Origin of the sequence: Rathayibacter sp. Leaf296 (assembly GCF_001423045.1) — a bacterium.
Taxonomy (GTDB): Bacteria; Actinomycetota; Actinomycetes; order Actinomycetales; family Microbacteriaceae; genus Rathayibacter; species Rathayibacter caricis.
Genome location: NZ_LMNR01000001.1, coordinates 442,776 through 499,741, shown reverse-complemented (window position 1 = coordinate 499,741; position 56,966 = coordinate 442,776). Strand labels below are relative to the sequence as shown.

Sequence of the window (56,966 nt, the reverse complement as noted above, 5' to 3'; positions counted from 1 at the left end):
GAGCCAGCCGAGCTGCGGGTCGTCGACCGCGACGATCTGCCCCGTGAGCAGGCCGAACTTGTTCGCGCTGCGCCCCGGATAGAGCGCGAGGCAGAGGATCCCGATGCCCAGGCCGAACGGCATGAGCACGGCGATGATCGAGTTGCGATCCCGGGCACGGGAGCCGAGCAGGCCGATCAGCAGCGCCGCCACGAGCGAGCCGACGATCGAGCCCTGCACGACGCCGATCCCGAGCAGCAGGCCCGCGGAGGCGCCCGCGAACGACAGCTCGCTGATGCCGTGCACCGCGAAGGCCATGTCGCGCGACATCACGAAGACGCCGATGAGCCCGCCGACCACGCCGAGGACGGCGCCGGCGATGACCGAGTTCCGGAGCAGCGCCAGCAGAGCTCCGTAGTCCGAGAAGTCGAAGATCTGCGACCAGACGTCGTCCATCAGGCGCGCTCCTCCGGGGTGTCGTGGCGGTGCTCGCGCCGGCGCTCGGGCTCGTGCCGGCGCTCCGATCCGTGCCGGTGCTCCGCCTCGTGCTCGTGCACGTGCGAGTGGTCGGGGGCGCCGACCACGATGATCCGACCGCGGGCGCGGATCACGTCGACGGGCGCGTCGTACAGATCGCTGAGGACCTCCGAGCGCAGCACCTCGTCGGGCGTGCCGATGCGGAACCGGCCGCCGGCGAGGTACAGCACGCGGTCGACCATCCGCAGCACCGGATTCACGTCGTGCGTCACGAAGAGGACGCCGAGGTTCCGCTCGCGCCGGTGGCGGTCGATCAGCTCGCTGACCGCGCGCTGGTGCGCGAGGTCGAGGGCGATCAGCGGCTCGTCGCAGAGCAGGAGCGCCGGGTCGCCCGCGAGGGCCTGGCCGACGCGGACGCGCTGCTGCTCGCCTCCGGACAGGCTGCCGAGCGGGGCGTCGGCGTACTCGGTCGCTCCGACGGCGGCGAGCAGCGCGTCGACCTGCTCGCGGCGGGAGCGCGAGGGCAGCGGCAGGCCGAAGCGGTGGCCGTCGATCCCGAGCCCGATCAGGTCGCGGGCGCGCAGCGGAGTGCCGTCGTCGGCGAGCTTCTGCTGGGGGATGTAGCCGATGCGGCGGTTGCCGCGGTGCACGGGCGCGCCGAGCACCTGCAGCTCGCCGGTGCTCAGCGGCTGCTGACCCAGGACCGCCTTCAGCAGGCTGGTCTTGCCGGATCCGTTCGCGCCGAGCACGGCGACGAACTCGCCCGCCCGGACGTCGAGGTCGACCCCGCCCCACAGCTCGCGCGAGCCGAAGCGGAGACCCGCGCCTCGCATCCGCAGCACGGCCGGAGACGCCGGAAGGCCCGCCTCCGGGGAGGCGGGCCGATCGATCGGGGACGGAGGCGTCACGACGAGAGCGCCCCCTCGACGGCGTCGAGATTCGCGGTCATCCAGCCGACATAGTCCTCGCCGTCCGGCAGCGTCTCGGTGACGGCGACCTCGGGGATCCCGGCCGACTCGGCGGCCTCGAGGACCGCCTCGGTCTGCGCGTCGGAGGTCTGGGCGTTGTAGACGAGGGCGTCGACGGTTCCGTCCGAGAACAGCGCGAGCGTCTCCTGCAGCAGGGTGGCGGGCACGTCGGTGCCCTCCTCGATCGCCTCGCTGAACTCCTCCGGAGTCGCGTCGACGAGGCCGAGCGCCTCGGTCATGTACAGCGGCACCGGCTCGGTGATGGCGATCGAGCGGCCCTCGAGGGTGCCCTTCAGCTCCTGCTCGCGCTCGATCAGCGCGTCGAGGTCGGCGGCGAGCGCCTCGGCGTTGGCGGAGTAGGTCGACGCGTTGTCGGGGTCGATGCTCGACAGCTCGTCGGCGATGCCGGTCGCGACGTCGCGGGCGACGGCGAGGTCGTACCAGACGTGCTCGTTGTAGGCGGCGTGCTCGTGGCCGTCCTCGTCCGAGTGGCCCGCCTCGTCGGAGTGCTCGTGCGCGTGCTCGTCCTCGAGCCCGGCGACGACGGTCGCCGTGACGACGGGCGCGTCGGAGCCGGACGCGTCGATCATCGTGTCGATGAAGGGGTCGTAGCCGCCGCCGTTCTCGATCACGAGCTGCGCGTCCGAGACGGCGAGCTGGTCGCGCGCGGTGGCCTCGTACTCGTGCGGGTCCTTCTCCGGGCTATCGATGATGCTCGTGACCTCGACGAGGTCGCCGCCGACGCTCTGCGCGAGGTCGCCGTAGACGTTCGTCGACGCGACGATCGAGACGAGGCCGGAGTCGTCGCTCGCCGAGCCGGAGCCGGAGCAGGCCGAGAGGGCGAGGGCCGCGGCGCCGACGAGGGCGGCTGCGGAGAGGGTGCGGGTGCGGGTCGTCACGGAGAGCCAATCTGAGTCCGGAGTCGGACGGTCGGGGTGGCTTCACGGTAGCGACTATTGATAACGATTGTCAAAATCGAGAGCGCATCGATTCAGCACGGCCGCCCCGCCGACCGCGACGACACCCGGAGTCACACGCCGTCACCGCCCGACGCACGCGGTGCATCCGCCGCGCCCGGCTGCGAGAGTCGCCGCACCGTTCGAGAGAGGACCACCGTGAGCACCGCATCCGCCCCCACGCCCACCGGCACCACCACCCCGCCCGCCGGCCACGAGCCCGCCGCCCGCGCCACCGCGCTGGGCGACCCGCTCACCGACCGCTGGTCCGGCGCCCCGCGCCCCGCGTCCCCCGCCGAGTGGATCGCCCGTGCCGACGAGGTCGCCGCGGTCCTCGCGGTCGACGCCCTCGAGCGCGACCGGGCCGGCGCCGCGCCCTTCACCGAGGTCGCCCTGCTCAAGAACGCCGGCCTCGTCACCCTGCTCGGCCCCGTCGAGCACGGCGGAGGCGGGCAGGAGTGGACCACCGCCCTGCGCGTGATCCGCACCGTCGCGCGCGCCGACGGCTCGATCGGCCAGCTGCTGGGCTACCACTACCTCTGGGTGTGGGCGGCGCGACTCGTCGGCACCCCCGAGCAGATCGCGGCCGTCGAGCAGCTCGCCACCGAGGGGAACCTGCTCTACGGCGGCGCCGTGAACCCGCGCGACTCCGACCTCTCGATCCGCGAGGAGGGCGACGAGCTCGTCTTCTCCGGCCGCAAGTCGTTCTCGACGGGAGGCGTGGTCAGCGACCTGACCGTGCTCGAGGGGATCCTCGAGGGCACGGACACGCACGTCTTCGCGATCGTGCCGACCGCGCAGGACGGCATCGTGTTCGGCCGCGACTGGGACAGCCTCGGCCAGCGGCTCACGGAGTCGGGCTCGGTCGAGATCCGCGACGTGCGCGTGCCGTGGGCCGCCGCCGCCGGCTTCGTCGACCGCGAGTTCCAGCCGCTCGTCTACAACTCGCTGAACGTGCCGACGATCCAGCAGGTGTTCGCCGAGTTCTACCTCGGTATCGCGCAGGGCGCCCTCGAGCACGCCGCGCGCTACACCCGCGAGCGCACCCGCGCCTGGCCGTTCGGCGGCGACGACAAGGAGCGCGCGACCGACGAGTGGTACCTCCTCGAGGGCTACGGCGATCTGCAGGCCAAGCTCTGGGCGGCCGAGGCGCTGATCGACGCGACCGGAGCCGAGCTCTCGGCCGTGCTGCACGCTCCGCGCGAGGAGCTGACGCCCCGGCGTCGCGGCGAGATCGCCGTGCGCATCGCGGCGGCCAAGGCCCGCATCGTCGAGGACGGACTCGAGACGGCGACCCGCGTCTTCGAGCTGACCGGCGCCCGAGCGAGCGCGAACACGGTCGGGCTCGACCTCTACTGGCGCAACCTCCGCACCCACTCGCTGCACGATCCGATCGCCTACAAGCGCCGCGAGGTGGGCGTCTTCGTCCTGCTGGGCGACGTGCCCGAGCCCTCCTGGTACACCTGATCGCCGTCGGCCCCGGTTCCGGCGAGCCGGGGCCGGCTCAGATCAGGCCGTGACGGAGGAACGCCGTCCGCACGCCGTCCTCGTGCACCGACGTCGTCACGTCGTCGGCGATCGCGAGGACGTCGTCGGTGGCGTTGCCCATCGCGATCCCGAGCCCGGCCGCGGTGATCATCTCGACGTCGTTCGAGCTGTCCCCGATCGCCACGGTGTCCTCCACCGGGTGCCCGAGCCGCGCCGCGAGCGCGAGGAGCGCCGCGCCCTTGTCGACGCCGGGCAGGCTCACCTCGCCGCCGGCGTGCCCGAGGTACGGGATGGTGCCGGTGACCACGTGGAAGCGCTCGCCGAGGCCGTCGCGCACCACCGCGAAGGTGTCGTCGTGGTCGCCGAAGAACGTCGCCTTCGCGATCCCCTCGGTCGGCACCGGGCCGCGCGGCGTCTCGACGACCGGCTCCACCGCCTCGCCCCGCCGCGCGTGCAGCTCGGCGACCCGCGCCGCGAGCCCGCCGCTCGTGAACACGGCGTCGTGCGCCTGCAGCGTGTACTCGATCCGGTGCACCTCGAAGAACGCGACGACCTCGCGCACCGCGTCCGCCGGCATCGTGCTCCGCGAGACGAGCTCGCCGTCGAGCTCGACGAATCCGCCGGCGGCCGAGACCACCCCGTCGAAGCCGAGGTCGAGGACCTTCTGCGGGATCTCGGGACGCGAGCGGCCGGTCGCGAGCAGCACCAGGTGCCCGTTGCGGCGGGCGCCCGCCACGGCCTCGGCGGCCGAGGGCGCGACGACGCCGCCGTCCATCAGCGTGCCGTCGATGTCGAGCAGGATCAGGCGGGAGCGGGTCACCCGCGGAGCCTACCGAGCCGGGGAGAACACCCCGCTCCCGAGCACGCGGATCTCGATACGCCTGCTCCGCGGCCTACTCGATCAGCAGGCAGGTCCGCCCCCCTCTGCTGGTCGAGTACCCCCGCAGGGGCGTATCGAGACCCACCAGCGCCAGCAGACCGGTACTCCGACTCGATCTTCTCGAGCCGCGGATCTCGATACGGCCGCTCCGCGGCCTACTCGATCAGCAAGGGTGGTCGCCCTGCACAGCCGGGCAGCACCGCCCCCGCGTCAGCCCAGCACCCGCGGCGCGCGGTACTCCCACTCCCGGTCCTCGTCGCCGATGGCCCGCAGCACGCGCGCCGGCACTCCTCCGACGACGACCAGCGGAGGCACGCTCGCCGTCACGACCGCACCCGCGGCCACGACGGAGCCCGCGCCGACCACGACGCCCGGCAGCAGGATCGCGCCCGCCCCGATCCAGACGTCGTCCTCGATCACGACCGGCGCCGAGAACTGCGTGCCGTCGCGGCGCAGCTCCGGGTGCACCGGGTGCCCGGTCGTGCTGATGGTGACGTTCGGAGCGATCATCACGCGGTCGCCGATCACGACCTCGACGTCGTCGACGAGCGTCAGACCGAAGTTCACGTAGACGTTCTCGCCCAGCCGCACCCGGTTGCCGTAGGCGACGTGCAGCGGAGGCTCGACCCAGACGCCCTCGCCGACCGCCTCGAACAGCTCGTGCAGCAGCCGGCGCCGCTCGTCCGCCTCTCGGGGCCCGGTCGCGTTGTAGGCGTGCGCGAGCTCCTTGCCGCGGATCCGCTCCTCCTCGAGCGCCGCGAGCCCGTCGCCCGCATCGGTGTACAGCTCGTGGGCGTCCATCCGCCGGCGGACCTCGTGCTCGCGCGCATCCATCGCGCCCCCTCTCGTCGAGTCTCCAGCGTGGGGGACGCGCCCGCCGCCGCCCGGCCGCGACACGGCCGCGCCGCCTCCGCCCCGTCCGGGGCCCGCATCCGCCGCGACACCGTGTCCCGCGAGAACAGGACGCCGCGGGACGCGCGGCGGTACAACGTTGTAGGTTGGGCGCATCCCCGAGCGGAGGAGGACCGATGGCGGTCACGTTGCACGACGTCGCGCGTGCGTCCGGAGTGTCGATCAAGACGGTCTCGAACGTCATCAACGACTATCCGCACATCCGTCCGGCCACGCGCGAGAAGGTCGAGGCCGCGATCGCGGAGCTCGGCTACAGCCCGAACCTCTCGGCGCGGAGCCTGCGCAGGGGCCGCACCGGAGTGATCGGCCTGGCGCTCCCCGAGCTCAGCCTCGCCTACTTCGCCGAGCTCGCCGACAGCGTGATGCGCGCCGCCGACCGCCGCGGACTCACGGTGCTGATCGAGCAGACGGGAGCCGATCCCGCCCGCGAGCGCAGCGTCCTCACCTCTCCCCGCCGCCAGCTGACGGACGGCCTCCTCTTCAGCCCGCTCGGCATCGACATGGCCGACGAGCCCGCCCTCGCCGTCGACTACCCGCTCGTCCTGCTCGGCGAGCGCATCTTCACCGAGCGCGTCGACCACGTCACGATGCAGAACGTCGAGGCGGCGCGCGCCGCGACGGCGCACCTGCTCGAGAGCGGACGCCGGCGCATCGTCGCCCTCGGCGCGCACGCCGGCGAGGAGGTCGGCTCGGCCGTGCTCCGCACCCGCGGCTATCAGGAGGCGCTGGAGGCGGCGGGCGTGCCCTACGACGAACGGCTGATCGGCTACTCCGGCCCCTGGCATCGGGCCAACGGCGCGGTCGCGATGCGCGGCATCATCGAGTCGGGCGTCGACTTCGACGCCGTCTTCGCATTCAACGACACCCTCGCGCTCGGCGCGATCCGCACCCTCCAGGACGCGGGCCGGCACGTGCCCGGCGACGTCGTGGTGATCGGCTTCGACGACATCGACGAGTCGCGCTACTCGGTCCCGAGCCTGTCCTCGATCGACCCGGGGCGGGAGGAGATCGCGCAGACGGCCGTCGACCTGCTGAAGGCCCGCATCGACGGCACCGAGACCGGTCCGCACCGGCTGCGCACGGCGGCGTTCTCGGTGGTGGCGCGGGAGTCGAGCGCTCCCGCCTGAGCGCTCAGGCGCAGTCGCAGATCTCGCGGCGGATCCACTCCCCCGCGTCGCCGACCGGCAGAAGGCCGCGCCGCAGCAGCCGGCTCCACTCCACGGCCCGCCGGGTGAGCCGGTCGTCGGCGCTGCCCGCGGCATCGCCGCCGAGCGTGCGCAGGAGCAGGTGCGCGAGCGGACCGCCGAGGGAGAGCGTCGCTCCGGCCACGCCCGCGAAGTGGCGCGCCTGCCCGCGCGTGTCGTCGTCGTACGGCTCGGCGAACCCGCGGCCGCGGATCCGGTTGCGTCCGCCGCCGACCAGATCGAGCGGCCCGAGGAGCCCGCCCCGGATGCCGGCGATGTCGCGCGCCACCGCGCGGATCAGAGCCCTGGGCGGTGGATCGGAGGCGGCGAGCGCCTCCACCCGGTCGGCGAGGAGGCGGCACGCGTCGATCGTTCCCACCCGCCCAGTCCAGCACGCCCGGCTGGGCGGACACCGCCCGGGCCGCTCGGCGAGCCGCTCTTGACAGCGCCGCGGCGACTCCGCATCATCGTCTCTACAACGTTGTCTCCATCGTTGTAGAAACGTCGGGGACACGCTGCAGAACCTCCCCGCTCCCGCGTGGAACCCTCCTCAGGCCGACGACGGCCGCATCCGAAAGGAAACGCAATGACGCGTCATTCGAAGAGACTGCTGGCTGCGGGGGTGGCCGTCGCGGCCTCCGCCGCTGCTCTCACGGGCTGCTCCGCCGGGAGCGACGCCGCCAACTGCGAGAACACGATCGTGAACGAGGACGCGAAGGTCGTCACGATGTGGGCCTGGTACCCCGAGTTCGAGGGCGTGGTCGACCTGTTCAACAACAGCCACGACGACGTCCAGATCTGCTGGAGCAACGCCGGCGCCGGCAACGACGAGTACACCAAGCTCACCACCGCCGTGCAGGCCGGCTCGGGCGCCCCCGACGTCGTCATGCTCGAGAGCGAGGTCGTGCAGAGCTACATCCCGCAGGACGCCCTCGTCGACCTGAACGAGTACGGCGCGTCCGACGTGCAGCAGAACTACTCCGAGGGCGCCTGGGCCGACGTCTCCAGCGGCGACGCCACCTACGCGATCCCGGTCGACGGCGGCCCCGTCGGCATGCTCTACCGCCAGGACATCCTCGACGAGTACGGCATCCCCGTCCCCACCACGTGGGAGGAGTACGCGGCCGCCGCGCAGGCGCTCAAGGACGCCGGCTCCACCACGCTGATGACCGACTACGCGGGCAACGGCCGCGCCTACCAGCAGGCGCTCTTCGCGCAGGCCGGCTCCGTGCCCTACACCGTCGACGGCACCGACGTCACGGTCGACCTCGACGACGAGGCCAGCGCGAAGGTCATGAACTACTGGAACGACCTCGTCACCAAGGGCCTCGTCGGCACCGAGGACAGCTCGACCACCGACTACAACACGCACCTCGTCGACGGCACCTACGCCTCCGTGATCGCCGCCGCCTGGCTGCCCGGCTACCTGCAGGGCTTCGAGGGCGCCGACCCCGACGCCGTGTGGCGCGCCGCTCCGGTCCCCCAGTGGGAGGGCGAGGAGCCGACCCAGATCAACATCGGCGGATCCGCGTTCGCGGTGACCGAGCAGGCCGAGGACAAGGAGGCGGCGGCCCTCGTCGCCAAGGAGATCTTCGGCACCGAGGAGGCCTGGAAGATCGGCATCGAGAAGGGCGCGCTGTTCCCGCTCTGGAAGCCGATCCTCGAGTCCGACTACTTCGCGAACCTCGAGTACGACTTCTTCGGCGGTCAGCAGATCAACAAGGACGTCTTCCTCACCGCCGCGACCGAGTACCAGGGCTTCCAGGTCTCGCCGTTCCAGAACTTCGCCTACGACAAGCTCACCGAGGCCGTGAACGCGGTCAACAGCGGCGAGTCCAGCGTCGAGGACGCCCTCTCGACCTACCAGACCGCGGTCAGCGACTACGCCGCCGGTCAGGGCTACACGGTCGGTTGACGACCGGCGGCCGCCGTCCGCGAGGGCGGCGGCCGCCCCGTCCCGTCTCGAAGGAGCACCATGTCGAACCTCGTCGTCCCCGCGCCCGCCACCACCGCCGAACGCCGCACGAAGAAGCCCCGCACCGGAGTCGTCGCCTCGCGCCGCGCCCGCTGGGGCTGGGTCTTCGTCGCCCCCTTCGGCGTCTTCCTCGTGGTCTTCCTGATCACTCCCCTGATCTACTCGTTCATCCTGAGCCTGCAGAACAAGACCGTCGCCACCGGCACCGAGTGGGTCTGGTTCGCGAACTACGCCAAGGCGTTCTCGGACCCCCTCTTCCTCGAGGGCGTCTGGCTCGTCGTCCGGTTCGCGTTCATCCTGATCCCGATCCAGATGCTGGTCTCGCTGATCGCCGCACTGATGCTGGACGCGCTCACCTCGCGGTTCTCGCGCTTCGCCCGGCTGATGATCTTCGTGCCGTACGCGGTCCCGGCCGTCATCGGCGCGCTGATGTGGGGCTTCCTCTACAGCCCGTCGTTCGGCCCCGCCTCGGAGGTGTTCGGCTGGTTCGGCCTCGACGCTCCGAATCTGCTCGGCAAGGAGTCGATCTTCGGCAGCCTCGTCAACGTCGTCACCTGGCAGTGGGCGGGCTACTACATGATCATCATCTATGCGGCACTGCAGGGCATCGACCCCGCCGTGTACGAGGCCGCCCGCCTGGACGGAGCGAGCGCGATCCAGACGGCGCTGCGGATCAAGATCCCGATGATCTCCTCCTCGATGGTGCTGATCCTCGTCTTCGCCCTCATCGGCACGCTCCAGTTCTTCACCGAGCCGCAGATCCTGCGCTCGCTGGCGTCCGGCTCGATCGACGCGTCCTACACGCCGAACATCTACGCCTACACGCTCGCCTTCTCCTACAACCAGTTCAACTACGCCTCCGCGATCTCGTTCGCGCTGGGCCTGGTGGTGTTCGTCGGGTCGTACCTGTTCCTGGCGGCCACGAAGAAGCGGAACGGACTCTCATGAGCACCCTCGAACTCGCCCCCAAGCGCGACCGCGTGCAGCGGCGCGACGACGCCGTCCGCGCCCGCAGCCGCCGTGGCGGACGCCAGCTGCTCCCGCACGTGATCCTGCTCGCCTTCGTCGTCTACTTCGCCCTGCCGTTCTGGTGGCTCGTGGTGGCGTCGACGAAGGACCAGGTCGGCCTCTTCTCCGGGACCGTCAGCCCGCTCTGGTTCGGCGACTCCTTCGAGTTCTTCACGAACATCGGCTCGCTGTTCACCTACTCCAACGGGCTCTACTGGAAGTGGCTCGGCAACTCGTTCCTCTACGCCTTCGTCGGCGGTCTCGGAGCGACGGTCCTGTCGGTGCTCGCGGGCTACGGCTTCGCGGCGTACGCGTTCAAGGGCCGCAACGCCTTCTTCTCGCTGGTGCTGGGCTCCGTGATGGTGCCGGCGACGGCCCTGGTCATCCCGCTGTTCGTCATGTTCAGCGCCGCGCAGCTCACCAACACCATGTGGGCGGTCATCCTGCCGTCGATGCTCAACCCGTTCGCCGTCTACCTCATGCGCGTCTACACGCAGGACGCGGTGCCGGAGGAGATGCTCGACGCCGCGCGGATGGACGGGGCGGGCGAGATCACGGTCTTCTTCCGCGTCGCCCTGCCGCTGCTGCGCCCTGCGCTCGTGACGGTGCTGCTGCTGTCGGTCGTGGGAACCTGGAACAACTACTTCCTCCCTCTCGTGATGCTCTCGAACTCGCAGCTCTTCCCCGTCACCGTGGGCCTGGGCACCTGGCAGACCCAGGCGTCGGTCAACACCGGCGGGCAGTCGCTGTGGAACCTCGTGATCGTCGGGGCCCTCATCTCGGTGATCCCGCTGATCGTCTCCTTCCTCACCCTGCAGAAGTACTGGCAGGGCGGTCTGTCCATCGGCTCGGTCAAGTGACCGACCGCATCCGCGCACCCTTCCCCTCCGGAACAGGAGGGGCCCGTCACCGCCTCAGAAAGGCCCTGTCATGACCGACGCTCCCCGCGCCGTCCCGTCCACCTCCTCGGCCCGGATCACCCTCGATCCCTCTGCGGTCGTCGCCCCCGTGAATCCGCGGATCTTCGGCTCGTTCGTCGAGCACCTCGGCCGCTGCGTGTACGACGGCATCTACGAGCCCGGGCACCCCACCGCCAACGAGGACGGCTTCCGCCTCGACGTCGTCGACCTGGTGAAGGAGCTGGGCAGCACGACCATCCGCTACCCCGGCGGCAACTTCGTCTCGGGCTACCGCTGGGAGGACGGGGTCGGACCGCGCTCCGAGCGCCCCCGCCGCCGCGACCTGGCCTGGCACTCGCTCGAGACCAACGAGGTCGGACTCGACGAGTTCGCCCGCTGGGCCGAGCTCACCGGCAGCGAGATCATGTACGCGGTCAACCTCGGCACCCGCGGCGTCCTCGAGGCGCTCGACGTGCTCGAGTACGCCAACGGACCGGCCGGCACCGCTCTCGCCGACCAGCGCATCGCCAACGGCGGCACCGAGCCCTACGACATCCGCATGTGGTGCCTGGGCAACGAGATGGACGGCCCCTGGCAGGTCGGCCACATGAACGCGGAGGACTACGGCAAGCTCGCCTCCCGCACCGCCAAGGCGCTCAAGATCGCCGACCCGTCGCTGGAGCTCGTGGTCTGCGGCTCGTCCGGATCGTCGATGCCGACCTTCGGCGAGTGGGAGCGCGTCGTCCTCGAGCACACCTACGACGACATCGAGTACGTCTCGTGCCACGCCTACTACCAGGAGTACGGCGGAGACCTGGGCTCGTTCCTCGCCTCCTCGCTCGAGATGGAGTACTTCATCGCGACCGTCGTGGCGACCGCCGACCACGTGAAGCACAAGCTCCGCAAGTCGAAGGACATCATGCTGTCCTTCGACGAGTGGAACATCTGGTACCTCGAGGAGTGGCAGGCCAAGGAGAAGGCCGACGCCGAGGGCGACCAGAGCACCCGCGAGTGGGCCTACGCCCCCCGCCTGCTCGAGGACGTCTACTCGGTCGCCGACGCGGTCGTGCTGGGCAACCTGATGATCACGCTGCTGAAGCACTCCGACCGCGTCACCTCGGCGTCGCTCGCGCAGCTCGTCAACGTGATCGCGCCGATCATGACCGAGCCGGGCGGAGCGGCGTGGCGCCAGACCACGTTCTTCCCGTTCTCCACGACCGCGCGTCTCGCCTCCGGCACCGTGCTCAAGCCCCGGATCGAGGCCGGCACCTACTCGACCGCCCGTCACGGCGAGGCTCCCCTCGTCGATTCGGTCGCGACGCACGACGGCGACCGCTCGTCGGTGTTCCTCGTGAACCGCTCGCAGACGGAGTCGATCACGGTCACGGTCGACGTGTCCGGCCTCGGCGTCTCGAGCATCGCGGAGGCGGTGGCCCTCTTCGACGAGGACCCCTACGCGAAGAACACGAAGGACGACCAGGAGCGCGTGGGCCTCCGCGACGCCGTCGACGCCTCCCTCTCGGACGGCACCCTCACGGTGACGCTGCCCCCGGTCTCCTGGACGGCGGTCGCCCTGACGGCGTAGCGCCCGCCCTCGGTGGCGGGGTCTCGATACGCCGCCGCCGGCGGCTACTCGACCAGCAGGGACAAGGAGACGCCCGCTCCTCGCTGGTCGAGTAGCCCGCGCAGCGGGCGTATCGAGACCCCCCACGGGACAGGCGGGTCTTGACACGCCGCCCTCGGCGGCTGCTCGACCAGCAGACTGCGCGAGCTCCGACCACCACCCGTCAGCAACGGCGGAACCGCCGAGCGAACCGGCGATCCGCGTGCCAGCGGATCGCCGTAGCGGAACGCGCCCCGCTCTACAGAACCCGACCTCCTGCGAGAGCCGACCGCGGAGCGGACGACGACGCAGGAGGAGTCCGCTCAATCGAGCAGCAGCGCCGGCTCCTCCAGCACGCTCGCCACGTCCGCCACGAAACGGCTGACGACGTCCCCGTCGACCACGCGGTGGTCGAACGATCCGCCGACCGTGGTCACGTAGCGGGGCCGGACCTCGCCGTCGACGACCCACGGCTTCTGCTTGATCGTGCCGAGCGCGATGATCGCGACCTCGCCGGGGTTCAGGATCGGGGTGCCCGTGTCCATCCCGAAGACGCCGATGTTGGTGATCGTGATGGTGCCGTTCTGCATGTCGGCGGGCGCCGTCTTGCCGTCGCGGGCGTCGAGGGTGAGCTTCTCGAGGGCCTGGGCCAGCTCGAGCAGGCTCATCGACTGGGCGTCCTTCACGTTCGGGACGATGAGTCCGCGGGGGGTGGCCGCGGCGATGCCGAGGTTGACGTAGTGGCGCACGATGATCTCGGAGTCGGTCCACGCCGAGTTGACCGTGGGGTTCCTCCGGACCGCCCAGATGATGGCCTTCGCCATGATCAGCAGCGGCGACACCTTGGTGCCGGCGAAGTCGGGCGAGTTCTTCAGGCGCTTGACGAACTCCATGCTGCGCGTGGCGTCCACGTCGACGAAGACGCTGACGTGCGGCGCGGTGAAGGCGCTCTGCGACATCGCGGCAGCGATGGCCTTGCGGACGCCGCGCACCGGGATCCGCTCCTCGCGGGAGTCGGCCCAGGCGGGGGTCTGGATGTTGCGGAAGACGCTGGCCTGCGAGGCGTGGCGGATGACGTCGTCGCGGGTGACCTCGCCGGCGAGGCCGGTGGCCTGCACCTCGAGGAGGTCGACGTCGAGGTCCTTCGCGAGCTTGCGGATCGGCGGCTTCGCGATGACGGGGAGCGCGGCCGCGGCGGGGACCGACGTCGGGCGCGGCGGCGCGGCGGGGCGCGCGGGGACCGCGGCGGCGGGTGCGCCCTGCGGTCGGCGGCGACGGGTGGCGACGTGGCCGCCCGCGGTGCCGTAGCCGACGAGCGCGGCGCCCGATCCCTCTCCGGGCTCGGTCGTCGACGGGGCGGGCGGAGCCGCCTGCGCCGGGTGGGCGGGGATCGCGGGGATCTCGGACCCGAGGGTGCCGGCGCCCGCCTGCACGGTGATGATCGGGGTGCCGACGTCGACCGTCTGGCCCTCGTCGACGAGGACGTCGACGACGGTGCCGCTGAACGGGGACGGAAGCTCGACCAGCGACTTCGCGGTCTCGATCTCGACGAGCACCTGGTTGACGGCGACCTCGTCGCCGACCTTGACCTTCCAGGCCACGATCTCGGCCTCGGTGAGGCCCTCGCCGACATCGGGGAGGAGGAACTGCTCTGTCATCGTCGGGATCTGCTTTCTGACGCTGGAGGGACGCGGACGCGTCGGACGGGACGCGGGAGCGTCAGTACGCGAGGGAGCGGTCGACGGCCTCGAGCACGCGGTCGACGTCGGGGAGGAAGATCTTCTCGACCTTGGCGGGCGGGAACGGGGTGTCGAAGCCGGCGACCCGCAGCACGGGCGCCTCGAGCGAGTAGAACGCCCGCTCGGTGACGGTCGCCGCGATCTCGGAGCCGAGGCTCACGTTCGCGGACGCCTCCTGCGCGACGACGAGGCGGCCGGTCCGGCGCACCGACTCGAGCAGCGGCTCCCAGTCGATCGGCGAGAGCGAGCGGAGGTCGACGACCTCGACGCTCGTCCCCTCCTCGCCCGCGAGCTCGGCGGCCTGGAGGAGCACCGACACCATCGGACCCCAGCCGACGACCGTCACCTCGGTGCCCGGCCGCACGACGCGGGAGGCGTGCAGCGGGGCGGCGGAGGCGCGCAGGTTGACGTCGCCCTTGGGCCAGTAGCGGCTCTTGGGCTCGAAGAACATGACCGGGTCGTCCGAGGCGATGGCCTCCTGGATCATCCAGTAGGCGTCGTTGGGCGTGGACGGGCTCACCGCGCGGAGGCCGGCGGTGTGCGCGAAGTACGCCTCGTTGCTCTCCTGGTGGTGCTCGACCGCTCCGATGTGCCCGCCGTACGGAACGCGGATCACGACGGGCATGCTCAGCTGCCCCTCGTGCCGGTTGGTCATCTTGGCCAGCTGGGAGGTGATCTGGTCGAAGGCCGGGTAGATGAAGCCGTCGAACTGGATCTCGCAGACGGGGCGGAAGCCGCGCATGGCGAGTCCGATCGCGGTGCCGACGATGCCGGACTCGGCGAGCGGGGTGTCGAGGACGCGCTGCGGTCCGAACTCGGCGTGCAGTCCCTCCGTGATGCGGAAGACGCCGCCGAGGGGGCCGATGTCCTCGCCCATCAGCAGGACGCGCTCGTTCTCGGTCATCGCGCGGCGGAGGCCGGCGTTGAGCGCCTTGGCCATGGACATCGACTGGAGCTGCTCCTCGGAGAGGTGCGGCTGGGCAGCCGTGGTGCTGGTGTCGATCGTCATCGCGGGTCGCCTCCGAACGAGTCCTCGTAGCGCTGCAGCCACGCCTTCTGCTCGGCCACCTGCGGATGCGGTTCCGAGTACACGTGGTCGAAGATCACGTCGACCGGCGGCGCCTCCAGCTCGAGCAGCCGGCGGCGGATGTCGGACGCGTAATCCTCCGCCTCCGCGTCGACCTCGTCGAAGAAGGCCTGCTCCACGCCCTCGGAGCGCAGGTAGGCGGAGAAGCGCGTGAGCGGGTCCTTCGCGATCCACGAGGCGAGCTCGTCGTCGGTGCGGTACTTCGTCGGGTCGTCGCTCGAGGTGTGCGCGCCGATGCGGTAGGTGAGCGCCTCGATGAACTGGGGTCCGCCGCCCGAGCGGGCGTCCTGGAGGTGCTTCGCGGTGACGGCGTAGCTCGCGAGCACGTCGTTGCCGTCGATCTGCACGCCGGGGATCCCGAATCCGGAGGAGCGGAGGTAGAGCGGGCTGCGCGACTGCGTCGCCACGGGCACCGAGATCGCGTAGTGGTTGTTCTGCAGGAAGAAGACCTGGGGCGTCTGATAGCTCGCGGCGAACACCATCGCCTCGCTGACATCGCCCTGGCTCGAGGCGCCGTCCCCGAAGTAGACGACGACCGCCGCGTCCTTCTCGGGGTCGCCGGTGCCGGTCGCCCCGTCGAAGGTCAGCCCCATCGCGTAGCCGGTGGAGTGCAGGGCCTGCGAGCCGAGCACGAGCGTGTAGAGGTGGAAGTTGCCGTTCGCCGGATCGGTGGGATCCCAGCCGCCGTGCGTGGTGCCGCGCAGCAGCGCGAGGACGTTCAGCAGGTCGATGCCGCGGATCTTGCCGACGACGTGCTCGCGGTAGGAGGGGAACACGTGATCCTGCGGGCGCATCGCGAACGCCGAGCCGACCTGCGCCGCCTCCTGGCCGTGACTGGGCACCCAGAGTCCGAGCTGACCCTGCCGCTGGAGGTTCGCGGCCTCCTTGTCGAAGCGGCGCACCACCGCCATCTCGCGGTAGAAGGAGCGGTGCTGCTCCTCGCCGATCCCGTCGAGGAACGAGGCGTACTGCTCTGCCGCGGGGGTCGGGGCGAAGCGCCCGTCCGCGGTGAGGAACTGGACCGTCGGCGACTCCGTGCTGGTGACTACCACCCGACTAACCTATCCGCCTCGCGGGATGCCCCTGCGGGAGGGACCCCACAATCTCGGCCGCCGCCGAGAGGAGCTTGTCGACAGACTCCTCCTCGCCGATCGAGACCCGGATGCCCTCCGGCGGGAACGCCCGGACGACGACTCCGGCCCGCTCGAAGACACCCGCGGCCCACTCCGTCTGCTCGCGCGTGTCGAACCAGAGGAAGTTGGCCTGCGAGTCGGGCAGCGTCCAGCCCGCCTCCCGGAGCGACTGCTGCACGCGGTCGCGCAGGGCGACGATGCGGTGCACGCGCTCGAGCAGCTCCTCGCGGTGTCGGAGGGACGCGACGGCGGCGGTCTCGGCGAACCGGGTCACCGAGAGCGGGATCGCGGTCGACCGGGCGGCGTCGAGGATCCGCGGGTGGCCGATCGCGTAGCCGACGCGCAGGCCCGCGAGCCCGTAGGCCTTCGAGAAGGTGCGGGCGATCACGAGGTTGGGGTACCGGCCGAGGAGTGCCGTGCCGTCGACGGCGCGCTCGTCGTCGACGAACTCGGCGTACGCCTCGTCGAGGAGGACGAGGACGTCGCTCGGGACCCGCTCGAGGAACGCCTCGACGTCGTCGGCGGTCGCGATCGTGCCGGTGGGGTTGTTGGGGCTGCAGACGACGACCAGGCGGGTGCGCTCGGTGATCGCCAGCGCCATCGCGTCGAGGTCGTGCGTGTCGTCGGCGCGCAGCGGGACGCGCACGCTCGTCGCTCCGGCGGTGGTGACGAGCGAGGGGTACGCCTCGAACGAGCGCCAGGCGTAGACGACCTCGTCGCCCGCTCCGGCCGCCGCGCTGATGAGCTGCGCGATGACGGCGACGGAGCCGGCCCCGACGATCACCTCGTCGAGCCCGACGCCGTACTCGTCGGCGAGCGCCGTCCGCAGGGCGGTCGCCGCCGCATCGGGGTAGCGGTTGAAGTCGCTCACCGACTGCACCTCGTGCAGGACGGAGGGCAGCGGATCGAACGGATTCTCGTTCGACGACAGCTTGAACGCGTCGGCGGCCGCCGCTCGACCCTGGCGGTAGGCCGGGAGGGCGAGGATCTCGGGGCGGAGGCGGACGGGAGGGGCCGACGGGTCTGTCACCCGCCCATGGTAGGCGGCAGGGAGGACACACACCCCCTGGCCCGCGGCAAGCTCCCTTCTTCGGGGGCCGATTGTGGCCATGTCCCCCGATAAGGTGCCGTCATGCGGAGTCGACGGCGAACCGAGCGGTGCCCTGGTGCGCACCGGGCGCCTCACCGCGTCGTCGCCGCCGTCTCGGCGGGCCTGCTGACCCTCGCGGTCGTCGCCTGCACCCCTCAGGAGGACGCGGCCGGTCCCCCTCCGACGGCGCGGGAGACGTCGATCGAGGTGACCGCTCCGGCCGAGTTCACCGCGGCGAAGGAGCGGGCGCTGAGCGTCCGCGACGACGTGCTCGCCCTGCTCGCGGCCACCGACCGCTCGGTCGAGGGCAGCGCCAGGGGCGACCTCCTGGCCTCCGTCCCCGCTCTCACCGCCGCCCTCGCCGGCGTCTCGACGGAGGAGCTCACGGCCGCGGCCGATGCCGCCGTGGACGCCGAGCTGGTCGTCGCGGACCGCGTGCTGGGCCTCGGTGCCGGCACCCTCGCCTCCGGAGCGGGATCGAGCGCCCGCCGAGCCGCCCTGCGCGCCGCGATGGGCGAGCTCGAGGCGGCCGTCGCTGCACGCAGCGGTCTGGCTGCTCCCGCCCGAGCCGTACTGGATGCGCGGGACCCGCTGATCCCGCCTCCCGGCAGCGGAGTCCCGCCGCGCGCCACGCAGGCGCCCGCACCGCCCGCAGCCACTCCCCCGCCAGCGCAGCCCACCCCGGAGCCGACTCCGACCGAGCCGCCCGTCGAGCCGCAGCCGACGGCGACCCCTGCGCAGCCCGAGCCCCCGGCGCAGCCCCCCGCGCAGCCGGAACCGCCGGTGCAGCCCGAGCCCACTCCGACCCGGCAGCCCCCGATCGAGCCGATCCCCGACTGCGGCAGCGACCCCTCGCTCTGCCCGCCCGTCCCCTCGCCGTCCATCGACGACCCCCTCTGATCCACCGGCCCTCGCGGGCCGCCTCGCGGACCGGGATAGTGGAGGCATGCGCAGACTCCTCCTCGGCCTCCTGACCAACGCCGTCGCGATCTGGCTCACCACGCTCGTGGTGGCGGGGGTGCGCGTCGCTCCGTACGAGGAGGGTGCCACGGCCGCCGTCCTCACGTACCTCCTGGTGGCGGTGATCTTCGGAGTCGTCAACGCCGTCGTCGGCGGGGTGATCCGCGTGGTCGCGTTCCCGCTGTACCTGCTCACGCTCGGACTGATCTCGTTCCTCGTCAACGGGGCGCTCCTGCTCCTGACCGCCTGGGTCAGCGGCCTGTTCGGGTTCGGACTCGAGGTGGACGGCTTCTGGTGGGGCGTGCTCGGCGCCCTCGTGCTCGCGATCGTGAACTGGTTCATCGGGCTCCTCGTGCGCCCGTTCCTGCGGGGCCGCGAGAGCTGACCGGCACCGTCGTCACGCGGACGCCGACCCGGGTGTCGGGTGCCGAGCGCCACAGCGCGAACAGCCCCGCTCCAGCGACCGCCAGACGCGGGTCGCCGTCGAGGGTCTGCGCGGTGGCGACGTAGGAGTCGAGTGCGTGCGCGGGCACGGCGCCCTCCTGCAGCGTCGCGGCGGGATCGGACCCCCGCTCCACGCGGACGACGCCCGGCTCCAGCGCGCTCGTCCGCCCGAAGCCGGCGAGAGCCGGCACCAGGTCGTCCGAGTGCTCGACCGACACGGTCCGGGTGCCGTCCGGCAGGTCCAGGCCCCGGATCGGACTGCCGAACGCGACCACGTCGTGCACGTCGTACCGCCCCGACTGCGCGACGCGCGCCGCGATCAGCCCGCCCTGCGAGTGCGCGACGATCGTGACGGGCGCCCCCGGAGGCACGCCCGCCGCCTCCATCGCGGCCAGCGTCCCCTGCACCGAGGTCCCGGCGCCCCCGCTCATCGCCTGCAGGTTCGCGGCGGCCCCGAAGGCCTGCGCGGGATCCCCGCTCCAGTCGGTCGTCCCCGAGACGGCGACGAGCCACTCCGATCCGTAGCGCTCGATCACGACCTGCGGCCCGTCCGGGTCGCTCGGCGGGACCCGCGCCGCGAGCTCGCCCCAGCCGCGCGGCGGGGCGGCGACCGATCCGAACGGCGGCGCCGGAGGATCCGCCTCCTCGAGACGGAGCCGCCGCTCACCGGGTGGAGGCACCGCACCCAGCAGCGTCCCGAGCACGACGAGCACCCCCGACGCCGAGCCGACACCGGTGCCGATCACCCGCTCGTCGGGCGGCGCCCCGAGTGCGGCCGCGATCGGCGGCGGCAGCAGCAGTACCCCGATCTCGGTCCCCAGCCCGATCGTCGAGATCAGCGCGCGGATCCCCTCGAGCACCAGCGGATCACCCAGCAGCGCCCGCACCAGCTCGTCGCGCTCCTCCTCGAGCGCAGCCCGGTCGCCGCCGGCCAGCAGCGCCGCTCCGACACCGTGCACAGCGTCCGTCGTCGCGCGTACGAGAGCCGCGGCGTCCGCGAGCGCGGTCGGTGCGCGGTGCTCGAGCGATTCCTCCGCCCGTCGCGCGAAGGCGACCACCGCGACGACGGGAGCGGACCCGGGCGGCAGCGGCGGCGGCTCCTCCGCCCGCTCGTACGCGGCCGCGGCGCTCGCCAGAGCCGCCCGCAGCACGTCCGCCTCCTCGGCGAGCAGGCGCAGCCGCGCACCGAGGAGGGCGAGCTCACCCGAGCGCTCGGGCGAGGTGAGCGCGACGGCCGGTGCCGCGGCGTCCACCCCGGCCGCGCACTCGGCGAGACCCGCCCCGAGGACGCTCAGCATCCGCTTCCGCTCGTCCAGCTCGAGCGTCTCGACCCGCGCGGTCACCGCACGCCCTCCGCGAGCATCGCCGCGCTCGCCTCGAGGACCGCCAGATCGCCCAGGACCCCGGCCGCCCGCTCCGCGAAGCCCCTCGCCGCCGCGTCCTCCCAGTCGGCGTCGGGGACGAGCCCCGCCGCCTCCGCCCGCAGCTCGCCCACCCTCTCGGCGAGAGCGCGGAGCTGCGGCCCCGCCCCTTGCGCCGTGTGCTCGATCACCGTGCTCGCCTCCGTCATCGGGCCCCCGCGGAGCCAGCATCGCCACGCGACCGCACGGCCGGGCGCCGCCGGGTCGGTTCGGGGGACGACGGAGCGGATCGACCGGGTGTGAGGGAGCCCTCGTGCACCAGAATGAGCGGGTGACCCCCCGCCCCCTCGCGCCCTCGGCCTTCGCCGTGTGCTTCGTCTGCACCGGCAACATCTGCCGATCGCCGATGGCCGAGGTCGTCCTGCGCTCGCTGGCCGAGCGGGCAGGCCTCGGCTCGGTCATCGAGATCACGTCGGCCGGCACCGGCGAGTGGCATCTCGGCGAGCAGGCCGACCACCGCGCGCTCGACGCCCTCGAGCGACGGGGCCTGGACGGCGCCCGCCACCGCGCCCAGCTCTTCGATCCCTCGCGGTTCGAGGAGTTCGACCTGGTCGTCGCCCTCGACCACGGTCATGAGCGGGCCCTGCGCTCCTGGGCGCGGACGGACGTCGACCGCCAGAAGGTCCGCCGACTGCTCGCCTTCGAGCCGGGGCTCTCCCCGCAGGGCGACGTGCCCGACCCCTACTATTCCGATGCGGCGGCGTTCGACTCCGTGCTCGCGCTCATCGAGCGGGCCTGCGAGTCGCTCTTCGCCCAGATCGAACCCGGACTGCGCGGCAACCGCGCGTCCCTCACCGACTCCCCCCGAGAACCGGAAGGCACCACCGCATGACGCTCCCCCTCCAGCCGCTCAGCCCGCTCGACGGCCGCTACAGCTCCGCCGTCTCCTCGCTCGGCGAGTACCTCTCGGAGGCGGGCCTGAACCGGGCGCGGGTGCACGTCGAGGTCGAGTGGCTGCTCGCCCTCACCGACCGCCGGCTGTTCGGCTCCGAGCCCGTCGACGCCGCCACTGCCGAGGAGCTGCGCCGTCGGGCCCGCGACTTCGGCCAGGCCGAGATCGACGAGCTCGCGACCCTCGAGGCGACCACCCGCCACGACGTGAAGGCCGTGGAGTACCTCGTCCGCCACTGGCTGGCCGACCTGGGTCTGGACCGCATCGCCGAGCTCACCCACTTCGCCGCCACCAGCGAGGACATCAACAACCTCTCCTACGCGATCGTCGTGCGGCAGGCCGTCGGCGAGATCTGGCAGCCCAAGCTCCGCTCGGTCGTCGACTCCCTCCGCGAGCTGGCGGTGCGCTACCGCGACGAGTCCATGCTCAGCCGCACGCACGGCCAGCCGGCGACGCCGACCACGATGGGCAAGGAGTTCGCGGTCTACGCGTACCGCCTCGAGCGCGTCCTCACGCAGATCGACGCCACGGAGTACCTGGGCAAGTTCAGCGGAGCGACCGGCACGTTCGCCGCGCATCTCGCCGCCGATCCCGACGTCGACTGGGCCGGTCTCGCCGAGGAGTTCGTCACCTCGCTCGGTCTCGACTTCAACCCGCTCACCACCCAGATCGAGTCGCACGACTGGCAGGCCGAGCTCTACGGCAAGGCCGCGCACGCCAATCGGATCCTGCACAACATCTGCACCGACATCTGGACCTACATCTCGCTCGGCTACTTCCGGCAGATCCCGCAGGCCGGAGCGACGGGCTCGTCGACGATGCCGCACAAGATCAACCCGATCCGGTTCGAGAACGCCGAGGCGAACCTCGAGCTCTCGAGCGCACTGCTCGACTCGCTCGCGCAGACCCTCGTCACCTCGCGCCTGCAGCGCGACCTGACCGACTCGACGACGCAGCGCAACATCGGAGTCGCCTTCGGCCACTCCCTGCTCGCCCTCGACAACATCGCGCGCGGCCTGCTCGAGATCGACCTCGACCCGCGCGCGCTCGCGGCCGACCTCGACACCAACTGGGAGGTGCTCGCCGAGGCGATCCAGACCGTGATCCGCGCGGAGGTGACCGCCGGCCGCTCCTCGATCACCGACCCCTACGCGATGCTCAAGGACCTCACCCGCGGCAAGCGCCTCGGCGCCGAGGACCTCGCGGCCTTCGTCGACGGTCTCGACATCGGCGAGGCTGCGAAGGCGCGCCTGCTGGCGCTGACCCCCGCGGGCTACACGGGCGCCGCCTCGGCCCTGGTCGACCGCCTGAACTGACGGGGGCGGCCACCCCCGTGTCGGCGGTCGTGCGTAGCGTCGGGGCATGCCCCGCCGCCGCACCGCCGCCGTCACCGCCTGCAGCATCGACGGGTGCGCTCTGCCGACCGAGGCGGGCGCACCCGTCGCGCTGTGCGCGGCGCACCTCGGCCTCGCGCACGACTGGGTCGCCCGGGAGGACGGAGTCGTCGACGCGCTGCCGTCGCCGTGCCCCGTCTGCGGTTCCCGGCTCGGCGTCCGCCTGCCGTCGGCCTGGCTCTGCGCCGCGTGCGAGTGGCGGCACGGCGAGGTGCCCGACGGCGAGCTCGGGCCGCCGCGCGTCGAGGTGGTGTACTACATCCGCTTCGGCGACCGGCTGAAGATCGGCACGAGCGCCAACCCGCGCCAACGGCTGCACCAGCTGCGGCACGAGGAGCTGCTGGCCTTCGAGCGCGGTGGCCGTGCGCTCGAGCAGCACCGGCACGCGCAGTTCGCCGCCGAGCGTCTCGAGCGCACGGAGTGGTTCGCGCGGAGCCCCGCCCTCGACCGCCACGTCGAGACGATGCGGGCGGGCGAACCCGATCCGTGGGCGACGCACCGCCGCTGGGTCAGCGAGGCCCTGGCGCTGCGCACTTGACGAGCACCGGAGTCAGCGGCACCACGCGTCCACGAGCAGCGGCCCGCGGATCTCGCGCAGCCGGTCGAGGACCCGATCCGCGAGCGCCGGCGAGACCGCCGACGCGGACAGATCGAACGGACCGAGCGGAGCGAGCCTCCCCGTCCGCACGCGCAGCACCTCCCAGCCGGCCGCCCGCAGTGCGCGGTCCTTCCTCCGGTCGGCCTCCTCGCGCTTCCCGACGTGCTCGAGCCCGTGCCGACCGGTCGAGTCGTACTCGATCGCGACGCGCAGCTCGGCGAGGACCACATCCGGCCACGCCTCGAGATGGTCGAAGAACGGCTGCCGCAGCCGCACCGCCGTGAGCCCGGGCTCGAACTGCAGGCGCTCGGCGAGCAGAGCCCGCAGCCGCGCCTCGACGGCCGAGGCGGGCGGAGGAGCGCAGCGGCTCGCGAACGGCTCGCCGACGGGCAGATCGGGCGTCTTCGAGCAGAGCCGAGGAGGACGACGGGTGGAGGTGCGTGCGGCACGCGCGGGAGCAGCAGCAACAGCCGCCGCGGAGGCGGCGCGCCCCGGATCAAGCAACGCGGCCCGAGCGAGCGCCACCACCATCGGCTCGCCCACGTCCTCCCGCATCGGCGCCGCCCGGGGCGCCCGCGGAGCCGCCGCCTCGGCGCAGTCCGGGCACCACGACGAGCGCCGACGCTCGCGCCCCGGCCGCATCCGCTGCTCCTCGGGCGTCGCCACGAACAGGTGACCCGTGTCGCAGAGCCAGCAGAGGTAGACGTCGGCGGCCGGCGGGATCTGGCTCAGGACGATGCCCTCGTTGTACTCCGGCCGGTACTGGCGCACGAGCACCGGGTACGACCGCCAGGCCTCGCGATAGGTGCCGACCGGGTACGGCACGTCCACGCCGCGCGAGAAGCGCCGGCGCCGCCACCATCGTCCGATCTGCTCAGCCACGGCGGCACGCTAACGCGCACCTCCGACACGGCAGCGGTCGAAGGACGCGCTCAGGCGGTCACGGGACCGCGGCGGGGATCAGGCCCCGTGCCCGCGGTCCTGCTCGTCGATGTCGGCGATCTCGGCGCCGTCGGGCTTGAACGTGAGCGAGAACATCGCGATCACGACGAGCACGACGATGAACGTCACTCCGAACGAGATCAGCGCGACCACGATCTCGCGGGTCGACAGCAGCACCACGCCGCCGACGAACAGCGCCATGACGGCCGAGAAGCCGATCAGCTCGAGCGGGCGCAGCCGGTCCTTGCGGGTGGGCTGGAACGTGCGGGGCGTGAAGTGCTCGTCGTCGGCGCCCGGGGTCGAGCCGGAGTCGGGGGTGGGGCCTTCGGCGGTCATCGGTCTCCTCCGGTGGTCGGGGTGGAGGGCGCGACGGCGTCGGAGGCGCCTGCCCACTTGAGCGAGAACGCGGCGATCCCGAGGTAGACGGCGACCATCACGGCGTAGGCGCCGAGGAGCCCCACCGAGACGACGGGGTGGGGCGGGAGGAGCGCGAAGGCCGCTCCGAGCAGGAGCGTCCCAGCTCCGACGACGACGGAGTCGCGCGCGGCGAGTCCGCTGCGGCGGCGTCCGGAGACCAGCTCGAAGGTGCCCGCGACGAGTCCCCAGCCCGAGACGAGGGCGATGAAGAGCATCAGCGACGGGACGGGCAGCGCGACCAGCGCGAGCACTCCCGCGAGCAGCGTCACTCCGGCCGACACGAGCGCGGGAGCGCGTCCGGGACCGGTGAGGGTGCGCAGCGCCAGGAGGAGCGACAGCGCGCCGGTGAGCAGCGCGAAGCCCGCGAACACGGCCAGCCCCAGGACCGGGCTGTGGTCGGGCGAGAACGTGACCGTGCATCCGGCGACGGCGGCGACGATCGCGCGGCCCAGCGGGAGGAGCCAGGTGCGGCTCGTCGTCCGGGCGGTGTCGGCGGCTTCGGCCACGATCGAGCCTCTCTGGTGGTGCGTTCGGCGGAGGATGCGGGGAGGTCCGCCTCACGGGGCGGCGGGATGCGGTCCGGTGCGGGCGTCGGCCGCGCGGGCGGACCCGCCGGATCCCGCAGGCACGTCGATTTTACGCCCCCGCCCGGCGCACGAGCGCCCGGCGCCTCTTCCCCAGCCTTATCCCCGGCGAGTCGCCGGTCCCCGGGTGCGCGGTCGAGTCCGACCGCGCACCTCGCGGGTCAGCGCGCGACGGTGCCGAGCCAGACGTCCTCGACCCGCGGGAAGACCGCGGTCGCCGAGAAGCGCTCGTCGAACCGGCGCGCAGCCCGCTCGACCATCCGCGCCCGCGCCTCGGCGTCGTCCATCAGCTCGCGCAGCGCGGAGGCGAGCGCCTCGGCGTCGCCCGCGGGCACGACCGAGCCGACACCCTCCGACAGCACCTCGGGGATCCCGCCGACGGCGGTCGAGACGACGGCGGCGTCGCGCGCCATGGCCTCGAGGATGAACATCGGCATGGCCTCGTCGCGCGAGGGCAGGACCGCGATCGCCGCCTCGTCGAGCAGGTCGAGCAGGCGGTCGTGCTCGAGCGAGCCGAGGAACTCGATGCCGGGGATGCTCCGGTCGACGATCTCCTCCTCGCGGATCGGACCCGCGACGAGCAGGCGCCACATGTCGCCCTGCGCGAGGTCGGCCCAGGCCTTCTGCAGCACGTCGACGCCCTTGCGCCGGCTGACGACTCCGCCGAAGACGACGGTGTCGGTCTTGGCCGACGGCGTCCCCTTCTCGATCGCGTTCGGCACGAGGTGCACGCGGTCGGCGGGCACGTAGCGCCGGCAGATCTCGGACGTCTCGTCCGAGAGCGAGATGACCTCGTCCGCACTCCGCAGCACGTTCTTCACCAGCGACGGGTGCGCCCGGGTGAACGCGGCGAACTCGCTGCCGTGCAGGTGGGCGACGGTGCGCAGGCCCAGGCGGTGCGCCAGGCGCAGGAGGGACCCCTCGCGCAGGAACGAGCCCCGCTCCGAGAGGTGCACGACGACGACGGCCTGCGGCTCGCGCCGGGCGAGCGCCACGATCCTCGCGGCGGCCGACGCCGCCAGGCGGGCCCCCGCCACGTGCTCGCCGGGAGCGGTGCGCGACGAGATCACTCCGACCTCGGAGCGCTCGAAGGGCCAGGCCAGGTAGCCGTTGACCACCTGGGTCATGCCCCCGGGCACCTCGCCGCTGCGGCCCACGTGGTAGACCGGGCGCTTCGCGGCGGCACCGCGGGCGCGACTCCCCCGGCTGGGCGTGCGGAGGAGCGACTGGATGTCGTCGCGCACGCCGCGGAGGCGAGCGCGCGCCTCGAGCAGTGCCTCGAGCAGCTCCCGACGGCGTCCGGCGACGGCGCCGAGGAACTCGACCGCGTCCTCGGGGCGCGCCTTGGACATGTCGAGGGTGACGCCGTCGACGCCGATCGTCTCGAAGTGGCGGGACGCCTTGGTCGAGGAGTCCATCTGCAGGCTGACGGGGACCGCGCCCTCCGTGAAGGCCATGATGATGACGTGCAGGCGGTCGCTCAGGGCGATGCGCGTGCGGCGGTAGAGCTCGCGGAGCTTCACCTCGTGCTGGTCGTGGGTGTCGCTCGGGTCCCAGTCCAGGAGCTCGGCGCCGAGGTCGGCGGCCAGACGGCGCGACCGGTCGGAGTCGACCGCGACCTGGGTGACCACGTGGATGTCGAGGTCCTCGCCCTGCGCGTACGCGGCGATGGCGTCGAGCCACTCCTTGCGGGGGTAGGGACGCGCGTCGACCTCGTGGTCCTCGCGGAGGGAGAGGACGAGGATGCGGCGCTCGTCCTCCGGCTCCTGCAGGAACGAGCGGATCTCGTCGTCCGTCGCGCCCTCGCCGTAGCCGAGGTCCGGCATCGCCGCTCCCACCCGCATGTACGAGGCGGTGCGGTCGTCGCGCCAGCGGGTGTAGCTCGAGAGGGCCATCGACGGCCACATGATCGCGCGCGGCAGCGGGGCGAAGTTCCTCGTGCCGACTCCGGCGCGGATGACCTTCCCGCCGCCCAGGCGCACGAGGGCGATCCCGGGGAGCATGACCAGGTGCTCCTTCATGCCGATCAGCGTCAGCTGGATCTCGCCCGGCTTGAAGACCGAGTGCGCACGACCGGCGAGCGCCTCGCGGGCGAGGGCCGCGTACCAGCGCACCAGCGAGCGGTAGACCTTGTCGTCCGGGCCCAGGCGCAGGCCGTCGTCGTAGCCCCACGGCGAGTTCCCGACGTACACGTGCATCGGACCCGCCTCGCGCAGCCAGTCGAGGAGCTGGCGCCGCAGGATGATGTCGCCGATGTTCTCGTACTGTCCTCGTCCGACGGCGAAGATCGAGCGTGCTTGCGTCACAGGCGGGCCTTTCGGGTGCGGGTCGGGGTCTGTCGCGTCGCCCGGCGGGGCGATCCGCCGGCCGGGCGTTCCCCGGGAGTGCTCCGGACGTCCTCGCGAGGCACCTCGGCGCGACGCGCATGAACACTATCGCAGCGCTCAGCAGGTGTTCGTGACGAAGAACGCCTTCAGGAATCCGCCGGTCTGGTAGAAGTACTGGCCGATCAGGTAGTCGAGTCCCATGGGCTCGTTCGAGGGGATCATCGAGATCTCGCCCGAGTAGCAGCGCTCCATGATCATCCGCGCGCGGACGATGTGCGGCTCGTTCGTCATCACGATCACCGAGTCCCAGCCGTACTCCTCGGCCATCCGCTCGAGCTGACGGGCCTCGCCCTGGGTGGTCAGCGGCTCGGCCGCGTAGCAGAGGACGTCGCCGCCCTCCTCGTTGCACTTCTTGTACTTCTTGTCCTCGTAGTCGGCCTGCATCTCCTCCGGGCCCACCGACAGCACCATCACGTCGGTGGCACCCGACTCGATGATGCGGCGCGCGTACTCCACGCGGGCCCGGGTGGAGGGACCGAGGACGAAGACGGCGTCGGCCTGCTCGGGGATCCGCTCGATGGGCGGAGTCACGTAGAGCGGGATCCCGGCGCCGAGCAGGGCGAGCGCGAGCAGGGGCACGAGGAGCACCCGCCGCAGCAGGAGCCACCAGCGCGGGACGGCCCGGACGACCCGCTTGGCCCGGCGTCCGCTGCCCCGTCGGGTCGGGGTGGGTGCGGGGGTGTCGGTCGACGCGGTGCCGGTCGTGATCCCGTCCATCGCCACCCTCCGTGATCCCCGTCGCGCTCGATCGACCCGATCGGCGCCGCCGGCACCGGGAGTCCGGCCCGAGGGTCTCATGACGTTATCTCAGCTGCATGTTTCGCCGATGAATCGGGGAGATGAATTCTCCGTCACGTCGGACTGTATCGGCTCGTACCCCCAAGGAGTGGGACAGCGGTCACGGGTAGGATGGAGGCGTTCCCGCGGCCCCACCCCGAAGCCCGGATCCCCTCCTCGTCCGTCACCGCATCCTCTCGCCGTCGAGCCCGGCCGGTCCCCGCCCGCCCGGATCGCAGCGATCCCACGCCTGCCCGTCCCTGCGGGCAGAGGCGCCGCGAACCGGCGTCGAGGGCAGCCAGGAAGCCCGCATCAGGGCTCGCACTCTCCCAACCCACGTCCCACCGCACGCCCCCTGAGCCCCCTTGAGCCCCCGGAGCCACTCGTGAACCCCTCACCGCACACCCTCCCCCGCGAGCGGAGCCGCCCCGCGCGCCGACGCCGCGGCGTCATCGTCGGGGCCCTCGTCGCGGCACTCGCCCTCCTCGCCACCCCGCTGGTCTCGCAGGCCGCCTCGGCGGACACCCTGGACCCCGGCGCCGGGAACACCGTCCGCGTGCAGGAGGGCGACCCCGCCCTCGTCTACGACGGGCCGTGGCGCACCATGTCCGGCGGCGACAGCGCCGGAGGCATCCGCTTCCTCAATCGCGCGGGATCGGTCACGCTGACGTTCCGCGGCACCGGGTTCACCTGGATCAGCCGCACCACCTCCTACGCGGGCATCGCCTCCGTCTCGCTCGACGGCGACGACATCGCCTCGGTCGACCGCTACAGCCCCACCGCGAAGTACAAGGTGCCGGTCTTCTCTCGGAGCGGGCTGCCGGACGCGGAGCACACGGTCACGATCTCGTACACCGGCACGCGGGCCGCGGCCTCGAAGGACAAGAACCTCGTCATCGACGCGTTCGACATCGTCCGCGGCGACGGATCGACTCCGGAGCCGACCCCCTCGGACGCACCGACCCCGACCGACGAGCCGGAGGTCCCGACGAGCGACCCGTCGACGCCCGCCCGACCGGCGCTGACCCCGTCCGCGACCGCTCCGCTCGTCGCCGAGGAGACCGACCCCGTCCTCGTGTGGAAGGGACGCTGGAAGAACCTGAAGGGCGGCGACAGCGGAGGCTCGATGAAGTACCTGACCTCGGCGGGCTCCGTCTCGTTCGACTTCATCGGCACGTCCTTCCGCTGGCTCAGCCGCACGACCTCCTCCTCCGGCATCGCGGACGTCTCGATCGACGGAGGTCCGGCGACGGCGGTGGACCGCTACAGCCCGAGGGCCGAGTACCAGGTGCCCGTCTTCGAGAAGAACGGCCTCGACCAGGGCCGCCACACCGTGACCGTCTCGTTCACCGGGAAGAAGAACCCGAAGTCGTCGGGGAAGAACCTGATCGTGGACGCGTTCGTGCTCTCGGCCGACGGGCTCGCGGTCGGCGGAGTGACGCTCGCTCCGCTGGTCGACGGCTACGCGGTCGCGTGGAACGCACCGCTCTCGTCCGGCGCCGAGTCCTACGACGTCTTCCGCTCGAAGGCCGACGGCTCCGACGAGCGGAAGCTCGCCTCGGTCGCCGACCCCGTGCGCCTCTACCGCGACGAGGACGCCTCCGCCGACGAGGCCTACCGCTACTGGGTCGAGGGAGTCGACGGCTCCGGCAGCCGCGCCCGCCTGAGCGAGTCCGTCTCGACGACGAACGCGATGCGCTCGCAGCGCGCCGCGGTGAGCGCCGCCTTCGACTGCCCCACCCCCACGACGACGGTGTCCGACTCCGGCGAGCTGGACTCGGCGCTCCGCTCCGCGGGCTCCGGCGACGTGATCCGCCTCGCCGACGGCGAGTACACCGGCGAGTTCGCGCTGCGGAAGAAGAAGGACGTCTGGCTCTGCGGCTCCCCCGACGCCGTCGTGACCTCCGGAGGCGTCTCCTCCGGGACCGCGCTGATGCTCAACGACGTCGAGGACGTCCACCTCACCGGATTCACGGTGCGCGACTCCTTCCAGGGCGTCCAGGTGCTCGAGAGCGAGGGCGTGACCATCGCCGGACTGACGGTCACCGGGATCGGCTACGAGGCGGTGCACCTGCGCAGCCAGACGACCGACTCGCTGATCACCGGCACGACGATCCGCCGCACGGGGCTCGTGACCGCCAAGTTCGGCGAGGGCGTCTACATCGGCACCTCCGACCGCAACTGGTGCAAGTACAACGACTGCGACCCCGACCGCTCCGCCCGCATCTCGATCATCGACAACACGATCAGCGACACGGGGGCCGAGCCGATCGAGGCGAAGGAGGGCACGCTCGACGGGTCGATCCTCGGCAACACGGTCTCGGCCGGGTCGCGCCTCGACTCCGACGTCGCCTCGCTCGTCCTGGTGTCGGGCAACGAGTGGCGGGTCAGCGGCAACACGGCCACCGGAGGCACGACGTACGGCTACCAGGTCATCACGCGCGCCGACGGCTCGGGTAACGACAACTCGATCGACGGCAACCTCGCCGTCGGCTCGACGTCGGCGCCGGTCTACCTGCACCAGCCGTCGAAGTGGAGCACCGAGGGCAACACGCTCAGCTGCTCCAACTCGGGCGCCGACCCCGTCGGAACGCAGCCCTGCACCCCGTGACGCACTGACCGGCCCTACGCCTGCCCGAGCACCCGCGCCGCCCCCGTCGTCCTGACGGGGGCGGCGCTGTCGTTGCGGGGTGGGTCGCTCGAGCCCACCTCCTACTGATCGAGTGGGCCGCTCAACGGCCGGATCGAGATCACCACCGCTCGGGGTCGTGGGTCTCGGTACGCCCCTCCGGGGCCACTCGGCCAGCGAGAGGGGGCCCTCGTGGGCGCTCCGAAGGCCCGCACCCCTGCTGATCGAGTAGCCCGCACAGCGGGCGTATCGAGATCCACCACCGCTCGGAGCCGTGGGTCTCGATACGCCCCTCCGGGGCTACTCGACCAGCGAGAGGGGCGCCCTCGTGGGCGCTCCGAAGCCCCGCACCCCTGCTGATCGAGTAGCCCGCACAGCGGGCGTATCGAGATCCACCCCCGGCCGGAGTCGGCGGGGCTGCCCGACCGACGAGAGGGGCGCAGACGACGAAAGCGCCTGCCGCCCGACGGGAGTCGGGCGGCACGCGCTTCAGGGGGAGGCGATCAGACGATCGCGGGCGTCTTCTGCAGGCGGCGGCGGGCCACGACGAGCGCGCCGACGACCGGGGTACCGGCGGTCTCGATCCAGTGGGTGTCGGCGGCGGCCTGGCGACCCTCGACCTTGCCCTCGACGAGGACGAGCACGGCCGCGTCGGCCAGCCCGCGGAACGCGATGGACTCCTCGGTCGAGCCGACCACTCCGGTGATCAGGAGCACGATGTCGTAGACCTGCTCGAGCTCGCGGATGACGGCCCGCAGAGCCTCCGGACGCCCGGCAGCGGCGGCGTTGCGACCACCGGCGGGGAGGAGGTCCATGCCGTCGTCCTGGCGGCGCACCACGGCGGCGTCGAGCGAGGCGGTGCCGGACGCGACGTCCCGCAGCCCGGGACGGCCCGCGGCAGCGTCGGCGAGGGCCGATCCGTCGGCGGTGGCGTCGACCAGGATCACCGAGGAGCCGACGGCGGCGATCGCCTTGGCGAGGAGCACGGCGCTCGTGATGTGCGGCGTGCTCGAGGTGGCGGGAGCCAGGGCGAAGGAGCTCACCGAGCGGGCGCGGCCGATCGAGGACAGCTCGAACGCGACGGCGGAGTACCGGGCCGGGATGCGGTTGGACGCGAGGAGCTCGCCGAGCTTCGCCACCTTCGACGGCACGACGCCCAGGAGCGGGCGCTCGAGGGCGGTGCGCACGTCGTCGCCGTCGCGGATGCGGCGGTCGAGCGCGGTCAGCACGATCGCGACTCCGACGCCGATCACGGCGCCCGCGAGCAGACCGAGGATCAGCAGGACGATCGGGCCTCCCGTGACGGGGATGAGCGGCGGGATCGCCTGGCTGAGCACCTCGAGCTGGATGACCGGGACGGGCTGAGCGGTGACCGCCGGCGTCTCGGTGCCCTGCACGGAGGCGTCGAGCTGCGCCGCGAGGGCGTTCGCGATCACCGCCGCCTGCTCGGCGTTCGGGTCGGTCGCCGCGATGGTGATCACGACGGACTCCAGCTCCGAGGTGACCTCGACGCGCGACGCGAGGTCCTCGATCGTCTCGTCGAGCCCGAGGCTGTCGATCACGCCCTGCAGGACCGTGTCGGAGGTGCCCAGGGCGACGAAGGTGACCGTCGCCTGCGCCGCGGCGCTGTTCGCGGCCACCCGGTCACTGGTCGAGAGCGCGCCCGTGGTCGAGACCGCCACGTAGACGCGGGCCTCGGCCCGGTACTGAGGGAGCACGACCGCGTTGACGATGAGGGCGCCGATGATCCCGATGAGCGTGAAGGCGACGATCACGATCCACCTCCGCCAGATGCCGGCGACAAGTCCGTTCAAGGTCATGATTCTGGTGTCCCTTTCGTGATCGGCACCGTGGGTACTCGGGAGCCGACTCTAGCGTCGTGATGTTTCAGCCGGGTTCCGCGGCTCATCGGAGAAGGTGCAGCGGGAGGCGGTGGATCAGAGATTCGCCTGCAGGAAGGCGAGGATCGCCTTCTTGTTGTTGGGCGTGTTGTTCTGCAGACCGTGGTGCTGCTCGCCGTCGATGCCGACCTCGGCCGCCACTCCGACGCCCTGGAGCGCCGCCTGCATCGCCTCGGCCTGCTCGACGGGGACGAGCTCGTCCTCGGACGTGAGCCAGATCTGGGGTGCATCGCTCGCGTCGACCGCGGTGATGGGCGACGCGGGGACCGCCTGGGGGCAGGACTCGCTGACGGACTCGCAGCCCAGGTACGAGACGATCTGCTGCTCCGCCTCGGGAGCGGGATCGCCGAGCGAGAGGCCCGACTCGGTCATGTCGGCCACCGCCGAGAAGGCGACGACCGCCTTGACCCGGGAGCCCTCGGTCAGCGGGCCCTCGCCCGCGGTGCCGAGGGACGCGGCGATGATGGCGCCGGCCGAGCTGCCCATCGCTCCGATGCGGGCGGGGTCGATGCCGAAGCGCTCGACCTGCTCCGGGTCGCGCAGCCACTCCACGGCCGCCTGCGCGTCCTCGATCTGCCCCGGGTAGAGGCTCTCGGGCAGGAGGCGGTAGTCGATCGTGAACGACGCGTAGCCGCGCTGCGCGTAGTAGGCGCAGAGCTCGGACATGCCGCCCTCGTTCCGGGCGCCCTCGACGAAGCCGCCGCCGTGCATCAGCAGCAGGGCCGGGAGCGGACCGGTCTCGCCGGTCGGGAGGCAGGCGTCCGCCTTCAGCGACGTGCCGTCGATCGAGCGGTACTCGATGGCCTTCTCGGTCGTGTAGCCGGCGGGGGTGGAGACCGGGCCGGGACTCGCCGTGCAGCCCGCCAGCGTCGCGGCGGCGGCCAGGGCCATCGCCAGGAGTCCGGCTCTGCGGTACGTGGTTGCCTTCGTCACTCTTCGGTGTCCGCCTTCGTGGATCGGGGGGAGGGAGGTGTGCGGGAGCCGATGTCCGGCGTGCTCACGGAATCGGTCGCGCGGGCTTCGGGGCTGACGGCGGGGGTGCCCTGGCGCGGCTTGCGCTTGGCTCCGGGGCCGCCGAGGATCGCGGGCGGCACGTAGATCCAGCGGATCTTCGAGAGGTACCGCGTCACGAAGAGGGAGATCACGACGGCCAGGACCAGCACGACGAGCAGGAGGGGCACTTCGAGCCCGGCGAGCCGCGAGCGGTCCTCGGGGAGGGCGAAGCGGAGGAACGTGATGCTCGCCACGATCACGTAGAGGTGCAGCAGGTAGATGTGCAGGCTCCGCTCGCCGCACGTGGTGACGAAGTGGAGGAACCGCACTCGGGACAGCGAACGGGACACCAGGATGCCCATCGCGACGGCCGCCATCTGCGCCGCGAGCACCAGGAACGGCACCCAGCGGACGGGGAAGACGAACAGCACGACGCTGAGGGCGAGGAAGACCGGCGTCACGATGAGGTAGGCCTTCGCGCCCTTCTGCTCGACGAAGTCGATGATCTTCTTCGAGTAGAGGGTCCCGACGAGGAAGAAGACGAACAGGGCGCCGATGCGGTTCCAGCCGACGTTGGTCGTGTTGATCAGTCCGGTGGTGAACAGCGTGCCGAGGATCGCCGCGAAGGCGACCTGCACCCGGTGATCGACCTTACGCAGGAGCCAGGCCCCGAGAGTGAACAGGAAGAGGCCGTAGATGAACCAGTAGCTGCTGCTGGGCCAGAAGAAGAGGAGGAGGAGGTTGAGCGGATCCGTCGCCGGCAGCTCGCCCAGTCCGCCGTTGGCGAGCGGGACGACCAGGTAGAAGACCATGCGCAGCACGGACCAGACGACGTAGAGCCAGAGCAGCGGGTAGAGCCTCCGGCGCCAGAGGTCGCGGAAGGACCACGTGGGGATCCGGCTCCCGAAGAGCCCCGAGACCAGGAAGAAGACCGGCATCGGGAAGAGCTCGAAGACGACCTTGATCCGCCCGAGCGTGTTCTCCACGCCGATATCGCCCAGGTAGAGCGAAGTGTGGTAGTACACGACCAACAAGATCGCTGCGCCCTTGGCGAAGTCGACCCATTCGCGCCGAGCATTGGCCGGCGCCTTCATCATCTTGACCATCTCCACCCCCCTTTGCACTTCTCGGACCACCCTCGGATCCAGCCGCTCCGCAGGACCGGGCAGGGCCCGGCACGCGTCGCAGCCCGGCCAGCCTACGGGAGGCGCGACACTCACACCTACTTGGAAGGATTCGGGGGGACACGTGGTACCGCTCCCGCCGAGCCTCCGGCGGCGTCCCCCTTCGTGAGGACACCGCCGGTCGGTCAGCGTCGGGCGCGTCCCGCGTCCATCGCCCGCCGGTAGAGCGCGGGGACTCTCCAGGCGAGGGCGAAGAGCACGGCGCGCTTCGCATCGCGGCGTCCGGCGAGCGCGATCAGGTGCCGGAGGGAGGCCTCGCCGTGCGTCTCGCGCCAGAGTCGGTCCGCTTCGCCGGCCTCGTGAGCCCCGGACGTGGCGTCCTTGAAGCGGGACAGCAGGTTGAACCGCGCCTGGTAGTACGAGAACTCCGGCGAGCGCGTGAGGCGGGGGTCCAGGCCCTCGGCCGTCGTCTCGACGACCCGGGCGAGCGCCGCCAGCGAGTCGGCGCGCTTCGCACCCGACCGGATGATCGACCCCGAGCGGAGGTGGTACTCGTACACCCGGTCCGGGATGACGGCGACCTCGTCGGCCGCCGCGAGGAGCTGGGCCACCTGGGCCTGGTCGGAGTGCTGCCGGATCCTCGTGAAGTCGATGCCGTCGAACAGGGTCCGTCGGAACAGCTTGTTCCAGAGGTGCCCGGTCAGCTCGCCCACGAGGAGCGCGTCGAACGCGCCCCGGCCGCTCAGCGCCACGGGTCCGCGGAGGCCCCCGATGGGGGTCGTGCCTCCCGGCTCGACCGTGACGGCGCCTCCCACGACCACGTCGGCCCTCGTCGACAGCGCCGCGGCCAGCAGGACCTCGACGGCGTCGTCCGGCCAGACGTCGTCGGCGTCGACCATCCAGATCCACTCGCCGCGGGCCTCGCCGACGCCGCGCTCGCGTGCGGCCGCGACTCCGGCGTTGACCTCCTGGGTCAGCGGGCGCACGCGCTCGTCGCGCTCGGCTGCGGCTCGGGCGATCTCGCCCGTCCGGTCCGTGGAGGCGTCGTCGACGACCAGGATCTCGATCCGGTCGTGCGTCTGCCGGAGCAGCCGCTCCAGCGCCGAGGCGAGGTGCTCCTCCTCCTGGTGGCAGGGCAGCACGATCGAGACGAGCGTCTCGGCGGAGGTCACGGCTGCGCCATCACTCGCGCGAGCACGATCTCGAGCGCGCGTCCGCTGGACTCGAGCGAGAAGCGGTCGAGCCAGCGCTCGACGCCGGTGACCTCGAGCTCGCTCGCCCGGAGGAGGGCGTCGGCGAGGTCGGAGGCGGAGGCCGTCAGCGACAGCTCACCGGTGAGACCGGGGACGATCGCGTCGGCGACGCCGAGGGCGCCCGAGACGGCGACGGACGGCACTCCGGCGGCCGCGGCCTCCACGAGCACGTTGCCGAAGCCCTCGCGCAGCGACGGGAGCAGCACGACGGCGTTCTCGTCGAAGTGGGTGAACCAGTCCTCGACCCAGCCCATGTCCTCGAAGACGACCTTCCGCTGGGTCGCCTCGGAGCGCATGCTGTCGAGCAGCGGCCCGCCGCCGAACGAGACGACGCGCACGTCGACGCCGCGGCGGCCGAGCTCCTCGGCCGCGCGGATCGCCAGCTCGGGCCGCTTCTGCACGACGAGGCGGCAGGGCAGCACGATCTGCAGGCCGTTCGCCGCGCCGGGCACGCGGTGCACGCGCTGCGTGAGGTCGACCTTGGCGGTCGCGGGGTTCGGCACCACGGTGCAGCGCTCGCCCGAGACGCCGAAACCGGCGACGAGCTCGCCCGCCACGGGATGCGAGATCGCGATGACGTGGTCGGCGCGGCGGTACAGCGTCTTCGCGAGACCCAGCTGCACCTTCTGCACCTTCGAGAACCCGGGGATCCCCAGCGAGACGAGGTTGCGCTCGCTGACGATCGTCTTCGGCCGGTAGCGCTTCGGAGTGGTCTCGGCCGCAGCCAGGAGCACGATGTTCGGGTAGCCCTGCAGGCCGATGGCGACGTCGGGGGTGCGGCGCTGGAAGAGCTCCTTGAGCATCTTCGCCTTGCCCACGTGACCGGTGCCGTTGCCGATGCGGTGCAGGACGGCGCCCTCGGGGAGGTACTCGTCCGTGGCCTTCGAGGAGGTCGTGACGACGTCGACGTGGTAGCCCTGGTCGAGCAGCCACTGCATCCAGGTGCGGGCGACGAACTCGGCCCCGCCGCCGTGCAGCGAGGTCACGACGAACATGATCCGGTTCGGACGGGTGGACGGTGCTGTCGTGCTCACTTGACGACCTCCGAGTCGAGTCCCTGGGTGTTCAGCGCCGAGAGCCGGGTGACCTCGGGCAGCGCCGCGGCGATGGTCGCGCGCAGTCCGCCTCCGTCCGGTCCGGTGAGGATCCGGTCGAGCACGGGGAGGACCGCGTCCGCGAAGCCCGGGACGGGCTCGACGCAGAGCTCGGGCAGGCCGATGAGGCGCATGATGCCCTCGACCTTGCCCTGGGTGGCCAGCGTGATCGCGGGCACTCCGAGCGAGAGCGACATGATCGCCAGGTGCATGCGGCCGGTGACGACCAGCAGCGCGTCCTCGGCGAGGCCGCGGATCTCGGCGGGGAACAGCACGCGGTCGACGACGGTGACGCCCTCGGTCCCGACGCGCTCGGCCACCGCGCGCACGGCGACCTTGTCGTCGCCGATCGGACGGGACACGTGCGGCAGGAGGACGACGTGGACGCCGGCGGCGCGCAGCCGGGCCACGATCCGCTCGTACTCGGGGACCTGGTCGACGGACTTGGCGACGAGCGCGCTGGCGTTCACCAGGGCGTAGGGGACGCCGACGGGCAGGTCGAGCGCGTCGCGGGCGCTGCGGTCCCGCGTCCGGGCCGAGAACACGATGTCCGTGACCTCGACGACGCCCTTCGCGCGGTCGCCACGGGCGCGCTCGGCCGAGACCGGGTCGCGCAGCATCGGGACGGCACCGGCGCGCGACGCGGCGGCGAGGCTCCGCTTGGCGGCCAGGCGGGCGCTGCCGTTCCAGCTGAAGCCGAGGATGCGCGTCGGCACCCCGGCCTCGGCGGCCAGCTGCGCGAGGAGGGAGCGGCGGACGGATCCGCGGAGGCTGTACTTGCCGTCCATCATGTCGGCGCCGATCACGGAGAACGTGCTCGCGCGGCGCACCAGCTCGGCGAAGCGGCGGAGGTCCGCTGCGTGGTCCTCCCCCACTCCGTAGACGAGGTGCGGCAGGACGACGACCTCGACGCGGTCGGCCTGGTCGGCGGGGACGACGACATCACCGGCGAAGCGCTCGATGATGACGACCGGGCCGGAGGTGTTCTCGAGGAACGCCTCGAGCATGGCCTGGTCGCCGATGTTGCCGCTGCCCGGCGCGGCCAGCAGCAGGTGCGCGGAGGGGGCGGCGGGGAGCGACGACACGGCGGCCCGGAAGACCTTCGCGTCGCGCTTCGCGGGAAGGAGCGTGGTCGTGACGAAGTCCTTCTTCCAGGACTTCACGACGCCGAGCTTGAGTTTCATCGGTCTCTTTCACTAGGGGTAGCGGCGGGGTCCGACTCGAGGGTCGGCTCGTCGGTGGGGACCGGAGCGGCGGCGGCCTTCGGCGCGCGCTTGAGGTGGCGGCGGGCATCGGCGAGCCCGAGGATCTGGCGGCGGAACGCGGGCAGGACGAGCATCCACAGGCCCACGCCCACGAGCACGGCGGCCACGCCGACGGCGAGGCGGAGGATCGGCACGTCGGCCGGGAGCGCGATCGTCGCGAAGAACGCGCCGACCGTGATGCTGCCGAACACGACGAGGCTGCGCAGTCCGTTGAGGAACATCTCGCCGACGGGGGCGTCGGAGGTGCGGCCGATCCACAGCAGCGCGATCGGCCAGGTCAGGGCGAGGGACGCGGCGTACGCGACGGCCACTCCGGTCACGCCCCAGTTCGAGCCGACCAGGATCAGGACGACCATCAGCGGGCGGGTGCAGAGGCTGTACCAGACGCTCTGACGGACGAGGTTCTTCGCCAGGAACACCCACCACGAGCAGTAGGCGGTGGCCTGGAAGAAGCCGGCGACGAGCAGGATCTGGAAGATCGGCACCGAGGCGAGCCAGCGCTCGCCGAGCAGGATCCGGATGACCGAGTCGGCCTGGGATCCCAGCACCGCGAGCACGAGGCCCATGACCGTCAGCATCGCCGACTGGCCGAACAGGATGAAGGTGCGGAAGCGCTCCTTCTCGTCCTGCAGGCGCGAGAGCACCGGCAGGGCGACCCGCTGCGCCGGCGCGTTCAGCTGCTGCAGCGGCAGCATCATCAGCTGGAACGCGCGGTTGTAGAGACCGAGGTCGACCGGGCCGAACCGGGCGCCGATGATGACCGAGTCGACGTTCTTGCTGACGTAGGTCAGCGCCTGCGTCGCGAAGACGCCGCCGCCGTAGCGGAGGAACGCCTTCATCGGCTCGCCGCGGCGGTAGCGGCCGGGGAGCCAGCCCGTGATCGCGATCAGGACGATCACTCCCACCAGCGGCTGCACCACCTGGGACGCGGCGAGCGCCCAGTAGCCCGCTCCGGACAGGGCGAGGATCACGCCGAGCGCGAGTCCGATGACCTGGCCCGCGATGTCGACCGCGGTCAGCTTCACGAAGCGGAGGTGGCGGGCGAGGTCCGCGCGGAACTGCGTCGCGACTCCGTTGAGGAGGAACGTCGACGAGAGCGCGACGGTCAGCAGCTGGAGCCGCGGGTCGCCGTACAGCGCGGCCACCGGCCACGACGCCGCGATCACCAGGAGCGTGAGCACGAGGCCGATCGCGGAGTTGATCCAGAAGAGGTTGCTCTTCTGCCCGCGGCTGATCTCCTTCGCCTGGATCGCCGCGGAGGAGAGCCCGAAGTCGCGGAAGATCTCGCCGATGCCGATGATGGCCGTGACCATGGCGATCAGACCGTAGTCGGCCGGCGCGAGCAGGCGCGCCAGGATGACGATGCTCCCGAGCTGGATGACGATCCGGACGGCCTGGCCGCCGATCGTGACTGCGGCGCCGCGGGTCGCCGATCGACCGAGACTGCCGGGGGCCTGGGGCGCTGCGCTCATCGCTTCGACTTCTTCTTCCTGATGACGGCGTCCTGGTACGCCTGCTTGAGCTGGAGTCCGAGCCGGTCCCAGTCGCGTCCCGCGAGGGCCGGGGTGCCGGTGCGGGGTCGGGCGCGGAGGTCGGCGATCGTCGCCGTGATCGTCTCCGGGGTCAGCTCGCCGTCGTACTCGATGACCCAGTCGCTGCCCACCTCCTCGGCCAGGACGGAGTTGGCGGGCGTCCTCGGGACGAGGACGGGCCGGGCGAGCGAGAGGGCGACCAGGATCGACCCGGAGTTGTGCATCTCGCGGTACGGCAGCACCACGAGCTCGGCCAGGGCGATCTCGGCGACCATCTCGTCGTCGTCGACCCGGCGGAGGGTCGCCGAGACCCGGTCGTCGCGCGCGGCGCGCTCCTCCACGAGCTCGCGCTGGCCGGCGCTGGGGCTGCCCACGACGTGCAGGGAGAGCGTCGGGTCCTCGACCCCGCGGAAGACGTCGATGAACTCGACGACGCCCTTGTAGGGGCGGATGATGCCGAAGTACAGCAGGCGGCCCTGCTCGGACGGCGGCTGCGGGTGGCGGGCGAACTGGTCGCGGTAGTGCCCGTGCAGGATCGTGACGGCCGGGACTCCGGCGGGGGTGACCGTGGTGGGGTTCAGCCGGACGAAGAGGTCGGTCGCCTTGTCGATGCGCCGCAGCGAGCGCCGCTCCGCCACGGGACCCTTCTCGTGCGGCTCGGCGTTGTGCACCGTGCGCACGAGCGGGATCCGCTGCAGGGCGAGGCGGACCAGCAGGACGTCCAGGGCCCGGCGCCGCAGGAACCGGTGGCTACGGCTGCGGCCGCGGATCATGAGCTCGGGCCAGTGCACGTGCAGCACGTCGTAGCGGGCGGTCAGGGCGCTGCGCCACGAGAAGAAGAGGAGCTCGACCCCGGGCGCGAGCCCGTCGACGATCGAGTCGACGTACTGGGTCGTGTCGTCCGGCGGCGCGAGCGACTGCTGGACGACGAGGTTCGCGGCGCCGTCGCGCCCGGCCGTCATCGTCCGCTCCTGGCGGTGACCGGGGCGTCGAAGATGCGGGCACCGCGCGGCTGGCGGCGCATCCGGATCCCCTTGGAGAACTCCGGCACGTGGACGGGGTTCAGGCAGATGATCACGAGGAAGCCCAGGAGGAGGTGGCTCGGGCGCACCGCGTCGATCGCGTTGTAGCCGGCGAGGCAGATGAGGAAGCCGAGCAGGGCCGTCGCGGGCGCGACGTCCTTCTTCGAGAGGGCGCTCGCGGCGAGGGCGCCGACGAAGATCAGGAAGAAGATCACTCCGGGGATCCCGACGCTGATCAGCAGCTGCAGGAACGAGTTCTCGATCACGACCTCCGAGAAGAGGCGGCCGGTGATGCCGGAGGTGCCCGCGCCGGAGCCGAGCCAGTTCGAGAAGTCCGCAGCCTGCAGAGCGACCGTGATGCCCTCGTCGCGGGCGTCGGCCGAGATCGCGGCGTCGAGGTTGTTGTTGCGGGCGGTGACGGGCTCGAAGTTGAGCACTCCGACCGCCGCGATGATGCCGGCGACGGCGATGGAGCCGGGCCGCGAGAGCGACCGGTTCGGGTTCATGAAGGCCACCGCGACCAGGGTCACGGCGATCGCGATGCCGACCGCCGCCATGGGGCCGCGCGAGACGGTGCCGACGACTCCGGCCGCGGCGATGATCGCGCAGATGAGGTCGGAGCGGCGCGAGCCCTGCAGCCAGGCGCCGAAGCCGAGGGCGGCGCCGACGGTGAAGAACGTGCCGGCGAGCAGCGGGTGGCCGAAGGTCGCCTCGGCCCGGTACAGCGACCAGTGCTGGACCGTCTCGCGGCCGAGGATCTCGTAGACGGTGCCGTACAGCGGGGAGCCCTGCAGGACGAGCTCGATGCAGGCGTAGAAGCCGAAGACCGCGGCGAGGATCACCCAGGTCTTGCGCAGCAGCACGGCTTCGCGCTGGGCGTCGAACACGAACAGCGGGAGCATCAGGCAGATCGTGATGCTGATCATCCACGAGATCCCGGCCGAGGCGTACTCGGAGCGGAGCGACACGACGGCCGACCAGGCGAGGAGCGCGAACCCGCTCAGGATCGCGATCGCGCGGGGCGCGGTCAGCACCAGCTCGCTCGTCCACTCCCTGATGGGGGCCCGCCACAGCTCGGGAGAGAGGGCGCGGCGCGCGACCCAGACGACGAGCACGACCGCCCAGAGCGTCACGCGGAAGGTGAAGCCCGACGGGGTGAGGGGCGAGGGGACGATCGCGAAGAGGGCCAGCGCGAGCGCGGGGAGCCAGTGCGCGGGCACCCGGAGCACGACGACCGCTCCGGCGATCCCGCCGGCGGCGAGCACGACGAGGCTGGCGCTCCCGGTCATGGAGCGCGTGGTCATGACGTAGAGCAGGCCGGCCACCACGATGGTGGCGAACGAGAAGACACCGGCGACGACGAGCCGACGGGGCAGGAGATCGATCACGGTCGTGGATCCTTCTGGAGTCGGAGCGGGAGGAGGGGGCGCGGGCGGTGCGGAGGCCGGCGGTGCGATCGGAGGCGGGGTGGAGCGGGGACCCCGGCCGTCACCGGACGGCGCAGAGGATCGGGGAGCCGAGGACGAAGGAGCGCATCTCCTCGACGTAACGACTGTAGGGGCGGGACCGGGCGATCCGACCCACTTCCTCCGCTCGGGCTCGCAGACCGGCCGGATCGGCCAGCAGTCGCGAGGCCGTCTCGGCGAGCTCCTCGGGCCGTCCCGGGGGGACGACCGCCACCGCGAGGTGCTCGTAGCCGCGGATCCCCGCGACGTCCGACGCGATGACCGGGGTGCCGCGCGTGGCCGCCGAGGCGAGGCGCACGTGCCCGGTGCTCTTGCGCGTGTCCTTCAGAGCGAGGACGTAGAGCTCGCTGGAGGAGAGGAGTCGGTCGTGCTCCTCGCGGGGCACCTCGACCAGCACCGTGCTGCCGGGGGTCGCCGCTCGCCGCGCACGCACGGCGTCGCGGTGATCGCACACCGCGGTGAGGGGGACGCCCTGCTCGCCGAGGCCGGCGAAGAACGTCTCCCAGTCGCAGGAGTTGCGCCCGGACGCCATCGCACCGCTGCGAGCGGTCGGCTCGGCGGGCGGGACGCGGTCGTCGAACCAGTAGAACGGCACGTGCACGATGCGCTCGGGCGGGATGCGGAAGCGCTCGGCGTACTCCTCCCGCTCCCACTCGGTCATGACCTGGATCCGCGCGACCGCGCGGCCCAGCAGGAGCCGGTAGAGGCGGACGGCCGCGGCGCCCTTGAGCCCGGGGCGGACCGTGCTCGGCATGAACTCGGTGAGGACGAGCCGGCGGCGGCCGGTGAGGGCCAGGAAGCCCGCGAGCACGACCACACCGCCGATCCGACGGGTCCCCTGGGACGTCAGCACGAGGTCGTAGTCACGGCTGCGCAGGCACATCCGCAGCGTGGTCCGCCATCGACGGAGCGCGCTCGTGTTCGTGCCTGCCACGTCCGCGCCCACGACCCGTCCGTACCAGGTGTCACTCAGGATCCGAAGGGGTGCCGGTTCCGCCATCGATCAGGCCGGGCCTTCCCGCAGCCAGCGCTGGAAGGTCGTGAGCATGTCGGCGTTGGTGAAGGAGGGGACCGTGTGGCCGTTCTCCCTGCCCTCGCCGGAGTGGGCGACGATGGTCGCCTCCTTCGCGAGGGGCAGCGCCCGGCGGTAGAAGCGCCCGCCGTGCAGCTCGAGGGGCACGAGCTCGTCCTCGGAGGAGCCGGTGACGCGCAGTCGCGCACCCGCCCAGGCGGACTCGGGCAGGCGGAGGGGGTTGGCGGCTCAGAGGGCCGCGGGGTCGTTGCCGTAGATCGGCAGGACGCGCGAGGGATCCCGGCGGCCCAGGTCCTCCATGTCGTACGAGCCGCTCGCGTGGTACGCCCCGCGGATCGCGGGCACCATGCGCTTGCCGTACGCCCAGGCGAGCAGCGTGCCGCCGCCGGAGTTGGAGCGGAGCAGGCTGGCCGAGACCGTCCACACCGACGACACCCACGCCGCCGCCTTCGTCTGAGCGGCGAGCGCGACCGGGTTCGTGTAGAGCGAGCCGCCGTAGTTGGGGCAGATCGAGACGAGGCCCTGGTCGACGGCCTGATCGGCCGAGTACTGGTACGCACCGGACAGGGCCGCGTAGTTGCTCCCGCTCGCGTGGTAGTACCAGATCATCGAGACCGAGGACCCCGGCTTCGCCGAGTGCGGCACGAACAGCCGGGCGCGATCGCCCGAGATGACGACGTCGATGACCTCGTACTTCTTCTTGCCCACCCGCGAGACCACGGTGTCCGTGCGCGAGATCTCGCCGGGCAGTCGGGGGATCACCGAGTAGTTCGGTGCGGCGGAGGCCGGCGACGCGACGACGAGGGTCGCTCCCACTCCTGCGGCGGCGGCCGACGACAGCAGCAGCGCTCGTCGGGAGATCCGGGGGGACTGGGGTCGGGTCATGGCGGAGTCCTTCACAGGCGGTCGAGGTGTGGCGCGGGGCGCAACGATCCGAGCCGCCCCGAGGCTCTGCGAGATCACCCGCCCGCCGATCCTACGTGGCGGGCCGTCGCCGTGCACGGCCGAGGGGGCCGGGGGCACCTCAGCCCCGGGCCCGGCGGGGGACGAGGCCGCCGACGAGCGACGTCAGCCGCCGCCACCGCGAGCGGGGGTTCGGCACCGGGGTCTGCAGCACGAAGCGCGGCCGCTCGGCCGCCGCGACCACCCGCCGGCTCGCCGCGCGCTCGAGGATCTCGCGGGACAGCTCGCCCGCCTCCGCGTGCACCGCGAGGCCCGACTCCGCCAGTCGCGCCGCGATCTGGACCTGGTGGTCGTCGACGTGCTCGCCGTGCGCGAGACGGCGCGGGACGAGGATCGGGACGCGGCCCTGCTCGATGGCGCTGAGCGCGGTGCCCACTCCCCCGTGCGCGATCACGACATCGGCCTCGGCCATCGCCGCCACGAGCTCGCCGTGCGGCACCGAGGGCCGCCCTTGGATGCCGAGGCCGGAGACGTCCGTCATGCCCGTCTGCCAGAGCACCTCGACGCCGTCGAGCAGAGGCACCACGGCCTCGAAGAAGCGCGAGAAGGGGTACCCGTCCTGCGTCCCGACCGAGACGACGGCACGGCGGACGGGCTGCGGCGGCACGTCCTCGACGTGGTAGTTCTCGAAGATCGCCCCGCCGAAGCGCCAGCGCGCATCGGCCCAGGAGCGGTACTGCGTGTAGGTCGCGACGCCGGCGAGCCTGGCGAGGATCCGGCCCGAGAACGAGGGGCCGTCGACCCTCGCGGCGCTCTCGATGTAGTGCGCGGGGATCCCCCGCAGCACCGCGAGCGGGAGGATCGAGAGCGCGGGGCTCGCTCCAGTGCTGAAGACGGCGTCGAACCGGCGGCCGCGCAGGATGCGCCAGCCGAGGAGGACGTTGCGCAGCAGCGGGACGACCGCGCGCGGCGGCGCCTCGTGGAGTGCCACGACCTCGCGCCCCGCCAGGAGGCTGCGGCTCAGTCCGCCCTCGGGAGTCGCCCAGAACTGCTCCTCGACCGGGATCCGGAGCTGCTCGGCCAGTGTGTGCAACTCGGACAGGTGGCCGCCGCCGGAGCAGACGAACAGATACGACGCCACGGCGTTCCTTTGCTTCCGGTCGGGGGGAGCCGATGGTGAGGGGGCGGTCACCACAGGGTTCACGAGCAACCTGCGTAGTGCGAGACGGATCGGAGCCTAGCAGGACTGCATCCACACCCGAACTGGGGACTCCGGCGGGCCCCTTCGCCGCTCTCGTCCCACGTCCTCACCCGATGGTCAAGGACGGGCGCACGACCCGACGGAGTCGTAGCGTCGGACTCCCGCGCCCGATCCGTGGACGCGACGAGAGAGGCCACTGATGAGCGAGAACGAGCAGGACCAGCCGGTCATGGACGGCAGCGACGACGCGACCAACGACGAGAAGCTCAGCGGCCTCGTCGAGCAGGTCGACCACGACCACGGAGCCGAGGGCGCCGGAGCGATGGCCGACGCGCTGCGCGACCGCGCCGACGAGACGGACACCGAGATCGTCGAAGAGAAGGAGTGACGCGCGGTCGCGTCGATCCTGTCGCGTGACTCCGATCGACGCGACCCCCCTCAGCGCGGCAGGGCCGCTCGGGCGCCGCGGAGGAAGACGGCGGTCATGATCGCGCGGGTGCGCGCAGGCGAGGCGTCGAGCGGGCCGAGGAGGTCCTCGATCCGCTCGAGGCGGTCGTAGAGGGTCTGCCGCCCGATGCCGAGAGCCGCCGCGGTGGCGGTCTTCCCGCCCCAGAGGGACGCGTAGGTCTCGAGCGTCGGCAGCAGGTCCGGCCGGTGCGCCAGGAGGGGCCCGAGCAGGTCCTCGACGAAGTCGTCGGCCTCGTGCGCCTCGCGCAGGGCGCTGGCGAAGCGCTCGAGCCGGTGCTGGCGGGCGTCGATCACGCCCCCGGGCCGGGCCCACTCGCGCACTCCCCGCACCTCGGCCAGCTCCCGCTGGAGCGAGCGCTGGTCGCCGATGCCGCTCCCGACGCACACCTGGCCGGCTCGCATCCCCGCCGCCCTGACGAGCAGCTCGGCACGCGCCCGCTCCATGGCCGCCGTCGTCGAGAAGGCGAGCACCGCGAGGACCTCCGTGCCGACCACGCTGAGCACCGGCTCCGACTCGCCCACCGCGCGCAGGGCGCCGCGCACCTGCCGCAGCACCCGCTCGTCGTGCTCCACCTCGGCCGAGACCCCGAGGTAGCGCTCGCGCCCGCCCGCACCGAGCCGCTCGAGGAACGCGTCGACCTGCAGATCCAGCGTGCTGGGCGGCTGCGGAGCGCTGAGCACCGCGACGAGCTGCGCCGCGAGCCGCTCGTCGACCGACGGCGGCCGGTTCCGGAGGACCGCGATCGCGAGCACGTCGGGCGCCCGGTCCAGGGCCACCGCGACCGAGTGCACGTCGGCGTCGACGTGCGCGCGGAGGTACAGCGTGCCGAGCAGGGAGTCGCCGGCGTGCAGCACTCCCGAGAAGGCACCCGCGGTCCTGGCCGTGTCGATGCCGCCCCCGGGATCCGCCCGACCGATCGGCTCGCCGGTCGCGGAGACGAGGGAGGCGCTCGCGCCCGTCTCGGAGGCGACGACCTGCAGCAGCTCCTCCACCGTGGCCTCCGCGGCCGCCGCCTCGCCGAGGCGACCGGACAGTCTGTCCGCCAGCCGCAGACTCCGGAACTTCTGCTCGGTGAGCCGGGTGTTGATGCTCTCGCACACCTGCACGAACGGCACCCGCTTCGCAAGCGAGAGCACGGGGAGCCCGAGCCGGTCGGCGGCCGCCACGAGTGGGGCGGGCACCTCGGGCAGCCGCGGCGAGAGCTCGACGGCCAGGGCGCCGACTCCGGCCGCGACCAGGGATTCCACGTAGCGGCGGCACTCGGCCGGGTCCTGGTCGGACGCCAGGTGCACGCCCTCCATCAGCAGCAGCTCGCCGCCCAGGAGGAGCGGTCCGACGTCGAGCTGCTCGCTCGCGTGCGCCCAGCGGATCATCGCGCGCAGCGCCGGGTCGCCTCCGGCCACGACGACGGGGAGGGCGGCGGACAGCAGGGGGTCGCGGAGGGCGTCCAGGAGCAGGTGGGCCATACAGAACGTCCTCTCGCGTCACGGCGAATTTACACGGGGGCGCGTCGCGCGAAACTGGTCCGGAGCAGAGTGGCCTCACCGCCGGTCGAGGACCTCCCGCACCACGTCCGCCCGGCGCCCCCGCACCTCCCCCTCCGCTCCCCACCTCACTCCGAGAGGATCCGCCATGAGCACCGACGCCCTGCACGGCACCGCCGATTCCGAGGAGGCGCTCGCGCCCCTCCCCGACTCCCGTCGCACCGCCCGGCTCGACGGCCAGTTCTGGATCTGGGCCGGCGCCAACATCGCCCCGATCAACTGGGTCCTCGGCGCCCTCGGCGTGAACATGGGCCTGGGCCTCTGGGACACGGTCACCGTCCTGGTGCTGGGCAACGTGGTCGGCATGGCCGTCTTCGGCTTCTTCGTGCTGCTGGGGCAGCGCACCGGAGCGACGGGCATGCTGATCGGCCGGGCCGTCTTCGGGCGCCGCGGCAACTACGCTCCCGCGGCGGTGCAGGCGGTCGTGGTGATCGGATGGTGCGCCATCAACACCTGGATCGTGCTCGACCTCGTCATCGCGCTGCTCGGCTCCGTCGGCCTCGTCGATCCGGAGGACTCGAACGTCGGCTGGAAGATCGCCGTCGCGGCGGTGATCATGGCGATCCAGGTCGGGATCTCGTTCCTGGGCTACCGCGCGATCGCCGCGTTCGAGCGCTGGACCGTGCCGCCGACCCTGATCGTCCTCGCGCTGATGTCGGTCGTCGCCTGGTTCTTCCTCGACATCGACTGGTCCTACGACGGCCCGGCCGAGGGCGCCCTCACCGGCGGCGACCGCCTGGCCGCGATGTCGATCGTGATGACCGCGATCGGCATCGGCTGGGGTCTCACCTGGCTCGCCTACGCCGGCGACTACTCCCGCTTCGTCAGCCCGCGCGCCTCGCGGCCGAAGCTGTACTTCGCGAGCGTGCTCGGCCAGTTCATCCCGGTCGTCTGGCTGGGCCTGCTCGGCGCGACCCTCGCGACGAAGAACGGCGGCGTCGATCCGGGCGAGCTCATCGTCGACAACTTCGGCGCCCTCGCGATCCCGGTGCTGCTCCTGGTGGTGCACGGCCCCATCGCGACGAACGTGCTCAACATCTACTCGTTCAGCATGGCGACGCAGGCGCTCGACGTCCGGCTCGGACGCCGCACCCTCAGCCTCATCGTCGGGGTGCTGGCCTTCGCCGCCGCGGTCTTCTTCGTCTTCCAGGACGACCTGGCGACCACGCTCGACGCGTGGCTGGTCGGACTCGTCGGCTGGGTGGCTCCCTGGGGCGCGATCGTGCTCGTGCACTACGCGGTCTTCGAGAAGCGCGTCCGCTCCTTCGGCCACCTCTTCGCCCCGGTCGGCTCGCCGCTGCTCCCGGATGTGCGCTGGCGCGCCCTGCTCTCGTTCGCGATCGGCGCGACGCTGACCTGGATGTTCATGAACGGCTCCGTCCCCGCCCTGCAAGGGCCGGCCTCGACCTCCCTCGGCGGCATCGACGTCTCGTGGCTGGCCGGCGCGGTCTCGGCCGGCGTCGCCTACCTGCTGCTCGGACGCCGCGACGCGGTCGCCTGGGTCGAGAGGCGCGAGGCCCTGGAGCGGGCGCCGCGGGCGGCCGAGCCGGTCCTCGGGTAGCCGGCCCCGTCACTCCGCTCTCCTCCCACCCCCGCCGCACCACCTGCTCCACCGCACCTCGAACCACGAACGGAACCGCCATGCCGCTGCTCATCACCGACGCCTCCGTCATCACCATGGACCCGATCTCGGGCGCCGTGCCGATCACGGCGAGCATCCGGATCGTCGACGACGTGATCGTCGCGATCGGCCCGGGGCTCGTCGCGGAACCGGGCGACGAGGTGATCGACGGCCGCGACCGCCTCGTCACCCCCGGCTTCGTCAACGCCCACACCCACTCGTGGGAGTACCTCTACAAGGGGCGCTACGACAACCTGCCGCTCGAGCTGTGGATGCTGCTCTCGTACCCGATCCTCGGCGACAGCCGCGTCGCACCGGACCTGGTGCGGCTGCGCTCGTCGCTGTTCGCCCTCGAATCGCTGAAGGCCGGCGTCACGACGCTGGTCGACGACGTGCTCGAGAACCCGGACCAGGACGCCGCGCAGCTCGCGGCGGTGTTCGACGCGTACGACGAGATCGGGATCCGGGCGAACATCTCGGGGCACGTGATCAGCAAGCCGTTCTTCGAGACGATGCCGTTCCTCGAGGAGCTGCTGCCGGCGGACGTCCTGGAGTCGGCGCGGGCGGCCTCGCGTCCGACCACCGAGGGGTACCTCGCGTTCAGCCGCGAGGCGTTCGCGACGCAGCACGGGCGCGGCGGCGGCCGGCTGCGCTTCATGGTCGCCCCCTCCGCTCCGCAGCGGGTCGCGCCCGAGCTGCTGGTCGGAGCGACCGAGCTGGCGCTCGAGCACGACGCGGAGTGCCACATCCACGTCCTCGAGACGAAGACCCAGCTCGTCACGGGCGAGGAGTCGTACGGGGGCACCCTCGTCGAGTACATGGAGCGGATCGGGGCGCTCTCGCGGAACACCACGTTCGCGCACGGCATCTGGCTCACCGACTCCGACATGGACCGGGTCGCGGCGGCCGGCACGTCCATCTCGCACAACCCGCTGTCGAACCTCAAGCTCGGCTCGGGCATCGCACCGTGGCGGGCGCTGCACGACGCCGGAGTGAACCTCGGGCTGGGCACCGACGGCTGCTCGAGCAGCGACTCCCCGCGGATGCTCGACGTGATCAAGGCCGCGGCCCTGCTCCACAAGGTCACCGACCCCGACCTCGCGTCGTGGCCGACGGTGGCGGAGGTGCTCACCGCGGGCACGATCGGCGGGGCGCGCAGCGCGGTGCTCGACCACGTCACCGGCAGCATCGAGGTCGGCAAGCAGGCCGACCTCGTGCTGTTCGACCTCGAGACCCTGAACTTCACGCCGCGCCAGCGACTCGAGAACCAGCTCGTCTACTCCGAGAACGGCTCCTCGATCGACACGGTGATCGTGGCCGGCCGGGTCGTGGTGGCGGGCGGCGAGTCGACGACGGTCGACGAGAAGGCGCTGCGGGCGGATCTGGCTGCGCAGCTGGGCGACATCGTCGCGTGGCAGGACTCGCTCGATCGCACCAACGGCGTGCTGACCGCGCCGTTCCACCGCATGTACGAGCGGGCGATGGCGCGCGACGCGTCGATCGACCGGTTCAGCGGGCGGCGCCTGGTCTGACGCTCCGGGCACCTCCGGATCGGCGCGCGGGTCAGTCGGCGAAGATCTCGCCGACGGGCTCGTGCTTCTCGGCCTGGAAGCGGTCCTCGGCGCGGCCGAGCGCCCAGTAGGCCGACAGCGACAGGGCGCGGCGCTCGAGGCCCCAGTCGTCCTGCAGGAGGGCGCGCAGCTCCTTCATCGCGCCGCGCTCGCCGTGTGCGAAGACGTCGAGCACCCCGGACGGCCGCGGTTCGGCGCGGACGGCGGCGACCAGCGCACGGCCGGCGGCGAGCTCGCCGCGGTGCAGCCAGCGGACCTCGACGCCGTCGGGTGCCGCGAGCGGCTGCTCGTCCTCGGCGCCGTGCACCTCGATCAGCGCGAGACCGCGCGCGTGCGCGGGCATCGACTCCAGCGCCGCGGCGATCGCCGGCAGAGCGGAGTCGTCGCCGAGCAGCAGGTGGAACGCCCCCGGCTCGGTACTCGGCGACCACGCGCCGCCCGGGCCGTTGAAGGCGATGCGGTCGCCGGGGACGGCCGACGCGGCCCACGGCCCCGCCACTCCGTCGTCGCCGTGCAGGACGAAGTCGATCGCGAGGCTGCGGTTCGCCGGGTCGACGGAGCGGATCGTGTAGGTCCGGCGCACCGGCAGGTCCTCGGGGGCGAGCGTCGCCCGCAGCGCGTCGAGGTCGTACGGCGGCTCGACGTCGACGCCGGCGCGGGGCAGCAGCAGCTTCACGTACTTGTCGGTGGTGGCGAGCGCCGCAGGATCGGCCTCTGCGGCGAAGGCGTCGAAGCCCGGGCCGCCGAGGTGCACGCGTGCGAGGTGGTCGCCGAACCGCTCGGTCCGCAGCACCGTCAGCACGTGCTGCGTGCGCACGGGGCGCTCGCCGCGGGGACGGGCGGCGGCGGGGCCGGCGGACGGGGAGGCGGATGCGGAGGCGTCGGTCATCCCTCCAGCATGCCCGCCCGCCCGAGGCGTGCTCTAGCGAGCGCCTCGGAACTCCCTGGCACGGCGCAGTGACGGTGCTGCGCCGTAGCCTCTCCTCCGTGCCCGCAGCCTCCGATCGCTCCCTCCCGCGCCGTCCTCTCACGGCGGCGCTGCGCGGGCTCGGTGGCGCACTCGTCCTGGTGCTCGCGCCAGCGGCGTGCGCTCCCGATGCTGCCGATCCGGGCGAGGCTGGAGCGGGCACTCCGGGCACGACCGCGATCGCGACCAGCCCTCCCGCGACGACTCCGGCCGGCGCCCCTGAGGTCGACGCCGCTGCGGTCGACGCCGCCCTCTCCGCCCTCGAAGCCGAGTACGACGCCCGGATCGGGCTCGTCGCGGTCGACTCCGAGGACGAGCGCACCGTCGAGCACCGCGCCGACGAGCGGTTCCGCTTCGCCTCCTCGATCAAGGCCCTGGCCGCGGGCGCGCTGCTCGCCCGCACCGAGCCTTCGGATCTCGAGCGCGTCGTCACCTGGAGCGACGTGGTCGACCACTCCCCCGTCACCGGTCCCGCCACGGCGACGGGCCTGCCGCTCGGCGAGGTGGCCGAGGCCGCGGTCCGTCTGAGCGACAACACGGCGCACAACGTGGTGCTGCAGGAGCTCGGCGGGCCGGCCGGCCTGCAGGAGGCGCTGCGCGCGCTCGGCGACGACGTCACGCGCGTCGACCGGGTCGAGCCCGAGCTGAACCGGGTCTCACCGGAGGGACTCGACACCGGCACCGCGCGGTCGCTCGCCGCCGACCTGCGCACGCTCCTCCTGGGCGACCCCCTCGACTCGGCCGACCGCGCCCAGCTGCGCGACTGGATGAGCGGCAACGCGACGGGCGACGCGCTCGTGCGCGCGAGCGCTCCCGACGGCTGGAGCGTCCTCGACAAGTCCGGCGGCGCGGGCGGCCTCCGGAACGACCTCGCGGTCGTCGAGCGGCCGGGTGCGGCTCCGATCGTGATCGCCGTGCTGACCGAGCGCACCGACCCGACGCTCCCGTACGACGACGCCCTCGTCGCCCGGGCTGCATCCGTCGCACTGGAGGCGCTCCGCTGACGCGGTGGTCCCGGTGCGTCGGAGCCGGTCATGTCAGCCGTCGACGGAGCCGCCGATCTCGATGCCGCCGATCTCGGGAACGATCTCGACCTCCCACCGGCTGTGATCGGTTCCGGGTTCGACGGTGTCGAGGTAGTCGCGCACCTACCGAGCGGCTCTGTCGAGTGAGTCGACCTGGGTCGCGGTCTCGCCGTCGATCCGGAGCTCCCACCCGTGATCCCAGCGGTGGGCAGTGGCTGTGACGGTCATCGGTCCTCCTCGGAGTGCGATTCAACCGCGCTCGACCGGCAAGCCCGAGCCAGGCGCGAGACGCCGCGCGCCTACCCTGAAGCCGTGCCTCCCGCTCTCGCCCCGGCCGCCGGGATCTCCGTCTCGGCCGTCCTCCTCTTCGGACTCCGCCTCCCGCTCGCGGGCTACCTCGTGCTCGGCGCGAGCCTGCTCCTGGCCCTCGTGATCGACCGCGTCCTCGCGGTGGACCTGTCGCTGATCGCTGCCGGGCTCGTGATCGTCAGCACGATCTCGGTCGAGGCGAACCTCGACTACCCGAACATGGCCCTGATGGGCGCCGTGCTGTCGGCGGCCGTCGCCGTGCCCTGGGCGATCGACCGCTACGGCACGAAGAGGCGCATCATCCGCTTCCCGCTGCGCACCGGGCAGAAGTGGACGCCGCTCGAGAAGTCGTACCTGCCCGCCGTGCTGGTGCTCGGCTGGATCCTGCTGCCGTTCTACTTCATCCGCTCCGGCGCGTACCTGAACTGGCCCGCCATCCACGCTCCGGATGAAGTGGCGCGCCTCTTCGTCGGAGTCGGCTTCGTCGGCATCTGGGACGAGCTGTTCTTCATCTGCGTCGTCTTCGCGGTGCTGCGCCGCCACCTGCCGATGTGGTGGGCGAACGTGCTGCAGGCTGTCGTGTTCGTGTCGTTCCTCTGGGAGCTCGGCTACCGCGAGTGGGCTCCGGCGTTCACGATCCCGTTCGCGCTGCTGCAGGGCTGGATCTTCTCGAAGACGAAGTCGCTCACCTACGTGATCTGCGTGCACCTGCTCTTCGACCTCGTGGTCTTCCTGGCCCTGGTGCACGCGCACAACCGCGACTGGCTGCGCTGGTTCGTGTACTGACGCCTCCCTTCCAGGGGCCAGTACGGGCGGAGTGTTACGGCGGACGTCACGCGGTCGACGCGGGGCGGCGGCGATGCTCCATCATCGTCCCCGTGCGCCGACGGCGCCCGCTCCGCACCGTCCCGGAAGGACAGCAGGCATGATCCGCCTCGAGCAGCTCACGAAGGTCTACGGACACGGCGACGCCGCCGTCACCGTGCTCGACCGCCTCGACTTCTCGGTCGCGACCGGCGAGATCTTCGCCGTCGTCGGTCCGAGCGGCGCCGGGAAGAGCACGCTCGCCGCGTGCGTGAACCTCCTCGAGCGCCCCACCTCCGGCTCGGTCGTCGTGAACGGCGACGCGCTCTCGCAGCTGTCCGAGCAGGAGCTGCGCGTCGCGCGCCGCCGCATCGGCACCGTCTTCCAGTCCGACGGCCTCTTCAGCCGCCGCACGGCGGCCCAGAACGTCGCGCTGCCGCTCGAGTACCTCGGAGTGACGCCCGCCGAGACCACGCGCCGCGTCGCCGAGCTGCTCGACCGCGTCGGACTCGCCGAGCGCGCCCGGCACTACCCGCACCAGCTGTCGGGCGGTCAGCGCCAGCGCGTCGGCATCGCCCGGGCCCTGGCCCTGCGCCCCAGCGTGCTGCTCTCGGACGAGGCCACCTCGGGACTCGACCCCGCGTCGACGACCGCGATCACGACCCTCCTCAAGGAGCTGCGCGACGACCTCGGCCTGTCGATCCTCTTCATCACGCACGAGATGGAGACGGTGCGGCAGGTCGCCGACTCGGCCGCCCTGCTCGATCACGGCCGCATCGTGGAGTCGGGGCGCCTCGTCGACCTGCTCCGCGACGCCTCCTCGCCGCTGGGTCTCGCGCTCAACCCGCTGCGCCCGGCCGCGACTCCGGCCCCCGGGCTCACCGAGTGGGTGCTCGGCTACGCGCGCTCCGACGTGCCGGCCGACTGGATCGCCCGCCTGGGCGAGGCGGTCGGGCCGGTGTCGCTCCTGGGCGCCGCCATCGAGACGATCGGCGGCCGGGCCGTCGGCCACGCCACGATCGCGCTCGGACCCGTCGACGAGCGCCGCCTCGTCGACGCCGCCGGAGCGCTGGGCCTGTCGGTCCGCCCGGCCCCCGTCCGCCTCGACTCCGCCCCGCTCGAGCTCACCGAGGAGATCGCCGCATGAGCGTGCACCTCGACAACCGCGTCCCGATCGCCGAGATCCCGGCGCTCGTGCTGCCCGCGCTCGGCGAGACCCTGATCATGGTCGGCATCGTGATGACGATCGTCGTACTCGTCGGGATCCCGCTCGGAGCCGCCGTGCACAACCTCGCGCCCGGCGGGCTGTTCGAGAACCGCGCCGCGCACCAGACGCTGAGCTGGGTGATCAGCATCGGCCGCTCGCTGCCGTTCCTGATCCTGATGGCCTCGATCATGCCGTTCACCCGGCTGATCACCGGGACCAACATCGGCATCGCCGCGGCCGTCGTGCCGATGGCGATCGCGGGCATCGCGTTCTTCACCCGCATCGTCGAGAACGCGCTGCGGAGCGTGCCGATCGCGCTGACCCGCGTGGCCCGCGCCTCCGGAGCGTCGCGACTGCAGGTCATCCGCTCGGCGCAGCTCAGCGAGGCCGTGCCGCAGATCATCGGCGGCCTGACCATCAACACGATCGCGATGATCGAGTACTCGGCCATCGCGGGCACGATCGGAGCCGGCGGCATCGGCTACGTGGCAGTCACCTACGGCTACCAGCGCTTCGACAACACGGTGATGCTCGCGACGATCGTGATCCTGGTCGCCACGGTCGCGCTCGTGCAGCTCACCGGCGACGCCCTCGTGCGCGCCACGACGCCGAGCGCCTCGCGCACCCGGCGGTCCGAGCGCGTCGCCGTCGCGGTCTGAGACCGCTCCCCCCTCTTCTCCCCCACCCCTCGCCCGGCCTCCCCCCGCGGCGTCCCTCTCGCGCGCCCGGAACCCGGCGCGCGCATTCCGGAAGGCCTCTCATGCCCACGCAGAACGACACCCCCGACACCTCCGACACGCTCGGCTTCGAGCTGAAGAAGAAGCGCCGCTGGCCGTGGATCGCCGGAGGCGCGGTCGTCGCGCTCGGCGTCGGCGCGGCGATCGTCGTCCCGATCCTCTCCCCCGCCGTCTCGGCGAACGAGACCGAGGGAGCGACGCTCTACGTCGCGACCGCCGAGGGCAACGCGTCGGAGCAGGCGCTCGTGCAGTTCGTCGCCGACGAGGTCGCGCCGAAGTACGGCATCGAGGTGGAGTTCAAGGGCCTCTCGGACAGCAACACCATCAACCGCGCCGTCAGCGAGGGCGAGGTGGCGGCGACCGTCTACCAGCACAAGCTCTGGCTCGGGCAGGTGCTCGAGTCGAACCCCGACTTCGAGGAGGAGGCCGCGACTCCGGTGTTCCGCTGGGGCTTCGGACTCTGGAGCGACAAGTACGGCGACGTGTCCGAGATCCCCGACGGCGGCACGATCTCGCTCTACTCCGACCCGGCGAACGAGGCCCAGGGCCTCTGGCTGCTGCAGAGCGCGGGGCTGATCGAGCTGAAGCCGGGCACCGAGCCCGGCACGGCGACGCAGGACGACATCGCCTCGAACCCCAAGAACCTGAAGTTCACCCTGCTCGACTTCGCGGCCCAGTCGCGCGCGCTGCCGGACCTCGACGCGGCCGTCGGCTACACCGAGTACTACCTCGCCGCCGACATCCCGATCGAGAAGCAGATCTTCGCGCCGACCGCCCCCGACGACTTCGCCGGGCAGCTCACGATCGGCTCCCGCTACGCCGACACCGAGAACATCCGGAAGCTCGTGCAGGCGTTCCAGGACCCCGCGGTGCAGGAGTTCCTGGCGACCGACGAGACGGTGAAGGGCATCCTGCTGCCGCTCGCGGGCTGACGTCGACGGCCGGCGGCCGGAGTCTCCTCCGGCCGGCGGATTCCGTGATGCGTTCGTTGTGTCAGGACGTCGTGTCGCGACCCTCCGCTCCGCCAGGATCAGCACCAGGGGGCGCATCGCCCCCGGATCCATGGGGAAGCCGGGAGAGCGCACTGCGCCCCGGAGGAAGC

Annotated in this window: 52 protein-coding genes (1 of these 52 only partly in view); 20 read left to right on the top strand and 32 right to left on the bottom strand. The window is 72.2% G+C overall.

What is annotated here, in order from left to right; translation table 11 throughout:
• The 3 genes from ASF46_RS02110 to ASF46_RS02100 all read right to left on the bottom strand — a co-directional run.
• Nucleotides 1-435, bottom strand: partial view of a metal ABC transporter permease gene (locus tag ASF46_RS02110; RefSeq protein WP_056866229.1) — the beginning only. Its footprint begins 438 nt before the window's first position; 435 of the gene's 873 nt are visible here — the first part of the coding sequence; the start codon lies at nt 433-435; its stop codon lies off the left edge, out of view.
• Nucleotides 435-1,289, bottom strand: a complete 855-nt coding sequence (locus ASF46_RS02105) for a metal ABC transporter ATP-binding protein (RefSeq protein WP_082485366.1) — start codon at nt 1,287-1,289, stop codon at nt 435-437. The genes ASF46_RS02110 and ASF46_RS02105 overlap by 1 nt, the downstream gene beginning before the upstream one ends.
• Nucleotides 1,290-1,360: 71 nt before the next feature.
• Nucleotides 1,361-2,323, bottom strand: a complete 963-nt coding sequence (locus tag ASF46_RS02100; protein ID WP_056866228.1) for a metal ABC transporter solute-binding protein, Zn/Mn family — start codon at nt 2,321-2,323, stop codon at nt 1,361-1,363.
• Nucleotides 2,324-2,539: 216 nt separating this feature from the next.
• Between ASF46_RS02100 and ASF46_RS02095 the strand changes: the two genes are divergently transcribed.
• Nucleotides 2,540-3,847, top strand: a complete 1,308-nt coding sequence (locus ASF46_RS02095) for an acyl-CoA dehydrogenase family protein (protein ID WP_200919651.1) — start codon at nt 2,540-2,542, stop codon at nt 3,845-3,847.
• Between the two features lie 37 nt (nt 3,848-3,884).
• Here ASF46_RS02095 and ASF46_RS02090 read toward each other — a convergent pair whose 3' ends face one another.
• Together ASF46_RS02090 and ASF46_RS02085 are read right to left on the bottom strand one after the other, a co-directional pair.
• Entirely contained in the window at nt 3,885-4,688 is an 804-nt protein-coding gene (locus ASF46_RS02090) for a Cof-type HAD-IIB family hydrolase (protein WP_056866227.1), read from the bottom strand.
• A 270-nt stretch (nt 4,689-4,958) separates the two neighbouring features.
• Nucleotides 4,959-5,582, bottom strand: coding sequence for a sugar O-acetyltransferase (locus ASF46_RS02085; protein ID WP_056866226.1), 624 nt, complete (start codon nt 5,580-5,582; stop codon nt 4,959-4,961).
• 194 nt (nt 5,583-5,776) lie between these two features.
• Between ASF46_RS02085 and ASF46_RS02080 the strand changes: the two genes are divergently transcribed.
• Nucleotides 5,777-6,787: a LacI family DNA-binding transcriptional regulator gene (locus tag ASF46_RS02080; protein WP_056866225.1), complete on the top strand. Its 1,011-nt coding sequence runs from the start codon at nt 5,777-5,779 to the stop codon at nt 6,785-6,787.
• Nucleotides 6,788-6,791: 4 nt separating this feature from the next.
• Here the strand turns inward: ASF46_RS02080 and ASF46_RS02075 are convergent, their stop codons facing one another.
• A complete protein-coding gene (locus tag ASF46_RS02075; protein ID WP_056866224.1) occupies nt 6,792-7,223 on the bottom strand; it encodes a hypothetical protein in 432 nt (143 codons plus the stop codon).
• Nucleotides 7,224-7,430: 207 nt separating this feature from the next.
• On the opposite strand from ASF46_RS02075, the gene ASF46_RS02070 reads away from it, so the two are divergent.
• From ASF46_RS02070 to ASF46_RS02055, 4 genes are all read left to right on the top strand, one after another.
• The gene (locus ASF46_RS02070; protein WP_082485154.1) at nt 7,431-8,759 is read left to right on the top strand and encodes an ABC transporter substrate-binding protein; all 1,329 of its coding nucleotides are present in this window, start codon (nt 7,431-7,433) and stop codon (nt 8,757-8,759) included.
• Nucleotides 8,760-8,819: 60 nt separating this feature from the next.
• Nucleotides 8,820-9,767: a carbohydrate ABC transporter permease gene (locus tag ASF46_RS02065; RefSeq protein ID WP_056866222.1), complete on the top strand. Its 948-nt coding sequence runs from the start codon at nt 8,820-8,822 to the stop codon at nt 9,765-9,767.
• Nucleotides 9,764-10,687 carry a carbohydrate ABC transporter permease gene (locus ASF46_RS02060; RefSeq protein WP_082480940.1) on the top strand — a complete coding sequence of 308 codons (924 nt, stop codon included), beginning with the start codon at nt 9,764-9,766 and terminating at the stop codon, nt 10,685-10,687. Before ASF46_RS02065 ends, ASF46_RS02060 begins: the two co-directional genes overlap by 4 nt.
• A 70-nt stretch (nt 10,688-10,757) precedes the next feature.
• Nucleotides 10,758-12,311, top strand: a complete 1,554-nt coding sequence (locus tag ASF46_RS02055) for an alpha-N-arabinofuranosidase (protein WP_056866221.1) — start codon at nt 10,758-10,760, stop codon at nt 12,309-12,311.
• A gap of 341 nt (nt 12,312-12,652) precedes the next feature.
• On the opposite strand, the gene ASF46_RS02050 is transcribed toward ASF46_RS02055, so the two are convergent.
• The 4 genes from ASF46_RS02050 to hisC form a co-directional block, all read right to left on the bottom strand.
• Nucleotides 12,653-13,987: a dihydrolipoamide acetyltransferase family protein gene (locus tag ASF46_RS02050; RefSeq protein ID WP_056866220.1), complete on the bottom strand. Its 1,335-nt coding sequence runs from the start codon at nt 13,985-13,987 to the stop codon at nt 12,653-12,655.
• Nucleotides 13,988-14,048: 61 nt separating this feature from the next.
• Nucleotides 14,049-15,014 carry an alpha-ketoacid dehydrogenase subunit beta gene (locus tag ASF46_RS02045; RefSeq protein ID WP_416351485.1) on the bottom strand — a complete coding sequence of 322 codons (966 nt, stop codon included), beginning with the start codon at nt 15,012-15,014 and terminating at the stop codon, nt 14,049-14,051.
• A gap of 59 nt (nt 15,015-15,073) precedes the next feature.
• Nucleotides 15,074-16,207 carry a thiamine pyrophosphate-dependent dehydrogenase E1 component subunit alpha gene (locus ASF46_RS02040; RefSeq protein WP_056866218.1) on the bottom strand — a complete coding sequence of 378 codons (1,134 nt, stop codon included), beginning with the start codon at nt 16,205-16,207 and terminating at the stop codon, nt 15,074-15,076.
• A 4-nt stretch (nt 16,208-16,211) separates the two neighbouring features.
• The gene (gene hisC, locus ASF46_RS02035; protein WP_056866217.1) at nt 16,212-17,318 is read right to left on the bottom strand and encodes a histidinol-phosphate transaminase; all 1,107 of its coding nucleotides are present in this window, start codon (nt 17,316-17,318) and stop codon (nt 16,212-16,214) included.
• A gap of 102 nt (nt 17,319-17,420) precedes the next feature.
• On the opposite strand from hisC, the gene ASF46_RS02030 reads away from it, so the two are divergent.
• Together ASF46_RS02030 and ASF46_RS02025 are read left to right on the top strand one after the other, a co-directional pair.
• On the top strand, nt 17,421-18,278 hold the full coding sequence (locus tag ASF46_RS02030) for a hypothetical protein (RefSeq protein ID WP_056866216.1): 858 nt from the start codon (nt 17,421-17,423) through the stop codon (nt 18,276-18,278).
• A 46-nt stretch (nt 18,279-18,324) separates the two neighbouring features.
• Nucleotides 18,325-18,723, top strand: a complete 399-nt coding sequence (locus ASF46_RS02025) for a phage holin family protein (RefSeq protein WP_056866215.1) — start codon at nt 18,325-18,327, stop codon at nt 18,721-18,723.
• On the opposite strand, the gene ASF46_RS02020 is transcribed toward ASF46_RS02025, so the two are convergent.
• Both ASF46_RS02020 and ASF46_RS02015 read right to left on the bottom strand, forming a co-directional pair.
• On the bottom strand, nt 18,677-20,125 hold the full coding sequence (locus ASF46_RS02020) for an alpha/beta hydrolase (protein WP_056866214.1): 1,449 nt from the start codon (nt 20,123-20,125) through the stop codon (nt 18,677-18,679). The genes ASF46_RS02025 and ASF46_RS02020 overlap by 47 nt on opposite strands.
• Complete coding sequence (locus tag ASF46_RS02015; RefSeq protein WP_157602157.1) at nt 20,122-20,334, bottom strand: hypothetical protein; 213 nt, start codon at nt 20,332-20,334, stop codon at nt 20,122-20,124. Before ASF46_RS02015 ends, ASF46_RS02020 begins: the two co-directional genes overlap by 4 nt.
• Before the next feature lie 140 nt (nt 20,335-20,474).
• Between ASF46_RS02015 and ASF46_RS02010 the strand changes: the two genes are divergently transcribed.
• Genes ASF46_RS02010 through ASF46_RS02000 form a run of 3 tightly spaced genes read left to right on the top strand, consistent with a single transcriptional unit; the run spans nt 20,475 to nt 23,027 of the window.
• Nucleotides 20,475-21,035, top strand: a complete 561-nt coding sequence (locus ASF46_RS02010) for a low molecular weight protein-tyrosine-phosphatase (RefSeq protein ID WP_200919650.1) — start codon at nt 20,475-20,477, stop codon at nt 21,033-21,035.
• Nucleotides 21,032-22,411 (top strand): adenylosuccinate lyase, encoded by a 1,380-nt coding sequence (gene purB, locus ASF46_RS02005; protein ID WP_056866212.1) that lies wholly within the window; start codon nt 21,032-21,034, stop codon nt 22,409-22,411. The genes ASF46_RS02010 and purB overlap by 4 nt, the downstream gene beginning before the upstream one ends.
• A gap of 46 nt (nt 22,412-22,457) precedes the next feature.
• Nucleotides 22,458-23,027, top strand: coding sequence for a GIY-YIG nuclease family protein (locus ASF46_RS02000; protein WP_056866211.1), 570 nt, complete (start codon nt 22,458-22,460; stop codon nt 23,025-23,027).
• A 12-nt stretch (nt 23,028-23,039) separates the two neighbouring features.
• On the opposite strand, the gene ASF46_RS01995 is transcribed toward ASF46_RS02000, so the two are convergent.
• The 5 genes from ASF46_RS01995 to ASF46_RS01975 form a co-directional block, all read right to left on the bottom strand.
• The gene (locus ASF46_RS01995) at nt 23,040-23,969 is read right to left on the bottom strand and encodes a hypothetical protein (RefSeq protein WP_056866210.1); all 930 of its coding nucleotides are present in this window, start codon (nt 23,967-23,969) and stop codon (nt 23,040-23,042) included.
• A 78-nt stretch (nt 23,970-24,047) separates the two neighbouring features.
• Nucleotides 24,048-24,365, bottom strand: a complete 318-nt coding sequence (locus ASF46_RS01990; RefSeq protein WP_235576829.1) for a hypothetical protein — start codon at nt 24,363-24,365, stop codon at nt 24,048-24,050.
• Nucleotides 24,362-24,952, bottom strand: a complete 591-nt coding sequence (locus tag ASF46_RS01985) for a DUF308 domain-containing protein (RefSeq protein WP_055785928.1) — start codon at nt 24,950-24,952, stop codon at nt 24,362-24,364. Before ASF46_RS01985 ends, ASF46_RS01990 begins: the two co-directional genes overlap by 4 nt.
• Nucleotides 24,953-25,191: 239 nt before the next feature.
• On the bottom strand, nt 25,192-27,336 hold the full coding sequence (locus ASF46_RS01980) for a glycosyltransferase family 4 protein (RefSeq protein WP_056866209.1): 2,145 nt from the start codon (nt 27,334-27,336) through the stop codon (nt 25,192-25,194).
• Nucleotides 27,337-27,474: 138 nt separating this feature from the next.
• Nucleotides 27,475-28,134, bottom strand: a complete 660-nt coding sequence (locus ASF46_RS01975) for a YdcF family protein (protein WP_056866208.1) — start codon at nt 28,132-28,134, stop codon at nt 27,475-27,477.
• Between the two features lie 445 nt (nt 28,135-28,579).
• On the opposite strand from ASF46_RS01975, the gene ASF46_RS01970 reads away from it, so the two are divergent.
• On the top strand, nt 28,580-30,805 hold the full coding sequence (locus ASF46_RS01970) for a right-handed parallel beta-helix repeat-containing protein (protein WP_056866207.1): 2,226 nt from the start codon (nt 28,580-28,582) through the stop codon (nt 30,803-30,805).
• A gap of 521 nt (nt 30,806-31,326) precedes the next feature.
• On the opposite strand, the gene ASF46_RS01965 is transcribed toward ASF46_RS01970, so the two are convergent.
• The 13 genes from ASF46_RS01965 to ASF46_RS01910 all read right to left on the bottom strand — a co-directional run bounded on the left by ASF46_RS01965 (nt 31,327) and on the right by ASF46_RS01910 (nt 45,550).
• A complete protein-coding gene (locus tag ASF46_RS01965) occupies nt 31,327-32,637 on the bottom strand; it encodes a Wzz/FepE/Etk N-terminal domain-containing protein (RefSeq protein ID WP_162240150.1) in 1,311 nt (436 codons plus the stop codon).
• Nucleotides 32,638-32,760: 123 nt separating this feature from the next.
• Complete coding sequence (locus tag ASF46_RS01960; protein WP_157602155.1) at nt 32,761-33,657, bottom strand: alpha/beta hydrolase; 897 nt, start codon at nt 33,655-33,657, stop codon at nt 32,761-32,763.
• On the bottom strand, nt 33,654-34,823 hold the full coding sequence (locus tag ASF46_RS01955; protein ID WP_157602154.1) for an acyltransferase family protein: 1,170 nt from the start codon (nt 34,821-34,823) through the stop codon (nt 33,654-33,656). Before ASF46_RS01955 ends, ASF46_RS01960 begins: the two co-directional genes overlap by 4 nt.
• Before the next feature lie 203 nt (nt 34,824-35,026).
• On the bottom strand, nt 35,027-36,013 hold the full coding sequence (locus ASF46_RS01950) for a glycosyltransferase family 2 protein (protein WP_056866204.1): 987 nt from the start codon (nt 36,011-36,013) through the stop codon (nt 35,027-35,029).
• Nucleotides 36,010-37,128 carry a glycosyltransferase gene (locus tag ASF46_RS01945; RefSeq protein ID WP_056866203.1) on the bottom strand — a complete coding sequence of 373 codons (1,119 nt, stop codon included), beginning with the start codon at nt 37,126-37,128 and terminating at the stop codon, nt 36,010-36,012. The genes ASF46_RS01950 and ASF46_RS01945 overlap by 4 nt, the downstream gene beginning before the upstream one ends.
• On the bottom strand, nt 37,125-38,372 hold the full coding sequence (locus ASF46_RS01940) for a polysaccharide pyruvyl transferase family protein (protein WP_056866202.1): 1,248 nt from the start codon (nt 38,370-38,372) through the stop codon (nt 37,125-37,127). Before ASF46_RS01940 ends, ASF46_RS01945 begins: the two co-directional genes overlap by 4 nt.
• On the bottom strand, nt 38,369-39,925 hold the full coding sequence (locus ASF46_RS01935; protein WP_082485146.1) for a lipopolysaccharide biosynthesis protein: 1,557 nt from the start codon (nt 39,923-39,925) through the stop codon (nt 38,369-38,371). Before ASF46_RS01935 ends, ASF46_RS01940 begins: the two co-directional genes overlap by 4 nt.
• On the bottom strand, nt 39,922-40,947 hold the full coding sequence (locus ASF46_RS01930; RefSeq protein WP_056866201.1) for a glycosyltransferase: 1,026 nt from the start codon (nt 40,945-40,947) through the stop codon (nt 39,922-39,924). Before ASF46_RS01930 ends, ASF46_RS01935 begins: the two co-directional genes overlap by 4 nt.
• The gene (locus ASF46_RS01925) at nt 40,944-42,395 is read right to left on the bottom strand and encodes an O-antigen ligase family protein (RefSeq protein WP_056866200.1); all 1,452 of its coding nucleotides are present in this window, start codon (nt 42,393-42,395) and stop codon (nt 40,944-40,946) included. Before ASF46_RS01925 ends, ASF46_RS01930 begins: the two co-directional genes overlap by 4 nt.
• Before the next feature lie 100 nt (nt 42,396-42,495).
• The gene (locus ASF46_RS01920) at nt 42,496-43,419 is read right to left on the bottom strand and encodes a glycosyltransferase (protein WP_056866199.1); all 924 of its coding nucleotides are present in this window, start codon (nt 43,417-43,419) and stop codon (nt 42,496-42,498) included.
• 57 nt (nt 43,420-43,476) lie between these two features.
• On the bottom strand, nt 43,477-43,653 hold the full coding sequence (locus ASF46_RS19030) for a hypothetical protein (RefSeq protein ID WP_157602152.1): 177 nt from the start codon (nt 43,651-43,653) through the stop codon (nt 43,477-43,479).
• Nucleotides 43,654-43,734: 81 nt separating this feature from the next.
• A complete protein-coding gene (locus tag ASF46_RS01915) occupies nt 43,735-44,391 on the bottom strand; it encodes a hypothetical protein (protein ID WP_056866198.1) in 657 nt (218 codons plus the stop codon).
• A gap of 139 nt (nt 44,392-44,530) precedes the next feature.
• On the bottom strand, nt 44,531-45,550 hold the full coding sequence (locus ASF46_RS01910; protein ID WP_056866197.1) for a glycosyltransferase: 1,020 nt from the start codon (nt 45,548-45,550) through the stop codon (nt 44,531-44,533).
• Between the two features lie 259 nt (nt 45,551-45,809).
• On the opposite strand from ASF46_RS01910, the gene ASF46_RS01905 reads away from it, so the two are divergent.
• On the top strand, nt 45,810-45,998 hold the full coding sequence (locus tag ASF46_RS01905) for a hypothetical protein (RefSeq protein WP_056866196.1): 189 nt from the start codon (nt 45,810-45,812) through the stop codon (nt 45,996-45,998).
• 50 nt (nt 45,999-46,048) lie between these two features.
• Here ASF46_RS01905 and ASF46_RS01900 read toward each other — a convergent pair whose 3' ends face one another.
• Complete coding sequence (locus ASF46_RS01900) at nt 46,049-47,545, bottom strand: PucR family transcriptional regulator (protein WP_056866195.1); 1,497 nt, start codon at nt 47,543-47,545, stop codon at nt 46,049-46,051.
• A gap of 166 nt (nt 47,546-47,711) precedes the next feature.
• On the opposite strand from ASF46_RS01900, the gene ASF46_RS01895 reads away from it, so the two are divergent.
• Both ASF46_RS01895 and ASF46_RS01890 read left to right on the top strand, forming a co-directional pair.
• Nucleotides 47,712-49,184, top strand: a complete 1,473-nt coding sequence (locus ASF46_RS01895; RefSeq protein WP_056866194.1) for a purine-cytosine permease family protein — start codon at nt 47,712-47,714, stop codon at nt 49,182-49,184.
• A gap of 80 nt (nt 49,185-49,264) precedes the next feature.
• Entirely contained in the window at nt 49,265-50,776 is a 1,512-nt protein-coding gene (locus tag ASF46_RS01890; RefSeq protein WP_056866193.1) for an amidohydrolase family protein, read from the top strand.
• Nucleotides 50,777-50,807: 31 nt separating this feature from the next.
• On the opposite strand, the gene ASF46_RS01885 is transcribed toward ASF46_RS01890, so the two are convergent.
• Nucleotides 50,808-51,704: a siderophore-interacting protein gene (locus tag ASF46_RS01885; protein ID WP_056866192.1), complete on the bottom strand. Its 897-nt coding sequence runs from the start codon at nt 51,702-51,704 to the stop codon at nt 50,808-50,810.
• A 98-nt stretch (nt 51,705-51,802) separates the two neighbouring features.
• Here ASF46_RS01885 and bla point away from each other — a divergent pair, with 98 nt between their 5' ends.
• From bla to ASF46_RS01860, 5 genes are all read left to right on the top strand, one after another.
• Nucleotides 51,803-52,786, top strand: coding sequence for a class A beta-lactamase (bla, locus tag ASF46_RS01880; protein WP_200919649.1), 984 nt, complete (start codon nt 51,803-51,805; stop codon nt 52,784-52,786).
• A 333-nt stretch (nt 52,787-53,119) separates the two neighbouring features.
• Nucleotides 53,120-53,902 carry a CPBP family intramembrane glutamic endopeptidase gene (locus ASF46_RS01875; protein ID WP_056866191.1) on the top strand — a complete coding sequence of 261 codons (783 nt, stop codon included), beginning with the start codon at nt 53,120-53,122 and terminating at the stop codon, nt 53,900-53,902.
• 139 nt (nt 53,903-54,041) lie between these two features.
• A complete protein-coding gene (locus ASF46_RS01870; RefSeq protein WP_056866190.1) occupies nt 54,042-55,067 on the top strand; it encodes a methionine ABC transporter ATP-binding protein in 1,026 nt (341 codons plus the stop codon).
• Entirely contained in the window at nt 55,064-55,786 is a 723-nt protein-coding gene (locus ASF46_RS01865; RefSeq protein ID WP_056866189.1) for a methionine ABC transporter permease, read from the top strand. Before ASF46_RS01870 ends, ASF46_RS01865 begins: the two co-directional genes overlap by 4 nt.
• A 101-nt stretch (nt 55,787-55,887) precedes the next feature.
• Nucleotides 55,888-56,796: a MetQ/NlpA family ABC transporter substrate-binding protein gene (locus ASF46_RS01860; RefSeq protein WP_056866188.1), complete on the top strand. Its 909-nt coding sequence runs from the start codon at nt 55,888-55,890 to the stop codon at nt 56,794-56,796.
• Nucleotides 56,797-56,966: the final 170 nt, after the last annotated feature.

What these genes read in the sequence shown, in the direction of transcription:
- ASF46_RS01975 (WP_056866208.1), bottom strand. Translation starts at nt 28,134, where the DNA reads ATGGACGGGATCACGACCGGCACCGCGTCGACCGACACCCCCGCACCC.
- ASF46_RS02080 (WP_056866225.1), top strand. Translation starts at nt 5,777, where the DNA reads ATGGCGGTCACGTTGCACGACGTCGCGCGTGCGTCCGGAGTGTCGATC.
- ASF46_RS02060 (WP_082480940.1), top strand. Translation starts at nt 9,764, where the DNA reads ATGAGCACCCTCGAACTCGCCCCCAAGCGCGACCGCGTGCAGCGGCGC.
- ASF46_RS02070 (WP_082485154.1), top strand. Translation starts at nt 7,431, where the DNA reads ATGACGCGTCATTCGAAGAGACTGCTGGCTGCGGGGGTGGCCGTCGCG.
- ASF46_RS01915 (WP_056866198.1), bottom strand. Translation starts at nt 44,391, where the DNA reads ATGACCCGACCCCAGTCCCCCCGGATCTCCCGACGAGCGCTGCTGCTG.
- ASF46_RS02050 (WP_056866220.1), bottom strand. Translation starts at nt 13,987, where the DNA reads ATGACAGAGCAGTTCCTCCTCCCCGATGTCGGCGAGGGCCTCACCGAG.
- ASF46_RS01860 (WP_056866188.1), top strand. Translation starts at nt 55,888, where the DNA reads ATGCCCACGCAGAACGACACCCCCGACACCTCCGACACGCTCGGCTTC.
- ASF46_RS02000 (WP_056866211.1), top strand. Translation starts at nt 22,458, where the DNA reads ATGCCCCGCCGCCGCACCGCCGCCGTCACCGCCTGCAGCATCGACGGG.
- ASF46_RS01905 (WP_056866196.1), top strand. Translation starts at nt 45,810, where the DNA reads ATGAGCGAGAACGAGCAGGACCAGCCGGTCATGGACGGCAGCGACGAC.
- ASF46_RS02065 (WP_056866222.1), top strand. Translation starts at nt 8,820, where the DNA reads ATGTCGAACCTCGTCGTCCCCGCGCCCGCCACCACCGCCGAACGCCGC.
- ASF46_RS02105 (WP_082485366.1), bottom strand. Translation starts at nt 1,289, where the DNA reads ATGCGAGGCGCGGGTCTCCGCTTCGGCTCGCGCGAGCTGTGGGGCGGG.
- ASF46_RS01895 (WP_056866194.1), top strand. Translation starts at nt 47,712, where the DNA reads ATGAGCACCGACGCCCTGCACGGCACCGCCGATTCCGAGGAGGCGCTC.
- ASF46_RS02045 (WP_416351485.1), bottom strand. Translation starts at nt 15,014, where the DNA reads ATGTCCATGGCCAAGGCGCTCAACGCCGGCCTCCGCCGCGCGATGACC.
- ASF46_RS01870 (WP_056866190.1), top strand. Translation starts at nt 54,042, where the DNA reads ATGATCCGCCTCGAGCAGCTCACGAAGGTCTACGGACACGGCGACGCC.
- ASF46_RS02030 (WP_056866216.1), top strand. Translation starts at nt 17,421, where the DNA reads ATGCGGAGTCGACGGCGAACCGAGCGGTGCCCTGGTGCGCACCGGGCG.
- ASF46_RS02055 (WP_056866221.1), top strand. Translation starts at nt 10,758, where the DNA reads ATGACCGACGCTCCCCGCGCCGTCCCGTCCACCTCCTCGGCCCGGATC.
- ASF46_RS01865 (WP_056866189.1), top strand. Translation starts at nt 55,064, where the DNA reads ATGAGCGTGCACCTCGACAACCGCGTCCCGATCGCCGAGATCCCGGCG.
- ASF46_RS01955 (WP_157602154.1), bottom strand. Translation starts at nt 34,823, where the DNA reads ATGGTCAAGATGATGAAGGCGCCGGCCAATGCTCGGCGCGAATGGGTC.
- ASF46_RS01890 (WP_056866193.1), top strand. Translation starts at nt 49,265, where the DNA reads ATGCCGCTGCTCATCACCGACGCCTCCGTCATCACCATGGACCCGATC.
- ASF46_RS02085 (WP_056866226.1), bottom strand. Translation starts at nt 5,582, where the DNA reads ATGGATGCGCGCGAGCACGAGGTCCGCCGGCGGATGGACGCCCACGAG.
- ASF46_RS01885 (WP_056866192.1), bottom strand. Translation starts at nt 51,704, where the DNA reads ATGACCGACGCCTCCGCATCCGCCTCCCCGTCCGCCGGCCCCGCCGCC.
- ASF46_RS01900 (WP_056866195.1), bottom strand. Translation starts at nt 47,545, where the DNA reads ATGGCCCACCTGCTCCTGGACGCCCTCCGCGACCCCCTGCTGTCCGCC.
- ASF46_RS01930 (WP_056866201.1), bottom strand. Translation starts at nt 40,947, where the DNA reads ATGACGGCCGGGCGCGACGGCGCCGCGAACCTCGTCGTCCAGCAGTCG.
- ASF46_RS01990 (WP_235576829.1), bottom strand. Translation starts at nt 24,365, where the DNA reads ATGACCGCCGAAGGCCCCACCCCCGACTCCGGCTCGACCCCGGGCGCC.
- ASF46_RS01935 (WP_082485146.1), bottom strand. Translation starts at nt 39,925, where the DNA reads ATGAGCGCAGCGCCCCAGGCCCCCGGCAGTCTCGGTCGATCGGCGACC.
- ASF46_RS02025 (WP_056866215.1), top strand. Translation starts at nt 18,325, where the DNA reads ATGCGCAGACTCCTCCTCGGCCTCCTGACCAACGCCGTCGCGATCTGG.
- purB (WP_056866212.1), top strand. Translation starts at nt 21,032, where the DNA reads ATGACGCTCCCCCTCCAGCCGCTCAGCCCGCTCGACGGCCGCTACAGC.
- ASF46_RS01940 (WP_056866202.1), bottom strand. Translation starts at nt 38,372, where the DNA reads ATGAAACTCAAGCTCGGCGTCGTGAAGTCCTGGAAGAAGGACTTCGTC.